Annotated in this window: 47 protein-coding genes and 1 pseudogene; 28 read left to right on the top strand and 20 right to left on the bottom strand. The window is 64.1% G+C overall.

Going from position 1 to position 54,134, the window contains the following annotated elements; translation table 11 throughout:
* Positions 1-138: ATP-binding cassette domain-containing protein (locus tag NTZ26_07695; GenBank protein ID MCX6560383.1), on the bottom strand; the 138-nt coding region annotated here is incomplete at its 3' end.
* Between the two features lie 403 nt (positions 139-541).
* Here NTZ26_07695 and NTZ26_07690 point away from each other — a divergent pair.
* Both NTZ26_07690 and NTZ26_07685 read left to right on the top strand, forming a co-directional pair.
* Positions 542-973, top strand: coding sequence for a MarR family transcriptional regulator (locus tag NTZ26_07690; protein ID MCX6560382.1), 432 nt, complete (start codon positions 542-544; stop codon positions 971-973).
* A gap of 54 nt (positions 974-1,027) precedes the next feature.
* Complete coding sequence (locus NTZ26_07685) at positions 1,028-1,738, top strand: hypothetical protein (protein MCX6560381.1); 711 nt, start codon at positions 1,028-1,030, stop codon at positions 1,736-1,738.
* A gap of 224 nt (positions 1,739-1,962) precedes the next feature.
* Here the strand turns inward: NTZ26_07685 and NTZ26_07680 are convergent, their stop codons facing one another.
* Together NTZ26_07680 and NTZ26_07675 are read right to left on the bottom strand one after the other, a co-directional pair.
* Positions 1,963-2,796: an OmpA family protein gene (locus NTZ26_07680; GenBank protein ID MCX6560380.1), complete on the bottom strand. Its 834-nt coding sequence runs from the start codon at positions 2,794-2,796 to the stop codon at positions 1,963-1,965.
* Positions 2,797-2,930: 134 nt separating this feature from the next.
* On the bottom strand, positions 2,931-3,167 hold the full coding sequence (locus tag NTZ26_07675; protein MCX6560379.1) for a DUF3795 domain-containing protein: 237 nt from the start codon (positions 3,165-3,167) through the stop codon (positions 2,931-2,933).
* A gap of 202 nt (positions 3,168-3,369) precedes the next feature.
* Between NTZ26_07675 and NTZ26_07670 the strand changes: the two genes are divergently transcribed.
* The 5 genes from NTZ26_07670 to NTZ26_07650 all read left to right on the top strand — a co-directional run bounded on the left by NTZ26_07670 (position 3,370) and on the right by NTZ26_07650 (position 9,853).
* Positions 3,370-5,034 carry a S41 family peptidase gene (locus tag NTZ26_07670; GenBank protein MCX6560378.1) on the top strand — a complete coding sequence of 555 codons (1,665 nt, stop codon included), beginning with the start codon at positions 3,370-3,372 and terminating at the stop codon, positions 5,032-5,034.
* 173 nt (positions 5,035-5,207) lie between these two features.
* A complete protein-coding gene (locus tag NTZ26_07665; GenBank protein MCX6560377.1) occupies positions 5,208-6,866 on the top strand; it encodes a S41 family peptidase in 1,659 nt (552 codons plus the stop codon).
* 82 nt (positions 6,867-6,948) lie between these two features.
* On the top strand, positions 6,949-7,485 hold the full coding sequence (locus NTZ26_07660; protein ID MCX6560376.1) for an RNA polymerase sigma factor: 537 nt from the start codon (positions 6,949-6,951) through the stop codon (positions 7,483-7,485).
* Positions 7,482-8,126, top strand: coding sequence for a hypothetical protein (locus tag NTZ26_07655; GenBank protein ID MCX6560375.1), 645 nt, complete (start codon positions 7,482-7,484; stop codon positions 8,124-8,126). Before NTZ26_07660 ends, NTZ26_07655 begins: the two co-directional genes overlap by 4 nt.
* A gap of 23 nt (positions 8,127-8,149) precedes the next feature.
* Positions 8,150-9,853, top strand: coding sequence for a hypothetical protein (locus NTZ26_07650; GenBank protein MCX6560374.1), 1,704 nt, complete (start codon positions 8,150-8,152; stop codon positions 9,851-9,853).
* A 39-nt stretch (positions 9,854-9,892) separates the two neighbouring features.
* On the opposite strand, the gene argS is transcribed toward NTZ26_07650, so the two are convergent.
* Positions 9,893-11,602, bottom strand: coding sequence for an arginine--tRNA ligase (gene argS / locus NTZ26_07645; protein MCX6560373.1), 1,710 nt, complete (start codon positions 11,600-11,602; stop codon positions 9,893-9,895).
* A gap of 64 nt (positions 11,603-11,666) precedes the next feature.
* Positions 11,667-11,798: pseudogene (locus tag NTZ26_07640) on the bottom strand (hypothetical protein).
* Between the two features lie 104 nt (positions 11,799-11,902).
* Between NTZ26_07640 and NTZ26_07635 the strand changes: the two are divergent.
* Entirely contained in the window at positions 11,903-12,922 is a 1,020-nt protein-coding gene (locus tag NTZ26_07635; protein MCX6560372.1) for a peptidylprolyl isomerase, read from the top strand.
* Here NTZ26_07635 and NTZ26_07630 read toward each other — a convergent pair.
* On the bottom strand, positions 12,912-13,673 hold the full coding sequence (locus NTZ26_07630; GenBank protein ID MCX6560371.1) for a class I SAM-dependent methyltransferase: 762 nt from the start codon (positions 13,671-13,673) through the stop codon (positions 12,912-12,914). The genes NTZ26_07635 and NTZ26_07630 overlap by 11 nt on opposite strands.
* Between NTZ26_07630 and NTZ26_07625 the strand changes: the two genes are divergently transcribed.
* Together NTZ26_07625 and NTZ26_07620 are read left to right on the top strand one after the other, a co-directional pair.
* Positions 13,568-13,963 carry a PIN domain-containing protein gene (locus NTZ26_07625; GenBank protein ID MCX6560370.1) on the top strand — a complete coding sequence of 132 codons (396 nt, stop codon included), beginning with the start codon at positions 13,568-13,570 and terminating at the stop codon, positions 13,961-13,963. The genes NTZ26_07630 and NTZ26_07625 overlap by 106 nt on opposite strands.
* Before the next feature lie 85 nt (positions 13,964-14,048).
* On the top strand, positions 14,049-17,078 hold the full coding sequence (locus NTZ26_07620) for a prolyl oligopeptidase family serine peptidase (GenBank protein ID MCX6560369.1): 3,030 nt from the start codon (positions 14,049-14,051) through the stop codon (positions 17,076-17,078).
* Positions 17,079-17,087: 9 nt separating this feature from the next.
* Here the strand turns inward: NTZ26_07620 and NTZ26_07615 are convergent, their stop codons facing one another.
* From NTZ26_07615 to NTZ26_07600, 4 genes are all read right to left on the bottom strand, one after another.
* Complete coding sequence (locus NTZ26_07615) at positions 17,088-18,272, bottom strand: aminotransferase class I/II-fold pyridoxal phosphate-dependent enzyme (GenBank protein ID MCX6560368.1); 1,185 nt, start codon at positions 18,270-18,272, stop codon at positions 17,088-17,090.
* On the bottom strand, positions 18,272-18,676 hold the full coding sequence (locus tag NTZ26_07610) for a hypothetical protein (GenBank protein MCX6560367.1): 405 nt from the start codon (positions 18,674-18,676) through the stop codon (positions 18,272-18,274). The genes NTZ26_07615 and NTZ26_07610 overlap by 1 nt, the downstream gene beginning before the upstream one ends.
* Before the next feature lie 41 nt (positions 18,677-18,717).
* Complete coding sequence (locus tag NTZ26_07605) at positions 18,718-19,308, bottom strand: glycosyltransferase (GenBank protein MCX6560366.1); 591 nt, start codon at positions 19,306-19,308, stop codon at positions 18,718-18,720.
* 99 nt (positions 19,309-19,407) lie between these two features.
* Positions 19,408-19,836 (bottom strand): desulfoferrodoxin family protein, encoded by a 429-nt coding sequence (locus NTZ26_07600; protein ID MCX6560365.1) that lies wholly within the window; start codon positions 19,834-19,836, stop codon positions 19,408-19,410.
* Between the two features lie 161 nt (positions 19,837-19,997).
* On the opposite strand from NTZ26_07600, the gene gcvT reads away from it, so the two are divergent.
* From gcvT to glyS, 6 genes are read left to right on the top strand one after another with little or no spacing between them, the layout of a single operon-like run.
* Positions 19,998-21,086 carry a glycine cleavage system aminomethyltransferase GcvT gene (gene gcvT / locus NTZ26_07595; protein ID MCX6560364.1) on the top strand — a complete coding sequence of 363 codons (1,089 nt, stop codon included), beginning with the start codon at positions 19,998-20,000 and terminating at the stop codon, positions 21,084-21,086.
* Positions 21,087-21,107: 21 nt separating this feature from the next.
* Positions 21,108-21,494, top strand: a complete 387-nt coding sequence (gene gcvH, locus NTZ26_07590) for a glycine cleavage system protein GcvH (GenBank protein ID MCX6560363.1) — start codon at positions 21,108-21,110, stop codon at positions 21,492-21,494.
* Positions 21,495-21,501: 7 nt separating this feature from the next.
* Complete coding sequence (gcvPA, locus tag NTZ26_07585; protein MCX6560362.1) at positions 21,502-22,848, top strand: aminomethyl-transferring glycine dehydrogenase subunit GcvPA; 1,347 nt, start codon at positions 21,502-21,504, stop codon at positions 22,846-22,848.
* Positions 22,845-24,302 carry an aminomethyl-transferring glycine dehydrogenase subunit GcvPB gene (gene gcvPB / locus NTZ26_07580; protein MCX6560361.1) on the top strand — a complete coding sequence of 486 codons (1,458 nt, stop codon included), beginning with the start codon at positions 22,845-22,847 and terminating at the stop codon, positions 24,300-24,302. Before gcvPA ends, gcvPB begins: the two co-directional genes overlap by 4 nt.
* Complete coding sequence (locus tag NTZ26_07575; GenBank protein ID MCX6560360.1) at positions 24,299-25,159, top strand: glycine--tRNA ligase subunit alpha; 861 nt, start codon at positions 24,299-24,301, stop codon at positions 25,157-25,159. The genes gcvPB and NTZ26_07575 overlap by 4 nt, the downstream gene beginning before the upstream one ends.
* Positions 25,159-27,243: a glycine--tRNA ligase subunit beta gene (gene glyS, locus NTZ26_07570; GenBank protein MCX6560359.1), complete on the top strand. Its 2,085-nt coding sequence runs from the start codon at positions 25,159-25,161 to the stop codon at positions 27,241-27,243. Before NTZ26_07575 ends, glyS begins: the two co-directional genes overlap by 1 nt.
* 15 nt (positions 27,244-27,258) lie before the next feature.
* Here glyS and NTZ26_07565 read toward each other — a convergent pair whose 3' ends face one another.
* Positions 27,259-27,705 (bottom strand): PilZ domain-containing protein, encoded by a 447-nt coding sequence (locus NTZ26_07565; GenBank protein ID MCX6560358.1) that lies wholly within the window; start codon positions 27,703-27,705, stop codon positions 27,259-27,261.
* A gap of 173 nt (positions 27,706-27,878) precedes the next feature.
* On the opposite strand from NTZ26_07565, the gene NTZ26_07560 reads away from it, so the two are divergent.
* The 4 genes from NTZ26_07560 (at position 27,879) to NTZ26_07545 (ending at position 31,118) form a co-directional block, all read left to right on the top strand.
* Complete coding sequence (locus NTZ26_07560) at positions 27,879-29,159, top strand: glucose-1-phosphate adenylyltransferase (protein MCX6560357.1); 1,281 nt, start codon at positions 27,879-27,881, stop codon at positions 29,157-29,159.
* 84 nt (positions 29,160-29,243) lie between these two features.
* On the top strand, positions 29,244-29,894 hold the full coding sequence (locus NTZ26_07555; protein ID MCX6560356.1) for a LemA family protein: 651 nt from the start codon (positions 29,244-29,246) through the stop codon (positions 29,892-29,894).
* Positions 29,891-30,661 carry a TPM domain-containing protein gene (locus NTZ26_07550; GenBank protein MCX6560355.1) on the top strand — a complete coding sequence of 257 codons (771 nt, stop codon included), beginning with the start codon at positions 29,891-29,893 and terminating at the stop codon, positions 30,659-30,661. The genes NTZ26_07555 and NTZ26_07550 overlap by 4 nt, the downstream gene beginning before the upstream one ends.
* 10 nt (positions 30,662-30,671) lie before the next feature.
* Positions 30,672-31,118 (top strand): TPM domain-containing protein, encoded by a 447-nt coding sequence (locus NTZ26_07545; GenBank protein ID MCX6560354.1) that lies wholly within the window; start codon positions 30,672-30,674, stop codon positions 31,116-31,118.
* A gap of 13 nt (positions 31,119-31,131) precedes the next feature.
* Here NTZ26_07545 and NTZ26_07540 read toward each other — a convergent pair whose 3' ends face one another.
* Positions 31,132-31,548, bottom strand: coding sequence for a secondary thiamine-phosphate synthase enzyme YjbQ (locus NTZ26_07540; GenBank protein MCX6560353.1), 417 nt, complete (start codon positions 31,546-31,548; stop codon positions 31,132-31,134).
* A gap of 184 nt (positions 31,549-31,732) precedes the next feature.
* On the opposite strand from NTZ26_07540, the gene NTZ26_07535 reads away from it, so the two are divergent.
* The 6 genes from NTZ26_07535 to NTZ26_07510 all read left to right on the top strand — a co-directional run bounded on the left by NTZ26_07535 (position 31,733) and on the right by NTZ26_07510 (position 40,899).
* Complete coding sequence (locus tag NTZ26_07535) at positions 31,733-33,673, top strand: hypothetical protein (protein ID MCX6560352.1); 1,941 nt, start codon at positions 31,733-31,735, stop codon at positions 33,671-33,673.
* Positions 33,674-33,676: 3 nt separating this feature from the next.
* Entirely contained in the window at positions 33,677-34,789 is a 1,113-nt protein-coding gene (locus NTZ26_07530) for a heparan-alpha-glucosaminide N-acetyltransferase domain-containing protein (protein MCX6560351.1), read from the top strand.
* A 168-nt stretch (positions 34,790-34,957) separates the two neighbouring features.
* Entirely contained in the window at positions 34,958-35,566 is a 609-nt protein-coding gene (locus tag NTZ26_07525; GenBank protein ID MCX6560350.1) for a helix-turn-helix domain containing protein, read from the top strand.
* Positions 35,563-36,876, top strand: coding sequence for a TolC family protein (locus tag NTZ26_07520; protein ID MCX6560349.1), 1,314 nt, complete (start codon positions 35,563-35,565; stop codon positions 36,874-36,876). The genes NTZ26_07525 and NTZ26_07520 overlap by 4 nt, the downstream gene beginning before the upstream one ends.
* Positions 36,873-37,790, top strand: a complete 918-nt coding sequence (locus tag NTZ26_07515; GenBank protein MCX6560348.1) for an efflux RND transporter periplasmic adaptor subunit — start codon at positions 36,873-36,875, stop codon at positions 37,788-37,790. The genes NTZ26_07520 and NTZ26_07515 overlap by 4 nt, the downstream gene beginning before the upstream one ends.
* Positions 37,791-37,809: 19 nt before the next feature.
* Entirely contained in the window at positions 37,810-40,899 is a 3,090-nt protein-coding gene (locus NTZ26_07510) for an efflux RND transporter permease subunit (GenBank protein ID MCX6560347.1), read from the top strand.
* 7 nt (positions 40,900-40,906) lie between these two features.
* Here NTZ26_07510 and NTZ26_07505 read toward each other — a convergent pair whose 3' ends face one another.
* The 6 genes from NTZ26_07505 to NTZ26_07480 all read right to left on the bottom strand — a co-directional run bounded on the left by NTZ26_07505 (position 40,907) and on the right by NTZ26_07480 (position 50,315).
* The gene (locus NTZ26_07505) at positions 40,907-41,893 is read right to left on the bottom strand and encodes a hypothetical protein (protein MCX6560346.1); all 987 of its coding nucleotides are present in this window, start codon (positions 41,891-41,893) and stop codon (positions 40,907-40,909) included.
* 297 nt (positions 41,894-42,190) lie between these two features.
* Positions 42,191-45,169 carry a transglutaminaseTgpA domain-containing protein gene (locus NTZ26_07500; protein ID MCX6560345.1) on the bottom strand — a complete coding sequence of 993 codons (2,979 nt, stop codon included), beginning with the start codon at positions 45,167-45,169 and terminating at the stop codon, positions 42,191-42,193.
* Between the two features lie 11 nt (positions 45,170-45,180).
* Positions 45,181-46,116 (bottom strand): MoxR family ATPase, encoded by a 936-nt coding sequence (locus tag NTZ26_07495; GenBank protein ID MCX6560344.1) that lies wholly within the window; start codon positions 46,114-46,116, stop codon positions 45,181-45,183.
* A 49-nt stretch (positions 46,117-46,165) separates the two neighbouring features.
* Complete coding sequence (locus NTZ26_07490) at positions 46,166-48,340, bottom strand: hypothetical protein (GenBank protein ID MCX6560343.1); 2,175 nt, start codon at positions 48,338-48,340, stop codon at positions 46,166-46,168.
* Complete coding sequence (gene amrS / locus NTZ26_07485; protein ID MCX6560342.1) at positions 48,298-49,419, bottom strand: AmmeMemoRadiSam system radical SAM enzyme; 1,122 nt, start codon at positions 49,417-49,419, stop codon at positions 48,298-48,300. The genes NTZ26_07490 and amrS overlap by 43 nt, the downstream gene beginning before the upstream one ends.
* Positions 49,419-50,315 (bottom strand): DUF362 domain-containing protein, encoded by an 897-nt coding sequence (locus tag NTZ26_07480; protein ID MCX6560341.1) that lies wholly within the window; start codon positions 50,313-50,315, stop codon positions 49,419-49,421. The genes amrS and NTZ26_07480 overlap by 1 nt, the downstream gene beginning before the upstream one ends.
* 117 nt (positions 50,316-50,432) lie before the next feature.
* Here NTZ26_07480 and NTZ26_07475 point away from each other — a divergent pair, with 117 nt between their 5' ends.
* The gene (locus NTZ26_07475) at positions 50,433-51,317 is read left to right on the top strand and encodes a hypothetical protein (GenBank protein ID MCX6560340.1); all 885 of its coding nucleotides are present in this window, start codon (positions 50,433-50,435) and stop codon (positions 51,315-51,317) included.
* Positions 51,318-51,323: 6 nt separating this feature from the next.
* Here the strand turns inward: NTZ26_07475 and NTZ26_07470 are convergent, their stop codons facing one another.
* Together NTZ26_07470 and NTZ26_07465 are read right to left on the bottom strand one after the other, a co-directional pair.
* Positions 51,324-51,671, bottom strand: coding sequence for an Hpt domain-containing protein (locus NTZ26_07470; protein ID MCX6560339.1), 348 nt, complete (start codon positions 51,669-51,671; stop codon positions 51,324-51,326).
* Positions 51,652-52,629: a diguanylate cyclase gene (locus NTZ26_07465; GenBank protein MCX6560338.1), complete on the bottom strand. Its 978-nt coding sequence runs from the start codon at positions 52,627-52,629 to the stop codon at positions 51,652-51,654. Before NTZ26_07465 ends, NTZ26_07470 begins: the two co-directional genes overlap by 20 nt.
* A gap of 204 nt (positions 52,630-52,833) precedes the next feature.
* Here NTZ26_07465 and NTZ26_07460 point away from each other — a divergent pair, with 204 nt between their 5' ends.
* Complete coding sequence (locus NTZ26_07460; GenBank protein ID MCX6560337.1) at positions 52,834-53,853, top strand: AI-2E family transporter; 1,020 nt, start codon at positions 52,834-52,836, stop codon at positions 53,851-53,853.
* The last annotated feature ends 281 nt before the right edge of the window (positions 53,854-54,134 follow it).

The raw sequence follows: 54,134 nt of genomic DNA, 5'->3' as shown, positions 1-54,134 counted from the left end.
GATGCGCATGGTGGTCGTCTTGCCGGCCGCGTTCGGTCCGAGCAGGCCCCAGATGCAGCCTTTCTCGACCGTGAAGCTCAGATCCCGGACGGCGACAAGATCACCGTATTTCTTGACCAGATGCTCAACTGCGATCATGCATAGGCCTCCTTTCGTAGACGCAGCCCGCGTCGCGCCGATACGAATAGAACAAGGCCGCCGAGCCGTTCGTTGCGGCGAGCCCGGCGGGACTTTCAAAGGATCATTATAAAAAAATCGGGCCGCCGGTCAATCCCGGGCTCGGCTTGATTTATAAAGCGGCCTAAGCCTAGCGATAGAGCCGGATGTAGACTGCGGCTCCCTGTCGGACGACGAACGCGCGATGGCCCCGCAATTGATCGCCGAAGCGATCCCCGGCGGCCCGGAGGCTTTCATCCAGTATCGGTTCATTTAAGAATTCCGCCGGCGCAAATAATTATCATTCTTGCTTGACATTCTAAAAAACAGGGGTGTATAGTAAGTTCACTCTAACTAATAATAATTGATAAAGCGAGATTCACAAATGGCCGACCCTACCAACCTCGAAATAGTGGTCGAATTGGCCAGCCGCCTGATGGCCGAACTGGAGTCGCAAGCGCTTGCCGACGGGCGTTTGGCCGAGCTTTCCATGCGTCAGATGTATTATCTCAACACCATCATCAGCATGGAAAATCCCACTTTTAGCGACCTGGCGCACGAACTGAAGGTGACCAAGCCTTCGGTGACGGCTATTGTCGGGACGCTGATCAGAAAGGGATATATACAAAAGGTTCAAGACCACGAAGACCGGCGAACATATCATATGATTTTGACGGCCAAAGCCGTAGATTTCAGTCGGAACCACGCGGACGTACACAAACGTTTGGCGGATTTACTGGCCGCGCAACTCGATGAGAGGGAAGTGGGACAACTGGCGAGGTTGTTAGGCAAAGCCTTGCAAGCCGCAAAACGATAGCTCTCTTTTTTGATCTATATAGTTGGTTTGCACTTGCTAATCAAGGAGAAACATTTGAAAACACAACTTGAAACGGCTCTTCCATCCCCAACCTATTTGGAAGCGGTCAAACGCATCGGTACGGGTCTGGCTTTCGTTCTCTTTCCGCTGGTGTTCATATTCGCCTTCGCGATTCATCCGGGCCTGTTGGCCCCGCGTCTGCTCGGGCCGCAAGAGCTGATCCAACGCGCGCATGGGGACAGCCTGTTGCAGTTTGGGCATGTGCTGGTGACGCTGAGCACCGGGCTTTTAGTAGTGATCGCGCTCAGGTTTAAAAGCGTCTTAGATCGCCACGCGGCGGGCTGGGCCGGGCTCGTCGGCGCGGCGCTGGCGATTTTCGGCGCGCTGATGCTGGCGGCGGACAAGGGGGCGCTGTGCCTGACGATGAGCGCGTTGGACACGTTACCGGAGGGCGTATTCGCTCAGTTTCTGCCGGGCCTGCTGGCGATGTTTTCAAAAGCGGGCTGGCTTGCGCTGCTGTGGGGATTTGTCGCCCTGCCGGTCGGGTTCGCGATTCAGGCTGTGGCTTTGCTTAAAACCCGGGCGCTCCCGCGCTGGCAGGGGGTCCTGTTCCTGATAGGAGTGCTGCTGGTCGGCACGCCGGATGGGATGGAAGCGATCAACTTGAGCGCGTCTTTTTTGATGGGGATCGCGCTGGTTCCTTACGGAATCAAGCTCATCGTCGATCGGCCCGAGCAAGGAACGAGAACGAACGGAAAACGATGAATCCCGACTTCGCCGTCGATCGCCCCTCCGATCTCCGCTCGCTGTTTCGCCCCCGCGGCCCGGTCAGGCCTTCATGGCGATGTAGCCGCAGTATCCGGCGCTGATCGGGCCCTGGGCGGGTGACTCCGGACATGCGAAGCATAGGGCGACGCCTTTGGCGTAGGCGCAACCGGACCGCCGCTAATCCGAAGCATGGATTTGGGCGACGAAACGCGACGGCCGGCTTATTGTTTGACCAACTCGACCCGCCGGTTCTTAGCCCGCCCTTCCTCGGTCCCGTTCGTGGCGACCGGCGCGAAGGGTCCGCAGCCGTGCGCTTTCAGCCGGGCGGCGTCGATGCCGTGGTCGCGGATGAGCGCCTGGAGAACAGACTGAGCCCGGCTCTGGGATAAGGCGAGGTTCGATTCCATGGAGCCGACTGTGTCGGTGTGTCCGACGACGAAGACCTTTAGCGGCGGATCGGCCTTGAGAAGCTTGGCGATCTCGCCGACCGCCGCGGCCGACTCGGGCTTGAGGTCGGACTTCCCGGTGTCAAAATAAATGCCCTGGATGGCCATATGCCCGTCCGTCTGAAGCCCCCGGGCCAGGAGCTCGGCCTTGGCCGTGATGTCCTGGACCATGGCCTCCTTCTGGACGATGGTCAGGAAATACTTGCCGGTGAACTCGGCGGCCAACAGGACCCAGACCTCCTTGCCGTCCTTGACCAGCTTCATGGTCGAGCGGGGCTTTTCACTCCAGACGACGGTTCCGCCCAGATTCTTTATGGCGTCTTCGAAGTTGCGCATGATCTGAAGCTCGCTGGGCTTTGCGGCGGCGGAGGCTTGCGGGTAGTAATTGATCTTCCAGAGATGCCCTTCGATCGTTTCGGTCTTGCCTTTCCCGACGGGGAAGGCGAACGAGTCGAACTCCTTCTCCGAGCAGCTGTGAATCCAGGACCCCGGCATCCGGTTGAACATCGGATGGTCCTTGCAATTATTTTCGTCCTTTTGCTGGGAGAATCCGGCGGACGCAAGCCCGATGATCAGCAGGCTGAGGATGACGATGAATGAGTTTTTCATGACGGCCTCTCTTCTTGACGGTAAACTTTAGTATAGCGCAGTCATTCCCAGACGTATACTTGATTCGGGTCCGAAGGGGCGCCTCTCGGGGAAGGCGGGGCTTCATAGGGAATTGAGGATGTGCTCGGGAACCGTCAGCCCTTCATGGCGATGTAGCCGCAGTACCCGGCGCTGATCGGGCCCTTGGCTGTGACCTCGCAGGGGAACTCCGGGCACTCGAAGCAGAGGACCTGTCCCTTGGACAGGGCGCATGTGGCGACGGCGCAAAAGGGGTTGGCCTTGGGCCGGCAACCGTCGGGCCCATTCGGGCACTGGCCGGCCGTCCGGCGGGGACATTTCTCGCAGGCGATGCCGCAGACTCCGATGCGCACGAGTCACATTCTTTCGGGCTTGCGGACGCCCATCCGCGCGCCCCGGATGATCAGATTCATTTTTATGCTCGTCTTTCTTCAGGATAGGACATCTTGTAGTATAACGCGGCCGGATCGGGACGCCAATTGTTAATAAGCGCACCGCTTTCTGCCAACTATTTGGCAGGATAAAGCGTCTTAAATTGTCGGGGAGGATCATCGCGTGAGGAAATATATCGCCGTTCTTGTCTCTACTCTCATTATCGCCTCGATCGTCTGGGCCCAAAGCGCCGATGAATTCATCCGGCAAGCGAGCCGAGCCCAGGGCCGGAAACAGTTCGCTCAAGCCGCGGCCCTTTACGAAAAAGCCTTCGCCGCCGGCTCCAACGACGCCGGCGCCGCCTACGATGCGGCCTGCTGCTATGCGCTCAGCGGCGCTCGGGACAAAGCCTTCGCCTTCCTGAACCAAGCCGGGGAATACGGCTGGAAGAACGCCGACCATGCCCGGAAGGACGCCGACCTCGAATCGCTCCGGACCGACCCGCGGTGGGAGCCGGCCCTGGCGTGCTTCGATAAGAACGCCAAGGGCGCGCAAGTCCTATGGGCTTCGTCTGTCTGGAACGCTCCTTACGCCCAAGAGCTGTCGGAAGAGCTCCGGATCGCCGGGTTGTCCAGGCTCTGGTCCGAGGTCAAGTACAATTTCGCGTTCCCCGAGAAGCTGGCGGCCCTGGACTGGGACGCTTTTTATATCAGCTTCCTTCCCAAGGTCCGGGCCGCGCGCTCGACGGTCGAGTATTACCGGGTCCTCCAGGAGCTCTGCGCCAAGCTCCAGGACGGCCATACCAATATCATCATGCCCCAGGAATACTGGCGGACTTGGGCCGGACGACCGGGCCTTCAGACCCGCCTCGTCGAGGGCCGGGTTCTGGTGAACAAGCTCTGGGACCCCGAGCTGGGGAAGCAGGGTATCGCCCAAGGCATGGAAATCGTCAAGATCGACGGGCTCCCGACTCGTCAGTACGCGGAGAAATACGTTTCGCCCCGCGAATCCTCTTCTACGCCGCAGTATTTGGACATCCTGGCCTATGAGCGGTCTCTGTTGATCGGGGCGTTCTCCGAACCGGTCCAGCTGACCCTGGCGACGGAAGACGGACGGACGATGGAACGGACTGTCCCGCGCCTCACGTTCCCCGCGTTAACCAAGCTGGCGCCTGACCCGCGGCCGGCGCCCTTCGAATTCCGGATTCTGGCCGGGAATATCGCCTGTGTCGCCCTGAACAGCTTCATGGACGATCAGACCGCCGATGTGTTCTTTAAGCATTTCGCCGAGATCGCCGCCGCTAAGGCCCTGATCCTCGACCTGCGGGAGAACGGCGGCGGCAATACCAACGTCGGCTACAGGATCATGGCCGCTTTGGCCAAGGAACCGTTCCTGGGCTCACGCTGGTCGACCCGCGATTACAAGCCGGCTTTCCGGTCTTGGGGACGTCCCGACCGCCTGTACGTCGAAGCGGCCGAACGGGAGCCCGTCGATCCAGATCATCATTATGCGGGGCAGGTGATCGTCCTGACGAGCCCCCGGACCTTCTCCGCGGCCGAGGACTTTCTCGTCGCCTTCGACCAGAGCGGACGGGGGACGATCATCGGCGAGCCGAGCGGCGGCAGCACCGGCAATCCCCTCAATTTCAGCCTTCCGGGCGGGGGAACCGGGCTGGTCTGTTCCAAACATGACGCCTATGCCGACGGCCGGGAGTTCGTGGGCGTCGGCGTCAAGCCGCAGATTGCGGCATCTCCTACGGTCGCCGACTATCGGGCCGGCAAAGACACCGTTCTCGAAAGGGCCGTTGCGGAGATCGGAAAACGGCCGTCGAAGAAGCCAGGGAAATAGTCCGGACGATTGTTTGGGGGCCCGGTCAACGAAACCGCCGCTTTCCCCGTCTAACAGAGCGGACCTGCGATTTTGTTTTGCCGTGGACTTCCGGGATGCAATTCGTATCATCCGGCGTCGCCGGCCGGCCCGTCTGGGTCTATCTATGGAATCGATCGAGAAAGGAAGGCCCCGTGAAAAGATGTGCCGCGATTCTTGTCTCCCTCCTCCTCATCGGCACGGCCGCCTGGGCCCAGAGCGCCGATGAATTCGTCAAGCAAGCCGGCCAAGCCTATGGCCGCAAGCAGTTCGCCCAATCCGCGGCCCTGTACGAGAAAGCCTTCGCCGCCGGATCCGACGACTACGGCGCCGCCTACGAGGCGGCCTGCTGCTACGCCCTCATCGGTGGCCGGGATAGAGCCTTCGAGTTCCTGAAAAAAGCCGGGGAGCTCGGCTGGTCCGATGCCGATCACGCCCGGAAGGGCACCGATCTCGAATCGCTCCGGACCGACCCGCGATGGGAACCGGTTCTGGCGGTCTTCGAGAAGAACGCCAAGTACGTGCAGGCGATGTGGGATTCGCCGGCTTGGAGCGTTCCCTATGCCGAAGAGCTGTCGGAAGAGACACGGATCGCCGGGTTGTCCAGGTTTTGGTCCGAGGTCAAGTACAACTTCGCCTTTCCCGAGAAGCTGGCCGCCCTGGACTGGGACGCCCTTTACATCCGCTTCATCCCCCGGGTCCGGGCCGCGCGCTCCACGGCCGAGTATTACCAGGTCCTTCGGGAGCTCTGCGCGAAGCTCCAGGACGGCCACACTTATATCATCATGCCCCTGGAATATTCGAAAACTCGGGCTGGGTGGATGGGCCTCCGGACCCGCTTCATCGAGGGTCGGGTCCTGGTGGACAGGGTCTATGATCCCGAGATTGGGAAGATGGGCATCGCCAGGGGCATGGAAATCGTCAAGATCGACGGGCTCCCGGTGCGTTCGTACGCAGAAAAATACGTGCTTCCGCTTAAATCCTCCTCCACGCCGCAGTACTTGGACATCCTGGCCTATGAGCGGTCTCTGCTGAACGGGGAGCTCGCCGAACCGGTCAAACTGACTCTGGCGACGGCAGACGGACGAACGATCGAACGGACCGTCCGACGCCTCTCTTTGCCGGAGATTGATAGGCTTGCGCCGGACCCGGCGCCCTTCGAATTCCGGATGCTGCCGGGGAATATCGCTTACATCGCCTTGAACAGCTTCCAGGACGATGCGACCGTCGACGAGTTTTTAAAACGCTTCCCGGAGTTCTCCGCGTCCGAGACCCTGATTCTCGACCTGAGGGAAAACGGCGGCGGCAATTCCAACATCGGTTACAGGGTCATGGCCGTCTTGGCCAGGGAGCCGTTTATCGGCGAGTACTGGTCGACCCGCGACTATAAACCGGCTTTCCGGTCCTGGGGCCGCCCCGATCGTCTCTACGTCGAAGCGGCTGAACGGGAGCCCATTGACCCGGACCATCATTATGCGGGGCAGGTGGTCGTCCTGACGAGCGCCAGGACTTTCTCCGCGGCCGAGGACTTTCTCGTCGCTTTCGACCAGAGCGGACGGGGAACGATGATCGGGGAACCGAGCGGCGGCAGCACCGGTAATCCGCTCCGCTTCAGCCTTCCGAGCGGGGGCGCGGGATTTGTCTGCTCCAAGCACAACACCTATGCCGACGGTCGGGAGTTCGTGGGAGTCGGCGTCAAGCCGCAGATCATGACCTATCCCACGGTTGCCGACTACCGGGCCGGCCGAGACACTGTTCTTGAAAGGGCCGTGGCGGAGATCGGAAAACGGCCGTCGAAGAAGCCAGGGAAATAATCCCGACGATTGTTTTCCGGTCCGGTCAACGAAACCTCCCCTTTTCCCGTCTAACAGAGCGGAGATACGGTATCATTCCCCCATGGACATCCAGGACGAACATCGAATTATCGAGCGCTGCCTGGCCGGCGATCTGGCCGCCTACAGGCGGATTTACGACCGCTATAGCCCGCCTCTCCTGCGGACGGCCCAGCGGATGCTGGGCTCCCCCCAGGAAGCCGAAGACGCCGTCCAGGAGACGTTCATGAAGCTGTTCCGGGGGATCGGCGGCTTTCGCCTCGGCGCCCGCCTCAGCACATATCTGTTTCGGATTTTGAACAACACCTGCATCGACGCGCTGCGCAAGCGGCCGCCGGCCGCGGCCGATGATGTGGATCTGGAAACGCTGGGGGCGATCTCCTCAAGCCAGGAGAAAGATCCCGGCTTGGAGGCGGCCGTCGATCGTCTCCCGGCCCAGATGAAGGCCTGTTTCGTCCTGTTCGCCGTCGAGCAGTTCTCCCAGGAAGAAGTGGCCGACATGCTCGGCGTCAACGTGGGGACGGTCAAGACCAATGTCCATCGGGCCCGCCGGAAATTGCGGATATGGCTCGGCTTCAATCCGCGGGGAGGCACATCATGATCTGCGAAAAATACGAAACTCGTCAAAGCGGAGCCATGGCCGAGGACGAATTCGCCCGGCATCTCCGGACTTGCGCCGCCTGCCGAGAGCAGGCGGCCCTCGACGAGCGTCTGGACCGGGAAATCGTTTCTCTCCGCCATCCGGTCGAAACGGAGCCTCTTTGGGGCCGCATCGAGACATCGCTGCGGGAGGAAAAAGCGCGCCCGGCGGTGGGCGCGGCCAAGGCCGTTCCCCCGCGGCGGCTCTGGACGGCTTTTTTCTGGCGCCGCCGGCCGCTCCTTATTCCGGCCGCGGCCGCTCTATTGCTCGCGGTTGTCTTGGGCCTCCTTTGGCTGCCGAAGCCGGCGCCCCCCTCGGGGCTTCTGGTCGGCGACGTCCTGGCCAAAGCCGAAATCGCGGAACAAGCGTATCGCTCCGCCATCGAGGCTCTGGAACGCCAGGCCCGGCCGAAAATCGCGTCCATGGATCTGTCGATGATGTCCCTTTACAGGGGCAAGCTGACGGTGATCGACGCTCAGATCGAAAGGTGCCGAACGGCCCTGTCCGAGAATCGGGCCAACGCCCACATCCAGCGCTACCTGTTGGCTGCGCTGCAAGATAAGCAACAGACCCTAACCGACGTGTTGGGGGCGAAGAATTGAATCGATCCATCAAGGAGCTGTCCATGAAAAACAAAGCCTTCTTTGTGCTTCTGATCCTGGCTTTTGTCGCGTCCTGGACGAATGCCGCGGCCCCGGCCGCGACAAGCGCCGAGCGGACAGGCCGGCTTGGCCCCGAGGCCCGCAACGTCCAGACCAGGAAGCTGGCCGCGGAATCGGCCTGCGGGCCGGGCCAAACGCTGCGGATCGACCCGATTCAGGCCCAGGTGACGATTTCGGCCTGGGATCAAGCCCGGATCGCGGTTGAGGCCATCGTCGAAGTCGGCGATTCCGACCCCGAATTCATCAAGGAATTCCTGGACAACGTCAAGATGACGATCGAGCCCGAGACGGCCGGATTGGCCCTGCGTTTTACGTCGCCCATGGATTGGGATCGGCGTCAAGCCGGCTCTCTCGGCAGAATCGGCCAGGCCATTCGCACCGGCCGCTGGAACCTCTCCTACGCGGCCCGGGTCGAGGTCCATGTGCCGGCCTCCCTGTCTCTGGACGTTCACAACCGTTTCGGCAATCTCGCCGTCCGGGGCGTCAACGGACGGATCGGACTGCGCAATGAAAGCGGCGAAGTTCGCGCCGACGGCTGCGGCGGCGAGCTGAAGGTCCAAAACAGCTTCGGTGCGGTGCGGGTCGTCGATTTCAAGGGGCCGGCCGACATCCGCAGCGAGAGCGGCGAGATCCAGGCCGAAAACATCGCCGGGAAAACCGATATCCGCAACAGCTTCAAGGACATCCATTTCGCGAAGATCGGGGGCCCTCTCACCGTGACCTCGGAAAGCGCCGGTGTCGTCGGGTCCGACGTGGCCGGAGATTGCCGGATCACTTCGTCCTTTAAAACGATCGATGTCCGCGGCGTTCAGGGCCGGCTGGATATCGCCGGCGAAAGCCTCGAGGTGACGGTCGACAACGTCTCCCGGGACGCCGCGATCGCCAGCGGCTACAAGCCGATCAAGGTCACGAACGTCAAGGGAGGCTTGCGCGTGATCGGCAACTCCTCGGCGATTAAAGCCGAGGACATCGGCGGCGAGGCCTCTCTTAAAAGCTCCTTCCAATCAATTGAGGCAGCCCGTATCCATGGCCGCTTGACCGTAGAGGGCGAATCGCTGGCCGTGACGATCCGGGACGCGGCCAAGGACGTCGACATCAAGTCGTCGTTCAAGGATGTCCTCGTCACCGGCGTCGGCGGTGCCCTGAACGTTCAATCCCAATCCGCCAAGGTCACGGCCACGGGCGTAAAAGCCGGAGCGACGATCAAGACCTCATTCAGCGCCGTCGAAGCCCGCAACATCGGCCGTGACCTAAAAATCGAGGGTGAATCGACAGCCGTCCTGGCCGAAGACATCGGTGGAGCGGTCACCGTCAGGAATTCCTTCAAGAATGTTACCCTGCGGGGGACGTCCGGATCGATTTCCGTCGTGGGCGAATCGAGCTCGGTCGATATCGATGCGATCAAGTCCCTCCCGGCCGGCAGTGTCATCGATATCAAAACTTCCTTCATGCCGATTCTCATCACGCTGCCGGCGGGGGTCGATTTTCAGGGGACGGCCAAGACGCAATTCGGAAAAATCAACACCAACACCCCCGTCTCCCTTCAGAATGCGGGTTCCTCCAACGGCCAGACCGTGCGGTTCGACAGCGGCACGGGCGGCGTCACCCTCAAGCTGGAGACATCGGCCGATATCACCGTAAAAAAGATGCCGGCGAATTCGAAATGAGGGGAGTCCAGGCCCTTTCCGCGCTCGAAGACAGGGACGTCACATCCGCTCGGGCACAGGGATGCCCATCAGGTCCAGGGCCCTGACCAGGACGTCGCGGGCGGCGTAGATTGCCAGCAGGCGGGCGGCCTTGAGATCCGGATTTTCCTCGTTGAGGATCGGATATTTATGGTAGTAGCCGTTGCAGGCCTGGCTCAAGGCGAAGGCGAACTTGGCCAAGTGATTGAATTCCAGGGCTTCGATTGAGAGCAGGACCTCGTCGTCGAATTGGGCGGCCAGGGTGATGAGCCCCCAGAAATCGGCCAGCTCCTGGGCCGGCAGTCCGGCCAGGGAGGGGGGATTCTCGCGGCCTTTCCGCCCGACGTCGTCGAGGGTCAAGCCCTCGCGCTCCTCCAGCTTGCGGAAGATGCTGTTCATGCGCACGGCGGTGTACTGGAGGTAGGGGCCGGTCTCGCCTTCGAAGCTTAAAGCCTCGTCGAAATCGAAGATGATCAAGGCGTTGCGGGTGAACTTGAGCATGAAGTAGCGCAGCGCTCCGCGGGCGATGTCGCGGGCTGTGCGGCGTTTGGCCTCCTCGGTCAGGCCGGGGTTGCGCTTGTCGACTTCGGCGAAGGCGTTGGCCTCGAGCTTGTCCAGCAGGTCGTCGGCTTTAACGCCCAGCCCTTTGCGGCCCGAGACCTCGTGAAAGGCCTTGCCCTCGTCCTCCGCCGCCACGACATAGCCCAGCTCCTTGAGACTGCGCGGCGAGAGGGCCACCATCTCGTAGGAGAAGTGGATGGACTTGGCCGCCTGGGCCTCGAACTTGAGCGCCCGCAGCCCTTGGACGACGACTTTTTGCAGGTAGGACTGGCGGGTGTCGATGACGTTGTAGACCTTGGTTCCGCCGCCGAAATGGATGTCGCGATCATTCGGAGAGGCGGAGCTCATCCAGATCGTCCGGCCCTCGTCCTCTTCGAACGGCTCATAGTAGAAGTCCTGTTCCAGGAGGCCGAACTTCCACATCTGATAGGCGATGTCCTTGCCGACATAGGTCACGGTGCCGTTGGAGCGAACGATAATCTTGTCCTTGTCCTCCTCGTCCTCCAGGCGCATGACCCAGCAGCCGGCGTTGGGGCCTTCCGAGGCCAGGGTGATGGCACCTTCTTGTTTAAGGCGGGCAAAGGCCTTCTCCCAGAACCGAAGGCCCAGGATGCTGCTCTCGCAGGGCAGGACGTCGTAAGTCGCGCCGATCCGCTTCATGGTTGCCAGGTGGGCCCGCAGGATGCGGTGGGAGACCGCCCGGGCCATGGCCCCGGCTTCGCCCTGGCCGTGCTCGACGGCCTTGAGGATCTCGGCCTTGCGGGCTTGGGCGGCGGGGCTTTTCTCGAGGAAGGACGCCGTCTTGGCGTAAAGGTTCCAGCAGTAGAAGTCGAAGCGTTCGATCGCGTCGAGGTCGGCCAGGGTTTTCTTCTCGATCTCCAGGAAGCCGTAGACGACGTCGACGACCTGGACGCCGGTGTCGTCGATGTAGTTCTGGGCTTCCACGGCCTCGCCCTTGAAGCGCAGGCAGCGGACCAGCGTGTCGCCCAGGCAGGTATTGCGGAGATGGCCGATATGGGCGGCCTTGTTGGGGTTGATATTGGTGTGTTCGACGATGACCTTGCGCTCGGCCGGGCGGAGAGCGGTCGTTCCGGCGGCGGCCAAGCGGGCGGCCAGAAAGGCGTCCTTGTCCAGGAAGAAATTGATGTAGCCGGCGCCCGCGACTTCCATCCGCCATCATCTCTTGGGCCAGGGCCCGGGGATTGAGCTTCAGGCGCTTGGCCAGCCCGAAGGGGAGGGTCAAGGCCAGGTCGCCCATCTTGGGCTGGGGCGGGACGATGAAGTCGATGTCGTCGAGTCCGACGGGGTAGGCGCCGATGAGGGCGTCGCCGAGCCGGGCGCGGAGAAGGCTCTTCGTAGTGTGCATGGCCGCAACATTATATCAGAAGCGCGTGTAAAAAATCCTTTGTCTTTCCCCCCGCGACTGTGGTTAACTATCCCATTCTGCCGAGCTAATCCGAGGAGATTCTAATGAAGAAAACAGTCGTCCTACTCTTGATCGCGGCCCTGGCCGCCGTTTCCTGCTCCCCCAAGAAAGTCGAAGGGACCAAGCTGGTCCAGGGCACGCCGGCCTATCAGCTGGCCAAGGATCTGGCCGCTATCGTCCCGGAATTCGATCCCGACAAAAACGCCGTGCTGGTCACGGCCAAGGGCTTCACGGTCACCGTAGGCGACGTCGTCGAGGTTATTCAGGGGACCATGGGCAATGGGACTGCTCAACTCAAGTCCATGCCCGCCGCGCAATTGAAGCCTGCTCTGGGCCGGGCCGCCGTACAGGTGGGCGAGCGGACGCTCTTGCTGGCCGCCGCGGCCAAAGCCAAGGTCGCGGTGACCCCCGAAGAGCTCAAGAAGGCCATGGACGACCAGTATGCAGGCTCGGGTGGCGAAACCCAGTTCTTGGAAGCCCTCAAGACCAACGGCGTCAGCCTGGATTTCGTCAAGAAGACGATCGGCGACGATCGGCTGATCCAGAAGTACTTCGAGACTCAGGTCTTCGCCTCGATCAAGGTCGCCGATGAAGACCTTAAGAAGGCTTATGCCGAAGACAAGACCGCCACCGTGCGCCATATCCTTTTGTTGACCCAGGATAAGAAAGACGCTGAGAAGGCCGAGATCCGGAAGAAGATGGAAGGCATCCTGGCCCGAGCCAAAAAGGGCGAGGATTTCGCCGCCCTGGCCACCGAGCTGACCGAGGACGCCGGCTCCAAGCAGACCGGCGGCCTGTATGAGGACTTCCCGCGCGGCAAGATGGTCAAGGCCTTCGAGGACGCGGCCTTCACCGTGCCGGTGGGCCAGATCAGCGATGTCGTCGAGACTAACTACGGCTTCCACATCATCAAGGTCGAGAACCGCAAGAAGGAAACGGCCCCGTTCGAGGAGGTCAAGGCCCAACTGACCGAAAGCCTCAAGAACCGGATGCAGGCGGCCGCCTACGACAAGCTGATCACCGATCTCAAGGCCGCGGCCAAGTTCACCGAAGTCAAGAAGTAAGCTTCGGTTTGCGGGCCAGGACGACGACGGAGCTCCCGAACGGCAGGCGACGGCGGGAGGCCCAACGGCCCTCCAGGCCGAGCAGGCCGCCAAGGACGGCATTGATTGGGCGGGCGGTGGGGGCCAGGTCGGAACGAGTCTCCATCTCCGGATGCCGGGCGGCGCGCCGGCGCTCGACTCTCCGCTTTAAATAAACGGCCGGGAATGTCGTCATATAGAAATAGGTGGCGTGAACGGGTTGCAGCCCCGCCGCCTCGCATTTGGCCACAAGCTCCCGCCTGGTGTAGCGGCGGGCTCCGTGCATGGCCGCATCGTGCGGGCCGCGCAGGAAATCGAAAGCCGAGTCCATGATCAGGACGTATCCGCCCGGCTTTAAGATATGGAACGCATCCCGCAGTACGGCCGCATCATCGGTCACGGCCTGGTGATAGAGGACGTCGAAAAAGGTCACTAGGTCAAAGGCATCTTCCCGGTAGGGGAGCCGATTGACGTCGGCGCGGACAAGGCCATCCAGTCCGCGCTGACGACAGAAGGCCAGCGCTTCAGTGGCGAAATCGCAGCCGGAGACGCGACCGAAGCGGGCCATCCCGGCCAGGTTGATGCCCGTGCCGCAGCCCGCGTCCAGGATTCGCGGGGAGCCGTCGCGTGGCAGGGCGCGTCCGAGAATCCGAAAGGCCAGGCGGCGGCGCGAGCGGAACCACCAGTGCCGCTCCTCGAGCTCGAAATGGGCTTGGTATTCCCGGGCTTCCATCAGCGATAAATTATCATATTCGCTGCGGTGCCGTATCTTTTTTCTCGCGCCGCGGCCGCGCGCCGGCTCGTTCCCGTTGGAGGAGAGGGTTGTCGGTCGCCTTCCTGTCCGCAAGCGAAGAGACCGCTGATTGCTATGCCAGAATCTGGTCCGCCCTGCGCCAAGCCGGACGGCCGATTCCGATCAACGACGTCTGGATCGCCGCCCAGGCCATGGAGACGGGCTCGGTTCTGGTCGCGTTCGACGCCCATTTCGCCCAGGTTCCGGGACTGCGGATCTGGGAACAATAATACCGGGGATACTCGGTTTGACTTTCTCACGATAGGCCCTTTAAGATGGCGGGCGGTTACCGCCCATGCCCATCGAGGAGCCCCTATGAACATCCCCGACTCGAGATTTCGCTCGATCCCCGCTTTTTCCTTGGCTTTGATCCTGGCCCTCTCGGTAGGACTTGCCGCGCTCCCGCTGACGGCCCAGGCCCCGACCGCAGCCAAGAAAGCCATGACCGTCGATGATTACGCGAAATGGCGGACGATCTCCGGTCAGGCGATCTCGGCCGACGGGAAATGGGTCGCCTACATCCTCGAGATCACGAACGTCGCTCCGGCTGAGACCAAGCCTGTCCTCCACCTCCTGAACCTCGAGACGAATGCGGAGGTGACTGTCACCGACGCTTCAGGTGCGGTCTTCTCGCCGGATTCGAAGTGGATCGCCTACCAAGTGGACCCCGGCGCCGCCCAACGGGCTCGGGCCGGCCGCGGCTCCTCCGGGGGGACGTCCCCGGCCACCCCGGGGGCGATGGCTCCCTCGCCCGCCCCGGCCGAAGCGCCCGCCGCCCAAGTCGGCCAGGGCGGCCGCGGCGGGGCTGCGGCGGCGATTCCGCCGCGCCGGGTCGAGCTGCGCAGCCTATCGACCGGCGAAGTCCGGTCATGGCAGGACATTGGGACCTTCGTCTTCGCCCCGACGTCTACGCATCTCGTCCTGCGCCGTCGCGAGGGCGAGGCGGCCGCCCCCGCGGGCCAGAGAGGAGGCGGTGGCGGACCCCAAGCGGCGTCCGGTGTCGCGGTCCCCGGCGCGTCCGCAGGGTTACGCGGGCTTGACGCCATCCTGCTTGACCTTGGCTCCGGCCGCCACCAGCTCCTCGGCAGCATGGGCGACTTTGCCTTCAACCGGACCGGCGAGCTGCTCGCCTACACCGTAGAGGCCGGAGTGAAGGACGGTAACGGCGTTTTTGTCTTCGACGCCCGTTCCGGGCGCGCGATACCCCTCGACAACGATGCCAAGAGCTACGGCCGGCTGGCCTGGAGCGAGAGCGGGAAGGCCCTCGCCGTGCTCAAGGGCGTCGAGGTGGAGAAGATGCGCGAGAAGAAGAACGTCCTCCTCGCCTTTCCGGACGTTCCCGCGGCGCTGAAGGATGGGGCGAGCGTTCCCGCTCCTGTCGTCCTCGATCCCGACAAAGCCGAAGGCTTCCCCAAGGGCTGGGTCGTCAGCGACCGGGCTGCCCTGGCCTGGAGCGAGGACGACCGGCGGGTCTTCTTCGGGATCAAGGAGCAGGTGCCGGCCCCCGACCCGGCCCGCAAATCCACGGACGAAGCCCCGGATGTGGACGTCTGGAACACGGGCGATGAGAGGGTCTTGTCCGCCCAGATGGTCCGAGCCGAGCAGGACCGAAATTTCACCTTCCGCCAGGCCTTCGACGTCGCCGCGAAAAAGCTCATCCGCCTGGCGGACGAGACGATGCGGGATCTGACGGTCGGCCCGGACGGCAAGTGGGCCGTCGGATTCGATGAACGCGCCTATATCCGGAACGAGAAGATCCTGCCGACCGCGGACATTTACCGGGTCGATACGACCACCGGCGAGCGGACGCTGATCGTCAAGGGCCAGCTTACCGGCAGGCACGTCTTCGGCATCACCCCGCACGGAGCGCACTTCCTCTACTGGAAGGACGGCCGGATCATGGCCTATGATCTCGCTGCGGGCACGTCCAAGGCGCTCGGCACGGTCGGCAAATCGGGTTTCGCTGACCTCGAGTACGACCACCCGGGGACAAAGCCGTCCTATGGCATCGCCGGCTACACCAAAGACGGCCGGGCGGTCGTCGCCCAGCACCGCTACGACCTGTGGCTCGTACCGCTGGACGGCTCCGCCCCCAAGAATCTGACCAACGGCGTCGGGGCGAAGGCCGAGATCCGCTTCCGTATCCTCCGCCCCGAACCGGCGGACCCGATCGTTCCGCGCTTTGTCGGCCCGCGGAACACGATCGACCTGGACAAGCCGGTCCTGCTGTCGGCGTATGGGGAGTGGACGAAGAAATCGGGCTACTATGAGCTATCCGGCGGCGGCTTGAAGGAGTTCGTTTTCGAGGACGCCTCCTTCGGCAATCCCGTCCGGGCCATGAAGGCGGACACCTTCCTCTTCACCCGCCAGACATTCGTCGAGTTCCCCGATCTGCGCGTATCCGGGCCCGGCTTCAAGGACGCCCGGAAGATCTCCGACGCCAACCCGCAGCAGAAGGACTTCCTGTGGGGCCATCGGCGCCTCTTCGACTTCACGAACAAGGATGGCGTCCGCCTGCAGGGCATCCTGGCCGTCCCGGACGACTATAAGCCGGGCGAGAAGCGGCCCATGATGGTCATGTTCTACGAGAAGAACTCACAGAACATGCACGTTTACAGTGCCCCGGCCTTTCTCCCCAGCATGGGCCGGATGCCGGTCCAGGCGGTGAGCGATGGCTACATCACCCTGCTGCCGGACATCCATTTCCGCACCGGCTCTTCGCACACCGACATGCTGGAGTGTGTCGAGGCGGCCACCCGCAAGGTCATCGAGATGGGCATCGTCGATCCCAAGCGCATCGCCGTCTCCGGCCACAGCTACAGCGGCGAGGGCGCGGCCTTCATCGGAACGATGTCCAAGATGTTTGCCGCCGTCGGGATGGGGGCCGGCGTCGTGGACCTGACCAACGATTTCAGCATGCCTTGGGGCTGGGGATACGGATACCAAGGCGGGAGCGGCGAGACCGCGTTCAATTACTATCTCTATGACCAGGGCCGCTGGGGCTTTTCACCCTGGGACCAGCCCGATCGGTACCGCAACGAATCGGCGCTGACCCATGTGCCCCAAGCGACCGCGCCGTTCCTGATTATGCACGGGACGTCCGACCCGACCGTCGGGTTCATCAATTCGCTCGCTTTCTACAACGCCCTCCGCTACCACGGCAAGAAGGCTGTGCTGCTTGCGTACCCCAACGAAGGGCACGGCCTGCGTGGGATGGCCAACCGGAGGGACCTGACCACCCGGTTCTTCGAGTTCTTCGACCACTATCTCAAGGGCGCGCCGGCGCCGAAATGGCTGACCGATGGCGTGCCCTATATCAAGAAAGGGGAGGCAGCCTCGAAATAAGCCGGGGATTCAGCACCCGGCCTGGATGTCCTTGACGGCCTGGGCCACGGCTCTCATCTGGGCCGGCTTGAGGGCCAGCCCGGAGGGCAGATAGAAGCCCTTCCGCCCCAGCTCCTCCGCAATGGGGCAATCCACGTCGGCGTAGTCCGGATCGTTTGCAAATACCGGCTGATACTGAACGGGGACGAAGAACGTCCGGGAGTCGATGCCCCGTTCCTTGAGCTTGGCCATGAGATCTTCACGCGACATCCCGAAGCCGTCCTCGACCACGACGGCGTACATCCAATAGACGCTCCGGGCCCAGGGCTTCTCCACCGGCAGGGTCAGCCCGGGGATGCCGCCCAGCAGGCGGCCGTAGGTGTCGGCCATTTTTCTTTTAAGGGCGATGAAGCGATCGATCTCTTCGACCTGGGCCAGGCCGATGGCGGCCTGGACGTTGGTCATGCGGTAATTATAGGCCAGCTCGGTGTGCAGGAAGCGGCGGCCCGGCGCATGGGCCAGGTCCTTAAGCCGGCGGGCCCGCTCGGCCAGGGCGTCGTCGTCGGTGACGATTATGCCGCCTTCACCCGTGGTGATGATCTTGTTGGCGTAGAAGCTGAAGCAGCCGATCCGGCCCATGGCCCCGCAGAATCGCGGGGCTCGGCGGCCGCCCGGATAGAAGAGCGCCCCGTGGGCTTCGGCGGCGTCCTCGACGACGGTCAGGTTGAAGGCCTCGGCCAGTCCGAGAATCTCGTTCATCGGACAGGGGTGTCCGTAGAGATGAACGGGCAGCAGGGCCTCCACGCGCCGGCCGGTCTTCTTATTGCGCAGGGACTTGGCCCGCCGGTCATAGCGGCACCCCTTTTTGAGGAACGTTTCCAACCGGTCCGGGTCGAGGTTGAAGGTCTCCCGGTCGACGTCCAGGATGACCGGCTTGGCGCCGGTATAGAGGACCGCATAAGGCACGGCGATCATCGTCTGCGAGGGGATGACGACTTCGTCCCCGGGGCCGATGTTCAAGGCGGCCAGAGCCAAGTGGAGGGCGGTCGTGCCGCTCGTCGTCGTGACGGCGTGCTCGACGCCGAGATATTCGGCGAAAGCCGCTTCGAACTTGCCGATGTAGGCGCCGGCCGAGGAGATCCAACCCGTTCGGACGCAGTCGGAGACATAGCGCAGGGTGTTCTTGGCCAGCCGCGGCTCGTTGACCGGGATCATCAAAAGAACTCTTTGTCGTCGAACCCGGCGTAAGGGCCTTGCTTGACCTCGATCATCTTGCAGGCCTCCAGCACTTTGACCAGGTGACCGCCCCGGGCCAGAAGGACCGCGTCGCCGGGATGGAGGAGGAAGGACTTGATCTTTTCCCCCTCGTCGGTGCAGATCTCCACCCGGACCTTGCCTTCCAAGAGGAGCAGCACCTCCTGCGTTCGGAAAATCTCCCGCTTGACCAGCTTGTGGCGGTGGCGCTTGACGACCTTGCCCTTGGGGTGGACGAGCAGGCCCAATTGCTGGGAGAACTCGCCCGGAGTGAAAAACGTCGGCCCGGGCGCGGTGTAGCTTTTCCGCAGGACGATGGCATAAATCTCTCCGTCCCTCTCGATCCTGGTCAATCCCTTTTTCAAGTGTCCCTCCTCTCTTCCTCTCCGGTCCCTGCCGTCCGGGGTCAACGGATGCGGGTGAAACGCAGCTTGATGGTCAGCCAGACGTATTTCCAGCCCTTGCGGAGGAAATCCCCGAGTCGCTGGCCCGTCTTGCCCACTCCCGTTCGCCGCTCGACGCACAGATAAGGGCTTTCGATCACCTTGTATCCGAGCTTGCGGGCCCGGTAAACGAGGTCGATGAAATATTCCCCATAGCCGCCTTTCAGTGGAATGCGCCGCAAAACCTCGCTCCGGGCGGCGATGAAGCCCGATGTGTAGTCGTGGAAGCCGCGGCCCAGGACGCGTCGGACGAAGCCGTTGAGCGTCCGGCTCATGAGGTAGGCCATCAGGGTGTCGCCCGAGCCGTGGATGATCCGGACCCCGCCGCCCTCGACAAAGCGGCTCCCGACCGCAATGTCGGCGCCGGACGAGATCTCGGCCAGCAAATCCTCGACCTTGGCGGGCGGCATGGAAAAATCGCAGTCCGCCCAAACGATGATGGCCCCTTCGGCGGCGGCGATCCCGGCCCGTAGGGCGGACGTCAAGCCGCGCTCCATCGTCCGGTGGATGAGCCGCAAGTTCGGCATCGGGAAGACGACGGACACATCCCTCATAGATTGCGCCTCTGCTCCATTCGGTGCCCGGGTATTGTACCTAGAGAAGGGGCGGAAATCCACTCCAGCGGGGAAGCCCCGCCGGGGCCGTCGCGGCGGCTACTTGGCCGCCGATTCCCGCTCGTTTTTCCAGAGTCCGTGCAGGTTGCAGTGCTCGAAGGCGACAAGCTTGGCCGGCAGCGTCTTGAGCGCGAAGACGGCCTCGGGCTTCGGGTCGGCCGGGGTGAACTCTTTCCGGCCGAGCACGGCCCCGTCCCCGTCCTGGAGCCTGATCCATTGGATGAAATGGAGGGGCTGAGCGATCATGCCATGCTTGACGGTGATCGTGACGCTCCAGCCCGCCTCGGTTTTGGCCACGGCGATCTGGGGCACATGGGTGGGCTCTTTGCCGGCCCAGGGTCCGGGACTCGTCGCGGTGTAAACGACCTCTTCGGCCGCGGCCGGCTTGGTCTGCTGCGCCGCCAGACCGAGAACCAAGCCCGCGGCAGCCAGGATGAGGATCGGGATACGGAACGGAATTCGGTTCATCTCGAAGTCTCCTTTTCGGTGATGATCCTACTATGGGCCAAGGGCGAAGAATCTGCAAGCGGGGCGGGCCGGGGACCCCGTCCGCCTTGATTGCGCCCCCCCGGATATGGTATTTTAAATCTTCGTCTTTCCTGATTCCCGACGAAAGGAATTCATCCATCATGAAGAAGACCCGATTCAACGACCATCACCGCAAGCTCGGTGCCAAGATGATCGAGTTCTGCGGCTGGGACATGCCCGTCGAGTATAAGGGCGTGATCGAGGAGCACCTGGCTTGCCGCCGGGCCGCCGGCCTGTTTGACGTCAGCCACATGGGCGAAATCCACGTCACCGGCCGGGAGGCCTTGGCCTTCGTCCAGCACATCTCCCCGAACGACGCCGCCCGTCTCTCGCCCGGCATGGTCCAGTACACCGGGCTGATGACCGCCAAGGGGACCTATGTCGACGACATGCTGGTCTATTGCGTCCATCCCGAGTTTTACCTGCTTGTCGTCAACGCCGCCAACACCGATAAGGACTTCGCCTACGTCCAGTCCGTCAAGGGCGGCTACGAGGTGGTTCTCGACAACGCCTCCGATCGCTACAGCCAGCTGGCCCTGCAGGGCCGCCAGGCCATCCCCATCCTGCAGCCCCTAACCGACGTCGACCTGGCCCCGATGCACTCGTTCACCTTCGTCTTCGGCAAGGTGGCGGGCAAGGAATGCATCGTTTCCCGGACCGGCTACACCGGCGAGGACGGGTTCGAGATCTACACCCTCGACCAAGATCCCGGCATCCTCTGGGACGCCATCATGGAGAAGGGCCTGCCGCTGGGCCTGCAGCCCGTCGGGCTGGGCGCTCGCGACACCCTGCGCCTGGAATCCAAGCTCCCCCTCTATGGCAACGACATCGACGATATGACCACACCGCTCGAATGCGACTTCAAATGGATCGTCAAGTTCAAGAAGGGCGACTTCCTCGGCCGCGACGTGATCGTCCGCCAGAACGAGCAGGGGATCACCCGCAAGTGGGTCGGGTTCGAGCTGGTCGACAAGGGCATCGCCCGGCCTCACTATCCCGTCTTTGTCGACGGCCGGCCCTACGGCCAGGTCGCCTCGGGCACCTTCTCGCCGCTGTTCAAGAAGAGCATCGGCTTGACCTATCTGCCGATCGCCAAGACCGCGATCGGCACCACCTTCGAGATCGGCATCCGCGACAAGCGGGTCAAGGCGGTCGTCGTTCCGACGCCGTTCTACAAGCGCGATTACTGATATCCCCAAAGGAGGACCGGCATGTATCCCCAGAACTTTTATTTCACCAAGGATCACGAGTGGGTGGCGGTCGACGGCGACACGGCCACGATCGGCATCAGCGACTTCGCCCAGAAACAGCTCGGCGACGTCGTCTTCGTCGAGCTGCCCGAGATCGGCAAGATCCTGGCCGTCCATCAGACGATCGGCTCGATCGAATCGGTCAAGGCCGTGTCCGAAGTCTTCGCGCCCATTTCCGGCGAAGTCACGGCGATCAACACCGAGCTCGGCAACGTCCCCGAAGCGGTCAACCAGGACCCGCACGGCAAGGGCTGGATCATCCGGCTGAAGATGGCGGCCAAGTCCGACCTCAATGCCCTGATGAAGGCGGCCGATTACGAGAAGTACCTGGAAGGCCTGGCCCATTGAGGCGGCCATGAGCTATATCGCTCTCAGCGACAAAGATAAGCGGGAGATGCTCGCCCGAATCGGCGTCGAGGCGCCGGGCGACCTTTTCCGCTGCATCCCTGAGGGGGTCCGGCTGAAGAGGCTCCTCGATCTGCCCCCGGCCATGGCCGAGCCGGAGCTCGACCGGCACATGACCGCGATCGCGGCCAAGAACACCTATGGCGAGTACGAGTCGTTTCTGGGGGCCGGCGTCTACGACCATTACATCCCTTCCGTCGTAGACAACCTGAGCTCCCGGACCGAGTTCGTCACCCCTTATACGCCCTACCAGCCCGAAGTCGCCCAGGGCACCTTGCAGGTCATCTTCGAGTACCAGACGCTCATCTGCCAGCTCACCGGGATGGACGTCTCCAACGCCTCGCTCTACGATGGGGCCATGGCCTCGGCCGAGGCCGTGCTGATGGCTCACCGTCTGACCGGCCGCAAGCGAATCCTGGTGGCCCGCTCCCTGCACCCCCAGTACCGCGAGACCATCCGCACTTATACCCAAAACGTCGGCCTCGTCATCGAGGAAGTCGGCTACGGCGACTGCGGCGGCCTCAAGTCGGCCGAGCTGCGCAAGAAGATGGGCCCCGACGTAGCCGGGCTTCTCGTCCAATCGCCGAACTTTTTCGGCGTCGTCGAGGACCTTAAAGCCTGCGCCGAGATCGTCCACGCCCACAAGGGGCTCTGTGTGGCCGTTGCGGCCGAGGCCTTGTCGCTGGGCGTCCTGGAAGCTCCCGCCAAGCAGGGCGCCGACATCGTTTGCGGCGAAGCTCAGTCGTTCGGCTTGCCGCCGGCCTTCGGCGGTCCCTACCTGGGCTTCATGGCCTGTGCCAAAGAGTTCCTTCGCCAATTGCCCGGCCGCATCGCCGGCATGACCAAGGACGTGGACGGCAAGCGCGGCTTCGTCCTGACCCTGTCCACCCGCGAGCAGCACATCCGGCGGGAGAAGGCTACCTCCAACATCTGCACCAACCAAGCCTGGTGCGCCCTGCGGGCGACGATGTTCCTGGAGACCCTGGGCCATGACGGTCTGCGCGAGATGGCCCTCCAAAACATGCACAAGGCCCGCTACGCCGCCGGCGTCCTGGCCAAGGTGCCGGGCGTCAAGCTCCGCTTCAGCGGCGCCTTCTTCAACGAGTTCGTCCTGGACCTGCCCAAACCGGCCGCCGCGGTGGCCGCCGCCCTCAAGGCCAAGGGCATCCTGGGCGGCCTGCCGCTCGGCCCCTTCGAGCCGGGCCTGCCCAACGCCTTGCTCACGGCCGTGACCGAGACGGCGACCAAGGCCTCGATCGACCGCCTGGCCGCCGCCCTCGAGGAGGTCCTCCGATGATCCGCGAACCGCTCATCTTCGAAATCAGCGATAAGGGCAAGCGGGCTTTCGCCATGCCCCCCCTCGACGTCCCCAAGGCCGCGGGCTTCCTGGACGGCCTGGACGTCCGCGATGAAATCGCCGGCTTTCCCCAGGTCTCCGAAGTCGAGGTGGTCCGCCACTTCACCCGCCTGTCCCATCAGAACTACTGTGTGGACGACGGCTTCTACCCCCTGGGGTCGTGCACGATGAAGTACAACCCCAAGATCAACGAGAAGATCGCCGCCCTGCCCGGCTTCGCCAAGGTCCATCCCTACGCTCCCGTCGACACTGTCCAGGGCTGCTTGGAGGTTATCAAACGGACGGAGGACTACCTCTGCGAGATCGCCGGCCTGGATGCTTTCACCCTCCAGCCCTCGGCCGGGGCGCAGGGCGAGCTGACCGGCATCATGCTCGTCCGGGCGGCCCTGGAAAAGCGCGGCAACCCCCGCAAATACGTCCTCATCCCCGATTCGGCCCACGGCACCAATCCGAGCAGCGCCCACTTGAGCGGCTATACGGTGCAGGAGATCAAGTCCAACGCCGACGGCATGATCGACGTCGAGGACCTAGCTAAGCGGATGAACGAGGACGTGGCCGCCCTGATGGTGACCAACCCCAACACCCTGGGGGTTTTCGAGTCCGACATCTGCCGGGTGGCCGAGATCGTCCACGCCAAGGGCGGTTTCCTGTACATGGACGGGGCCAACATGAACGCCCTGACCGGCATCGTCCGGCCGGGCGACATGGGGGTTGACGTCATCCATATCAATCTGCATAAGACCTTCTCCACCCCGCACGGCGGCGGCGGCCCCGGCTCCGGCCCGGTCGGCGTGGTCAAGGAGCTCATCCCCTTCCTGCCGACCCCGGTCGTCGTCAAGACCGCAACGGGATATGCCCTGGACGGGAATCGGCCCGATTCGATCGGGCGGGTCAAAGGCTTCTACGGCAACTTTCTGGTCGTCGTCAAGGCCCTGACCTACATTCTGGCCTTGGGGGCCGAGGGTGTGCGCGAGATCGCCGAGATCGCCGTGCTCAACGCCAACTACATCCGCAAGAGCCTGGAGGGGATCTATCACCTCCAGTATGATGCCTCGTCCCTGCACGAGGTCGTCTTCGACGACAAGATCCAGAAGGACGCCTATGGCGTGACCAACCTGGACATCGCCAAGCGGCTGATCGACTACGGCTTCCACCCGCCGACGATGTCCTTCCCGCTGATCGTTCACGGGGCGCTGATGATCGAGCCGACCGAAACCGAGAGCAAGCGCGACCTGGACGCCTTCATCGAGACGATGAAGACGATCGCCGAGGAGGCCAGGACCGATCCGGCGATGCTCAAGGCGGCGCCGCACCAATCCTATGTCCGCCGGCTGGACGAGACGGCCGCGGCCCGCAACCCCGTCGTCAAATGGGAGACACCGAAAAGCGTATGAGCCTCCAGAACCTGATCCTGAACCTCCAGACGTATTGGGCCGCCCAAGGCTGTTATCTGGCGCCGTCTTACGACATCGAGGTCGGCGCCGGGACGATGACCCCGGACACCTTCTTCCGCGTCCTGGGCCCGCGCGCCTGGAAGACCGCTTATGTCCAGCCCGCGCGCCGGCCCACCGACGGCCGCTTCGGCGACAACCCCAACCGGGTCCAGAAACACCATCAGTTCCAGGTCATCATCAAGCCGTCGCCGGTCGATATTCAGCGGCTCTACATCGACAGCCTGCGGGCCCTGGGCATCGACCTGGCCGCGCACGACCTGCGCTTCGACGAGGACGACTGGGAGTCGCCGACCATCGGCGCCTGGGGGGTCGGCTGGCAGGTCATGCTGGACGGACTGGAGATCAGCCAGTTCACCTATTTCCAGCAGGCCGGCGGCATCGACGTCTTTCCGATCCCGGTCGAGATCACCTACGGCCTGGAGCGGCTGGAGATGTTCCTCGAGGGGAAGGACGACATGTACGACCTGCAGTGGTCCGACGACGTGACCTATCGGGACCTGCGGCTGGACGAGGAACGGCAGTTCTCCGAGTACAACTTCAATCAGGCCACCGTCAAGTCGCTGCGCGAGATCTTCGCCCTATCGGAGCGGGAAGCGGCCCAGCTCATCGAGAAAGGGCTCGACCTGCCGGCCTACGACCAGTGCCTAAAGTGCTCGCACGCCTTCAACCTGCTCGACGCCAGGGGCGCCATCAGCGTCACCGAGCGGGTTAAGATGATCGCCCAGATCCGGGCCCTGGTCAGCCGGGTGGCCCGGCTTTACACGGACCGCGCGACGCCGGCCGCAGGGACAGTCTGATGGAATTCCTGCTCGAGATCCAGACCGAAGAGCTGCCCCCGTCCCACGTCCGCTCGGCCGTCGAGGACCTGCGCGATCGGTTCCGCAAGGAGCTTGCGGCTGCCCAGATCGCCGCCGAGAGCCTCCGCCTCTACAGCACCTGCCGCCGACTGACCGTCCTGGCTGAAATCCCGGCCGGCCAGCCCGACCGGGATATGATCGTGACCGGTCCGCCCAAGGCCAATGCCTACGCCGCCGACGGTTCGCCCACGCCCGCTGCCCTGGGCTTCGCCCGGGCCAAAGGCGTCGCCGTCGAAGCATTGAAAGTCTTCACCACGGATAAGGGCGAGTATATCGGCGTCCGGACCGCGGTCCGGGGCAAGCCGGCCTCCGAGATCCTGCCCGGGATCATCGCCCGCCTGATCTCCTCGCTGACCTTCCCGCGGATGATGCGCTGGGGGACGGGGACGTTCAAATTCTCCCGCCCGCTGCGCGGCCTGCTCTGCTTGCTGGGCGGCAAGCCGTTGCCCTTCGTCTTCGAGGGGCTGACCGCCGGCAACTGGACCGCCGGGCACATGCTTCGCTCGCCCGAGCCCTTCCAAGTCGATTCGTTCGCCTCCTACCGGGACGGTCTGCGGGCCCGGGGTGTCGTCCTCGACGGCGAGGAGCGCAAAGCCGCCATTCTGGCCCAGATCGAAGCTCGACTGGCCCCGCTCGGGGCGGCGCTTCATCCCGACCCGGCCCTGCTCGACAAGCTCGCCTCGGACGTCGAATGCCCGTTCGTCATCATGGGCTCCTTTCCCGAGGATTATCTCCAGCTCCCGCTCGAAATCCTGAGCACGGCCATGCGGGAGGGCCAAAAGCTTTTTTCCGTGGTCAAGGGCCGCAAGCAGCTGCCGCTCTTCCTCGGGGTGGCCGACACCGACGCCGATCCCAAGGGCTTCATCCAGAAAGGCCACGAGCGGGTGCTCAAGGCCAGGCTGGCGGATGCCCGCTTCTTCTGGGAGCAGGACCGCAAAACACCGCTCCGCAAGCGGGCGGCCGGCCTCAAAGCGGTGCTGTTTCAGGAAAAGCTCGGCTCCTACGAAGACAAAGCCCAGCGTCTGAAAAAGCTCGTCGTCTATCTCTGCGACAAGGCCGGGGCCAAGGCCCTGGCCAAGGACGCCGCGACGGCCGCCGAGCTATGCAAAGCCGACCTGCTGACGGACATGGTCCGCGAGTTTCCGGCTTTGCAGGGGATTGTGGGCGGCCTGTACGCCAGGGCCGAAGGCCTGCCTGAGGACGTCGCCCGGGCCATCGCCGAGCATTACCAGCCGGGCAGCCTCGAGGACGATGTCCCCGCCTCGTTGGGCGGCGCCCTGCTGTCCCTGGCCGACAAGATCGATTCCATCGTCGGCGTCGTGGGCATCGGCATCCAGACCTCGGGCTCGAGCGATCCCTTCGGCCTGCGCCGCAACGCCCAGGGCGTCTGCAAAATCATCCTGGAGCGCAAGCTCAACCTGCCCCTGCCTCGGCTCTTGGATAAGGCCGTCAACTCCTACGGTGATCGGCTGAAGCAAGCCCCGGACGAAATCCGTTCTACCCTGATGGAGTTCTTCGCCGGGCGCCTGCGCTCGATCTTCGAGCGGCAGGGCTACCGCTATGACCTGATCAACGCCGCTTTGGGCGCCGGGGTCGAGAATATCCTGCATGCCTCGCTCCGGCTAAAAGCTCTGGACGGCCTCAAATCAGGCCGCGAGTTCGAGCCGTTCATCCTGATGGCCAAGCGGATCAACAACATCGCCGGCGGCCAGCCCGCAGCCCCGATCAACGCCGCCCTTCTCCAGGAGAAGGCCGAGAAGGAGCTTTACGCCGCCTTCGTCATCGTTCGGGACAACACCGCCCCGATGCTGGCCAAGGGGGATTATGTCCAGGCCCAGAAAATGGCCTTCCGGCTGCAGCCGCTGCTGGACGCGTTCTTCACCAAGGTCCTGGTCATGGCCGAGGAGGCGAAGCTGCGGCGGGCCCGCATCGGCTTGCTCCAGGGGATCAAGAAGATCCTGGACCCGATGGCGGACTACAGCCAGGTGGTGGTCGAAGGGGAGAAGGGGAAGCCCACTGCCTAATCGGCCCGTCGCGGTTTAGATCGAGAAGGTGCTGCCGCGCCCACCCGTCTCATCCTTAATGACGGACGTCTCATCCAGGAATTTCTGCTCGAAGGCGATAATCTTGACCAGCGAGCCGGGGTAGTTCATGCCCTTTTTGTCGCCGTAAGGGGCAAACTGGACGCCGAGCTGGTACTTGAAGCTTTGGCCGATATTGGGCGCCGCCCAGCGCACCAGGCCGTCCATCTTGAGCGGGCTGGGATCGCCGGGGACCTGGATGCTGAGGTGGAGCCGGGTGTCGAGCGGGAGATTCTCGGTCGACAGGAAACGGATGCCGCCGCGGCTGATGTCCAGCATCGGCAGGAACTCCCCGCCGTACTCGGAGTTGCGCTTGAACAGGGATTTTTCGCGCTTGAACGCTATGGTTGCGCCGGGGATGCGGAACCGGGCGCAGGTCCGTTTTTCCAATCCTTCCTCGGGCATGACGACCTCCCTGGATCTCGGCCTGGCCGCGCGATTGCCTTGGACTACTACTAAAATAGCCCAGGCGACCGGGGAATGTCAAAGGATATCGGGCCGCGGCCCCGGGGCCGATCCTTCCGGCGGCATGAAATCTATGCTATAAAAGGGCCGAAGCGAACGAGGAGGAGCATCCTATGGCCAACAGCGTCGTTGCGGTCATCATGGCCGGGGGGCAGGGCAGCCGGCTTTACCCGCTGACCAAGATCCGAAGCAAGCCCGCCGTCCCCATCGCCGGCCGCTTCCGGCTGATCGACGTCCCCATCTCCAACTGCATCCACTCCGGGTATCGCCGCATCTTCGTCCTGACCCAGTTCGCCTCCCACTCGCTTCACCGCCACATCCTGGTCACCTACCGGTTCGACGCCTTCCACCCCGATTTCGTCACCCTTCTCTCGGCCCAGCAGACCCTGGACAACCGTGACTGGTACCAGGGCACGGCCGACGCCGTCCGCCAAAACCTGAACTACATCATGGATGTGGGGGATATCATCCTCGTCCTAGCCGGGGATCATCTTTACCGAATGGACTACCGCAAGTTCGTCGACCACCACATCAAGTCGGGGGCCGAGATCACCATCGCCGGTACACCCGTGGCCGAAGCCCAAGTGCCGGATTTCGGGGTCATGAAGGTGGATCCGTCCGGGCTCATCGTCGAGTTCGCCGAGAAGCCCAAGGACCCCGGGGTCATCGCCTCGCTGCGGGTCCCGGAGTCGGCCTTCGCCTCCTTCGGCCTGGAACCGGCCGGCCGGACCCACCTGGCCTCGACCGGGATTTATGTCTTCAACCGCGACGTCCTGAAGCAGATTCTGGGCACGGGGGAGTACGAAGACTTCGGCCGCCAGGTCATTCCCGAGGCCATCCGCTCCCGCAAGGTCGTCAGCTACTTCTTCGACGGCTACTGGGAGGACATCGGGACCATTCCGGCCTTTTTCGAGGCCAACCTGAACCTGACCGAGCCTCTGCCCAAGTTCAACTTCTACGACGAGGAGCGGCCGATCTTCACCCACGCCCGCTTCCTGCCCGGTTCCAAGATCCTCCAATCCGACGTCCACGGCTCGATCCTCTGCGAGGGGAGCATCATCAACCGTTCGGCCATCCGCCAATCCATCGTCGGGATCCGCTCGCGGATCGCCGAGGGCTGCGTCCTGGACCGGACGGTGGTGATGGGCGCCGACTACTTCGAGTCGGCCGAGGAGAAGGCCCGCAACGAGGCCAAAGGGATTCCTCCTATCGGGATCGGGCGCGACTCCGAGATCCGCAACGCCATCATCGACAAGAACGCCCGCATCGGGCAGGGGGTCCGGCTGATCAACGCCCGCGGCCTGCGGGACGAGCAGACCGACTCGTGTTGTGTGGTCAACGGCATCCTGGTCGTACCCAAGAACGCCGTCATTCCCGACGGCACCGTTCTCTAATAGGGGTCAGGTCTTAAGATATAAGATATTGAGACAGAGCCCGGCAACGGGTAGAATAGGACGGAAAGGAAAGGAGAGAAACCCATGGAAACAACCCCGACTCCCGCTCCCGCCAAGAAGATCGGCACCCGCAGCATGGCCCTCGGCTGCCTCGGCGTCCTGATCCTGGGCATCGTCGTCATCGCGCTTTGGGGCATCGGCTCCTACAACACCCTGGTCAAGCTGGACCAGGGCGTACGCTCCGGCTGGGCCCAGGTCGAGAACGTTTACCAGCGGCGGGCCGACCTTGTGCCCAACCTGGTCGAGACCGTCAAGGGTGCGGCCGCCTTCGAGACGGACACGTTTACCGCCGTGACCGAGGCCCGGGCCAAGGTCGGCCAGACCAAGATCGACGCCGGACAGCTGAACGATCCGGCGGCTTTCGCCAAGTTCCAGCAGGCCCAGGACCAGCTCGGCGGCGCCCTGTCCCGCCTCTTGGTGACGGTGGAGAAGTACCCCGAGCTCAAGGCCACCCAGAACTTCCGCGATCTGCAGTCGCAGCTCGAGGGCACGGAGAACCGGATTACGGTCGAGCGACAGCGCTTCAACGAATCCGCCCAGGCTTTCAACACCAAGCGGATGAGCTTCCCGACCGTCTTGATCGCCGGGTTCTTCGGCTCCCGGTTTGCCGAGAAGGCTTATTTCAAGGCGGTTGAGGGCAGCGACGTGGCCCCTAAGGTAGATTTTAAACGGTGAAGCTAAGTCGAAGCGTCCTACTCCTAAGCCTCGCTGCGGCGCTCCTCCTGGGGGGAGCTCCGGCCTTCGGAGCGACTCCCCGGCCGGCGGCGGAGATCAAGATTCCCGCTTCGCCCGACCGATGGGCGACCGACAAGGCCGGCTTTCTGTCGCCCGCGGCGCTGCGGGGGCTCGACGCCGGGCTCGAGGCGTGGGAGCGATCGAGCGGTCACCAGTTCCTCGTCTACATCGACCGCACGACCGGCGGCTATCCCATCGAGGAGTACGCCGTCAAAGCCTTTCAGGCCTGGCGGGTCGGCCGCAAGGGATTGGACGACGGGGTGGTCCTGTTCGTCATGGCCGACGACAAGAAGATCCGGATCGAAGTCGGCTATGGAGTGGAAGACAAGATCACCGACCTGCGGGCTTCGCGGATCATCAACGACATCCTTGTCCCGGGGATCCAAGCGGGCGATCCGGACGGCGCCGTGCGACGGGCCGTGGACGAGGTCCAGGCGCTCGTCTCGGGGACGGCCGCCGGATCCGGTGCGGCGGACGCCGGGGTATCGGCGACCGGCCGCAAATCGTCGCTTAACGGAACCGAGATCGGGCTTCTCGTCATCGGGATTATCATCTTCCTGATCATCCTGATCACCAACCCGTCCTTCGCCATCTGGCTTTTGATCAACCTCCTATCGGGGGGGCGCGGCGGCGGCGGGGGGGGAGGGGGGGGCTTCGGCGGGGGCGGCGGCCGTTCCGGCGGCGGCGGCGCCTCGGGCGGCTGGTGAGGAGCATCCCATGGCCTTGACATCGAGAAGCAGACTGCTTCGGACGATCGACGCCGGGCGGGTCCGGGCGTCCATCCAGTCCGCGGAGCTCCGGACCTCGGGCGAAATCCGGGTCTCTATCTCGCGCTTTTTCTGGGGCCGGATCGAGCCCGTGGCCCGGCGGGCCTTCCGGCGGCTGGGCATGACGGCGACCCAGGATCGCAACGGAATCCTGTTCTTCGTCGTCCCGTCGCGGCGGCGCTTCGTCGTCCTGGGCGACGAGGGCATCCACGCCAAAGTCGGTCCGGATTTCTGGACTTCGGTGGCGGCCGCGATGTCCGGCCGCTTCAAGAAGGGCGAGTTTACCGAAGGGTTGATCGAGGGGATCGCGACCGTCGGCGAGAAGCTGGCCGGGCACTTCCCCCATGCGGGCGAGGCCGATCGCAACGAATTGCCCGACGAGATCGACTGCCGCTGAGCCGCGGCCCGGCTTAGTCCCCGATGATCTTGACCAGGACGCGCTTGCGGCGGCGGCCGTCGAACTCGCCGTAGAAGACCTGCTCCCAGGGGCCGAAATCGAGACGGCCCGCCGTCACCGCAAGGACCGCCTCGCGGCCCATGACCTGCCGCTTGAGATGGGCGTCGGCGTTGTCCTCGCCGACATTGTGGCGGTAGGAATCCGCCGGCTCATGCGGCGCGAGCTGCTCCAGCCAATCGTCGAAGTCCTTATGCAGGCCGGATTCGTCGTCGTTGACGAAGACCGAGGCCGTGATGTGCATGGCGTTGACCAGGCAGAGCCCCTCCCGGATGCCGCTTTCGCGCAGGCAGTCCTCGATCTGGGGCGTGATGTTGAGATAGCCGCGGCGCGAGGGGACATTGAACCAAAGCTCTTTGCGGTAGGATTTCATGCTGGACCTGGAGCCAGATTAACCCGGCGGCTTCCCGGCTGTCAATCCGCGCGCAGACACGGCGCTAGTGGCGCCGTCCTTGACACGGCCGCGCGCACGGACATACGATCTTCCCCAGCGCCGGATGCCCGGCCCGAGGCCGGCGGATCCCGCAGCTGGAATCGAGAGGAAAGATGAGCCGACCGTGAACACAAGAACGACTTTTTTCGGAGTCCTCCTTCTTCTGGCTTTAGCCCCGGCCTTTGCCTCGCGCCCGCTTGCCGGCGCGGACTTCGCCGTCAAGCCCTACCGCGTCCTGCTGGTCATCGGCGACCAGTGGAAGGATCCCACGAGCACCCTGATCGCCGACGGGGCCGAGTTCCAGGATCTGGTGACGCTGCTCAAATCCTGGGGCGTGCCGTTCGACATCGCCCGCCTGGACCAGGAGCGGTTGAGCCCGGCCCACTTTCTGGACGCGGACGGTCGGCCGCGCTACGGGGCCGTCCTTTGGGATGCCGACCAGACCGGCCCGCTCCTGAAGCAGGACTACGGGGTTGTCGCGTGGGCCGTTCGCGACCACCACATCGGCCTGATCGCCTTGGCCGATCGGATCAAGGAGCCGGTGATCCAGAGCCTGCTGGGTGTCCGCTTCCGGGCCGTCCATCCCCACAGCTCGGACCTGCGGATCGTCCAGGCCCACTTCCTGACCCGCGGCCTGACCGACCCGCTCGATGCGGGCGATCTCCCCGCCGCATTCAAGTCCAGGGTCCAAGCCGACTTGGATGGCGCCCAGGCCCTCGTCCGGCAAGGGGACTACCCGCAAGTCACGATCCGCGAACTGGATCCCGAGACGCGGGCCGTCTGGATCGGCGGCGATCCGGCCCGGATGCTCTCCTACCAACCCGTGCGAACCCTGCTCAAGCGGGCCTTGACCTCAGTCATCGGCTACGCTTTGGTCAAAAGCTGGACCGACCGCATCATCCTGATGATGGACGACCTCGGCAACGCCCAGAACTCCTGGCTGGAGCATTGGCACTATCCCGCGTTGACGGCGGACCAGATCCGGCGCTTTATCCTGGCGCCGCTCAAAGCCCACGACGCGGTTCTTGTCGTCAATGCCGTGCCGGGCTTCGCCGACGATAAAACCCGCCGCGTCGTCCCCACTTGGGGCGAGCCCTTCGTCGACGCCTTCGGAACCCGGCAGGACTACCGGTCGACGAAAGAGGGGCTGGACGAAGGCGTCAAAGCCGGTCTCATCGAAATTCACAGCCACGGCTGGACCCATATGCAGCCCGACCTCGACTCGGAGCCCGGGCCGTGGTGGGGGAGCCCGGCGGACGGCGAAAAGGCCGAAGTCGGCTGGTACCGGGAGTTCTTCGACACCCGGCGCAACCGCGAAATCCCGGCCGCTGTCCAGAGCCTGCACATGCGCCGGTCGATCGAATGGATCGAGCGCCAGTTCGGGACGACACCGCTCGCCTTTGCCACCGGCGGCAACGCCGTCTCGACTTCCTTCGCCGCCAACACCTGGCGGATCGCTGCCCGCGAGGGCTTCGGCTGGTACGGCGGATACCTGGGCCAGGACTTTGCCGTCCAGGGCAACGCCAACGCCACCGCCCCATTCGGGGGCACGGACGACGTCCCGCTCATCCTCCCGGCGCCGCCGGACGGCCACGACCGGGGCGTCTCGCTCCGGCCCGAGGGGTTCGCTGAGGTTTTCGCTACCCACCCGAAGGCCCGCTTCATCGGGCTCGACGAGTATGTCGGCTATATCCACGCCTCCGTCCGTTCGTCGGGCGTTGATTTCGGCTTGGAGATCGCCGACCACCCGCGGTTCGGCCGGTTTTTCCGGACTCACCCGGAGACATGGAGCCTGCACCTTTCGGACTGGCTGGGGGAGCGGATGGCGGGAGGCGTTTGGACGATCGTGATCGACGGCCGGGCGGCGGAATTCCGGCCGCAGGAATGGACGACGATCGAGCTCGCGCCCGGCCGGGCCGTCCATCGCCTCGAGATCGCGAAATATACCCGCTCGATACCCCGGGCTGAAGCCCGGGGTATTAACAGGGTTTATACTGAGCGGCGCTTTTACCCCGATTTGAAAATCGGGGGTTTGAGCGCCGCGAACGTATCGCAGGGGAGGTAAGACATGGTTCCGAACGCGATCGACGCCGGCGGCATCAGGGACCGCCTGTTTTCCCTGGACTTCTTCCGCGGGCTGACGATGTTCCTGCTGATCGGGGAGAGCACCCTGATCTACGCCCATCTGGTCGACCCGTCTCTTCAAGGCACGTTCCTGTTCGCCCTGGGCACCCAGTTCGACCACCATCCCTGGGCCGGGCTCCGCTTCTGGGACCTGGTTCAGCCCTTCTTCATGTTTATCGTCGGCGTCGCCCTGGCTTTCTCGTCGGCCAAGCGGGAGCGTCGGGGCGACAGTCGGGGGCTCATCACCCGGCACGCGGTGAAGCGGGCTTTATTACTGCTCCTTATCGGTTGGGCCCTTTACTGCATCGAGCCGGGCCGCATCACCTTCCGCTTCCAGAACGTCCTGGCCCAGCTCGCGGTGACCTCGATCGTCGCTTACGCCCTGATGCGGAAGCCGGCCAAGGTCCAGATCGCCTGGAGCTTCGCCTTCATCCTGGCGACGGAGCTCATCTACCGCCTGTTCTGGGTCTCCGGCTTCAACCAGCCGTTCGTGCCCGACCACAATTTCGGGGCCTGGGTGGACATGCTGATCTCGGGCGAGCTGTCAGCCGGCCACTGGGTCTCATTCAACGCCATCCCGACTATCGCCCACACCGTCTGGGGCGTTTTGGCGGCCCAGTGGCTGATGAGCGACCGCCCGGGCGGCCGCAAAGCCCGGGGCTTGGCCGCCCTCGGCGCGGCCGGGATCGCCGCCGGCTTCGCCTTGACCCTAGTCACACCCATGATCAAGCGGATCTGCACCAGCTCGTTCGTCGTCGCCTCCGGCGGCTTCTGCCTGCTGGCCCTGGCCCTGTGCTATTGGACCTTTGACGTTCGCAAGGTCCGCAAGGGGGTCGTCTTCTTCAACATCGTCGGGATGAACTCGCTGGCCATCTATATCTTCACCCAGACCGGGGCGACGGAATGGCTCAAGCACCTGGTCAAGCCGTTCACCGACCTCCTGCTGGGTTGGGCGGGCCGGCTGCCGGCCGAGATCCTGGCCAGCCTGGCGGCCTGGGCCCTGCTCTGGTCGATCTGCCTGGGGCTCTACCGGAAAAAGATCCTGATCAAGATTTAAGCCCGGCTCTCCGTCCCGGCGCCGTTTCCGCGAGCCGCTTCGGCGAGCTGACCTTGACAAGGCTCCCTCTCCGTCGTATTATGACCAACTAGTTTAATTTCGACCGGCAAGTCAAAAACCGGGCCGGGGCGCCGCCGCCCCCTCCCCCCGAACGGAGAGATTCTCAGCATGGGCGTCAAGGAACGGCGTGAGCGCGAAGAAGGCGCTCGCTTAGCCGCTATCATTGTGGCCGCCGAGCGCGTCTTCATGGAGCGCGGGTATTTCCATGCCCGGATGGAGGACATCGCCGAGGCGGCCGAGCTGGCCAAAGGGACGATCTACTATTACTTCAAGAGTAAAGACGAGATCTTCGTCCACATCCTGGAGCGGGAGGCCCGCAAGATCCACGCCGAGATCACGCGACGGATGGCCGGCACGAATTCCTTCCTCGGCCTCCTCGAGCTGTGGATCGACTTCTACCTCGAATATTTCGAGAAAAACCAGGGTTACCTGCGGATGTTCCTGCCCTGCATGGGGGGGGTGATCCGGTTCGAGGACAAAGCGGCCGGCCGCAAGCTTCTCCGCAACGCCGAGCAATGGCGGGATTTGCGGGAAACATTTAAAGCCCAGATCGGCGGCGAACGACTGCCCTTCGAGCTGGGCGAGATCATGAAATTCCTCAAGACCCTCCAGATCGGGATGGGTCTGAAGCTTTTGGAAGGGGACAAGGCCGAGGCCCGGGCCGCCGGCCGCTTCTTCCTGGAGATGATGAAACGCGTCATGGAGGCGAAGTCATGAAGAAACGCGCCCTGTTAGGGGCGGCTCTCGCCGTCGTCGTTGTTGCTGCGACGACGATGACGGCCCAAGCCCAAGAAACGATGACCCTCAAAGAGGCGGCCGGCCTGATCCTGGCCAACAATCAGCAGGTCCAGATCGCCGCCGAGGCGGTGACCGGGGCCGAGTTCAAGATCGGCGAGAGCAAGAGCCAATACCTGCCGCAAGTCAGCGTCGCCGGCAGCTACACCCGGATGAGCCTGTTCGGGGAATTTTCCATCCCCTTCAACGGCACGATGTATACCGTCAAGTTCGGCACGCCCAACAACTACAACATCAGGGCCTCGGTCATGGAACAGGTCTTCAACTGGGGCCGGACCGCCCGGACGGTGGAGATAAGCCGGGCCGGCCTGGAACTGGCCTCCGACGGCGTCGCTCTGACCAAGCATTTGATGGCCTACCAGGCGGTGCCGTTGTTCTACGGCACGCTCTATTTTCGGGAGGCGGTCAAGGTTCTGGACGAGTCCATCGCCGCTTTCGAGAATAAGCTGGGCACGGCGCGGGCGCGATACGACGCGGGCCTGGCCTCGAGCTTCGACATCAACCTGCTGGAAGTCCAGATCAGCGCCCTCCGGGCCCAGCGCCTCGACTTCCTGGCCAGCATCGACAAGTTCCGGATCGCCTTCAATACTCTGGCCGGGCGCGACACCGACGCCGCGTTCCAGCCGGCCGCCGAGTTCGTCTTTCAGCCGGGCGAGTTCGTGGGCGGTGCCCTAACCAAGGAGGCGTTGTCCAACCGGGTCGAGTTCCGCCAGTGGCGGCACCAGATCGACCTCAACCAGGCCTCGGTCGCGCTGGCCAAGACCGGCGATAAGCCGACTGTGGCCGCGAGCTTCAACTATGAGTTCCGCAACGGCTTCATGCCCGACATCGAGAAGATCCGGGGCAACTGGACGGCCCTGCTGTCCTTGAATTACCCCGTCTTTGACGGCTACCGGGTCCGGGCCCAGGTGGCCGCGGCGGCTTCCGCGCTGCGATCAGTCGAGCTGCGCAAGACGGACCTGGAGCGGAGCGTGACCATGGAGATCGAAACCGCCCTGACCGACCTGCGGACCTACGAAGCCAAGTGGCCGCTGGAAAGCCTGAAGATCAAGCAGGCCGAGGACGCCCTGCGGATCGCCGAAGAGCGCTTCCGCAACGGCCTGCTGAGCGCCACCGACCTGGTGGACGCCCAGAACGCCGTCGAGAGCGCCCGGCTGGGCCGGCTGCAGCTCGTCTACAATCACACCTTGAGCCAATACAACCTGTACCGTTCCTGCGGGAGGACCTTATGAAAATCGGAAGAATCCTGATCGTCGTCTTTCTCATTGCCCTGGTCGGCCTGATCGGCTGGCGGGCCAACAAGGCCGTCCAGGCCAAGAAGCTGGAGGCGTCCAAGCCCGCCCCGGTCGTGGTGGTTCCCGTCGAGACCGCCCAGCCGACGCGGCAGGCGATCGAAGAGATCGTCCATTCCTCGGGCAGCCTGCAGTCCGAGGCGGAAGTATCCATCTTCTCCAAGGTCGGCGGCAAGATCGCCAACAACCTGGTCCGCATGGGCAGCACCGTCGCTCCGGGGCAAGTCGTCTCGATCGTCAACCGGGACGAAGTCGGTTACGACTATAAGCCGTACGAGGTCCGCAGCGACGCCAAGGGCGTCGTCTCGCGCATCCTGCTGAATCCGGGCGCCGCCGTCAACCCCAGCTCCCCGATCCTGAATCTGGTCGACGTCGACACGGTCAAGGTTGTGGCCGCGGTGGACGAGAAGAAGATTCGGTTCATCGCCGTCGGCCAGCTCGCCGCCGTCAAGCTCGAGGCCTACCCCGGCGAAGCCTTCGGGGCCCGGGTCTCGGTCATCAGCCCCGTCGCCAACCCGGCCAGCCGAACGATCGACGTCGAGCTGATCATCGCCAACCCCAGCCACCGGCTGAAGCCCGGCATGTACGCTGAGGTCGAATGGGTCCAGAGCCGCCGCAACGCCCTGGTCGTGCCCCTGACCTCGGTCGTCGACCGCGGTGGGCGGAAGTTCGTCTTCCTGGCCGGCGAGGGCCAGGCCGCGATGATTCCGATCGAAATCGGCGCCGTTGTCGGCGACAAGGTCGAAGTCCTGTCCGGGCTGACCGGCGAAGAGCGGATCATCACCACCGGCGCGGGCCAGCTCAACGACAAGGACAAGATCAAGGTCGTCGAGCACCCGGTCGCCGGCAAGTGACGCCAGGAGCGGCCCCCTCATGAAAATCGCCGACGTATCGATCAAGCAGCCCGTCTTCATCACCATGATCGTCCTGTCCCTGGTGGTGGTCGGCCTCCTCTCCTATTCCCGCCTGGGTGTGGATTTGATGCCCGACATCTCCCTGCCTTATGTGGCCGTGACCGTGGCCAATCCCGGGGTCGGCCCCGAGGAGATGGAAAGCCAGGTGACCAAGCCGATCGAGGACGCCTTGAGCGCCATCAACGGGGTGGACAAGATCACTTCGACCTCGGCCGAGGGCGTCTCGGTCATCCTGGCGGCCTTCGTCCTGGAAAAGGACGCCCAACTGGCCTCGACCGAGGTGCGGGAGAAGATCGCCAGCATCCGCAACAGCCTGCCGCGCGAGATCATCGAGCCGGTCATCAACAAGTTCGACCCCTCGGCCTCGCCGATCATCTCCTATGCCGTTTCGAGCCGGGGCGGCCGGATGAGCCTGCCCGAAGTCCGGCAGCTCGTCGACGACACCGTCAAGGTTCAGATTCAGCAGGTCGAAGGCGTCGGCGGCGTCGATCTCATCGGCGGCCAGGAGCGCGAGATCCAGGTCGAGGTCAATCTCGACAAGCTCAACGCCCTGGGCCTGTCCATCGCCCAGGTCACCCAGGCCATCCGGAGCGAGAACCTGAACATGCCGGCCGGCCGGGTCACCGGCCGCAGCCAGGATTTCCTGATCCGGACCAAGGCCGAGTTCACCGACCTTTCGGAGATCCTGGATGTGGTCGTGGCCAGCGCCGGCGGCAACCCCGTGTTCCTCAAGGATCTGGCGGTGATCAAAGACGGCTTCAAGATCAAGCGGACCATCTCCCGGATCAACGGCCAGGAGTGCGTCTCGCTGGTTGTCCAGAAGCAATCCGGGACCAACACCGTCAAGGTGGCCGATCAGGTCAACAAGATGATCGCCTCGGTTCGGGCCGCCCATCCCGACCTGGACATCCGGACGACGACGGATTCCTCGCTCCAGATCAAGGAGTCCCGCGACGACGTCCTTCGCACGCTGCTCCTGGGCATCCTGCTGGCCGGGCTGGTCGTGCTGTTCTCCTTCGGCGACCTGCGCAACACCTTGATCACGGTGGCCGGCCTGCCGGTCTGCCTGATCGCCGCCTTCGCCGTCATGGCCCTCTTCGGCTACACCGTGAACATGATCACCCTGCTGGCCTTGAGCCTGTCGATCGGCCTGCTGATCGACGACGCCATCGTCGTCCGGGAGAACATCTTCCGGCACATGGACAAGCTGGGCCAGGACCCGATGACGGCTGCCAGCACCGGGACCTCCGAGGTCGGCATGGCCGTCACGGCCACGACGCTGACCATCGTGGCGGTCTTCCTGCCGGTGGCTTTCACCACCGGCATCGCGGGCAAATTCTTCCGCCAGTTCGGCATCACCGTCGCGGCGGCCGTCCTGATTTCCCTGTTCGAGGCCTTCACCTTCGCCCCCATGCTGTCGGCCCACTTTTTCAAGAAGACCGAACGCGGCGGCCGCAAGACCCTGGCCTGGCGGCTGGAGCACCTGGTCGCCAACGGCTACGACAAGCTGGGCGAGAGCTACCGTCCCCTCCTGCGCTGGTCGCTGCGCCACCGCAAGACGATGATCGCCCTGACCACCGTCGTCTTTCTCATCAGCGCCTACCTCTTCACCGTGATCGGCACGGGCGGCACGCCGCGCGGCGACCGGCCCGAGTTCAACCTCGCGATCCAGACCGCGTCCGGCACGGCGCTCGAACAGACCGACCGGATCATCCGGTCGATCGAGACGATTCTTAAGGCTCAGCCCGAAGTGGGGGACGTGGCCACGGTCGTCGGTTCGACCGACGGCTCTTCGGACGTCGCCACCATCAACGTCAAGCTGAAGATTCCGACCAACCAAGCCCGGGCCTACGAGGACCGGCTGCGGCCCGTCCTGGCCCAGGTGGCGGGGGCCACGATCACGTTCCAGGAGGCCTCCTCCATGGGCGGGGCGGCCTTCGCGGCCATGCAGCAGCTGCCCATCCAGATCAACCTCAAGGGCACGGACCTGGCCGGGCTCAATCAGGCCGGTGATCAGGTCAAGACGGCCCTGCAGGGCATCAGCGGGCTGGTCGACGTCAACTCCGACAACCGGCCGCCCAAGCCGGAGATCCAGATTCAGATTGATCGCGTCCGGGCCGCCCGGCTCGGCACCGGCACCGCCCAGGTGGCCGGGGTCATGCGCTCGATCGTCGACGGCGACCTGGCTTCGAAGTTCCGCGAAGGGGAGCGCCTCGTCGACATCCGCGTACGGGCCTCCGAGGAGGTCCGATCCGACCTGACTCGTTTAGGCCGGGTCTATGTGCCCCTGATGCGGGGCGGGACCATCAGCCTGGACCAGGTGGCCGGCCTGCGGACCGTCAACGGCCCGACCCAGATCCGGCGGTCCAACCGGACCCGGCAGATCATGGTCGGGGCCAATACCCTGAAAGGCCGGGCCTACAGCGAATTGACGACCAAGGTCAACACCGCCCTGGCCGGCATCGAATTCCCCAAGGGCGTCAGCTACGAGTTCGGCGGCCAAGTCGAGCAGAACCGCAAGATGTTCGCCTCGCTGGGGCTGGCCATGGCCATGGCCATTATCTTCGTCTACATGGTCCTGGCCTCCCAGTTCGGGTCGTTCGTCCAGCCGCTGGTCATCATGCTGGCCCTGCCCCTGTCCATGATCGGCGCCGTCCTGGGACTGCTGCTGGCCAACAAGCTTTTCGACATGGTCGCCTTCATCGGCCTGATCATGCTGATGGGGCTGGTGACCAAGAACTCGATTTTGCTGATCGACTATACCAACGTCCTGCGCAAGCGCGGCATGGCCCGCTTCGAGGCCATCGTCGAGGCCGGGTCGACCCGGCTGCGCCCGATTCTGATGACGACCCTGGCCATGATCTTGGGCATGATCCCGGTGGCGGTCGGGTTCGGGACGAGCTCGAACTTCCGGGCCGGCATCGGTTATACGATCATCGGCGGCCTGACCAGCTCGACCGTGCTGACCCTGGTCGTGGTCCCGGTTGTCTATTCGATCGTGGACGATCTCTCGGGGATGTTCCGCCGCAAGAAAAAGACCGCGGTCTGAGTCCGGATCAGACGGCGGTCAGGACGGCCTTGATCTCTTCGATCAGGGGCTTGGAGCCCAGGTAGAGCGAGGTCCGCTGGTGAGGCTTGACCGGACGGATGTCGAGGATCGGCAAGCCCTGCTCGTCGATCGCGTCGCCGCCCGCTTCGCAGGCCATGAATGAGACCACGGCGGCCTCGTACATCAGACGCAACTTCCCGTAGGGCCGGTTCTTCTTCGGATTGGGATGGTTGACGATGGCCGGGTAGAGGAACATCCCGCCGTTGGTCAGGACACGGTGGAAGTCGGCGGCCAGTGCGCCCATGTAGCGAAAGTGGTATTTGCGCTTGTTCTCCTGCAGCCAGCTCTGCACCTCCGCTGCGAATGTTTCGCGGTTGGCCGCGTTGTAGGACAGCTCCCAATTCTTGCGGTCCTCGGGCAGATGCATCTGCGTGGGCTTGACGTAGTTGCCCGTCTCGTCGATGTGGAAGCGCCAGCAGCCGGCGTCCTTGAGACCGATGGTGAAAGTGCCGGTGGGGATGACGAACATCCCGGCCGCGATAAACTCCCGGCCGGCCCGCAGATGGAAGTCCTCCGGACCCTCCATGTTTCGCTTGGCCACGCCGAACAGGGTGCCGATCGGCAGGTTGTGGGGGATGTTCGAGGAGCCGTCCATCGGGTCGTAGTAGACGAAGTAGCGCCCCCCCTCGAGATTCATCGGGATGACGTCCTCGGACTCCTCGCTGACGGCCTGGATGACCCGGCCGGACCGCTTCAGGTAGTGCATGACCAGGGAGTCCGCGATCTGGTCCATCATCATCACGTCCTCGCCCTGGCAATTCATCTCTCCGGCTTGGCCGAGGTTGCCCCGCAGCGCGCCCGTCTGGTAGTAGAACTGGATGCGCTTGGCGGCGTTGAGGAGCGAGTTCATCAGGATCAGGAAGTGGTAGGACCGGTTGCGGCGCTCCTGGTGTTCGAGCAGGAAATCCATGAAGGTGTCTTCAAACGTCAGCATGGCTCCTCCTTCCGCGAAGCCCGGGAGGCCCGGGCTGAATTCACTATAGCCGGGACGGCGGTTTCAAGCAAGATCCGGTTCGGGGATGAGGGGCCAAACACGTTCGCGCCCCCAGCGAGGAAGGGCTCGGGGTATGGGAGTCAAAACACGCTCACGCGCCCAGCGAGCGCGTTCGCTCCGCCGACTCGGTCGCTCCCCCTGCTTCGCAGGGGACCGTGCTCGCTTCCTCGTCGATTGGTTTTGACCCCCATACCCCTCGCCCAAGTTGAAGAGCTTTTCGGGATAGCGGGAAACCCTTCAGTTGCTCTTTCTCCCAGAAGAAACTCGGCCAATCGCAGATAGCAGTCGGTCCGAGGCCGCGTGGGCCCGGCGCTCGTCGTCGGCGGACAGGCTCACGCCGGCGTAGCGGACAAGGTAGAAAGTTTCCGTCAAGCCGAGCAGGTCTGCCAGTTCGGGCCGCTTGCGGACGACGTCGGCTGCCCAATCGGCCGCAGTCTGCCCGGGCGAACGCTCGAAGCCGGTCCGCTCCAGCTTGTCGAGGACGCGGTAGTAGAAGTGCTCCCGGCGCGATCGCCGCCGCCGCTTCCGCCGCCACCGTCGGAGGAACTTCCCCTTGCTCCCGATGACCGCCAGGACGGCGAGCAAGAGAGCCGCTCCGCCGGCCGGGAGGATCAGGCGCGAGAAAGCCTGCCCGAGCAGATGAAAGAGCGACAAACGGGTCTCCGGATCGTAGCCGACGATATACCGATACCAACGCGACTCGACCGCATCCAGGCCCCGGCGGATCCGGCCCCAGGCCCAGGCTAAAAGAGTTCGCCCCCCCCGGTCGAGAACGTCGGCCGGAGTCGGATCGAAGGTCGTCCAGCCTCGGCCCGGCAGATAGGCTTCGACCCAGGCGTGAGCGTCGCTTTGGCGGACGTCGAAGAATCCGCCGAACTCGTTCCATTCGGCCGCCAGGAAGCCGACGACCAGCCGGCTGGGGATGCCAAGCCGGCGGAGGAGCAGGGTCATGGCCGAGGCGAAATACTCGCAGTTGCCGGCCCGTGTCGTCCAGAGGAACGAGGCCAGGTCCTGACGGTTATCGGCCGTCGCCAGGGAATAGGAGAATCGCGTTTTGAACCACGCCTCCATATCAGCCGCCCGTTCTTCCGCCGTTTTGGCCCGAGCCGTCATCCGCTCCGCTTCGGCCGTCCAGCGGGCATCCGTGCCGTCCGGATCGAGGAACCGTTCCGCGAGGATCCCTTCGTAGCCTTCGATGGCATCGCCATAGGCCGGGGCTTCTGATAACGAAAGGACGCGGTATCGGATCGGGACGCCGAACAGGAAAGGAAAGGAGACGGTGTCGTCGAGGTCGAAGGCGGCCGAGCGCGTCCCCGTTTGCAGGGCGGCGATGCCGCCGGCGCTGAAGACGGTCGATCCGATCATGGGATAGACGAGAAGCTCCTGGGCGATCGCCGTCCGCGCCGGATCGTAGCCGGGAAAGGCAATCAGCCCGTCGCGGTTGCGGACCGCGTAAAGGCCGTTTCGCGATTTGATCGGACGGCTGCCTTCCCTGACCAGGAAGTCCCCCCCGCTCCGAACCCAGCGTCGGCCCGTGAAGCGATCGAATGCGCCCGCCCGAACCCGAAGGACGTCGGGCCGTCTGAAGCCGGCGGGGGAACCGGGAAAGCTGATTTGCATGGCCCGGGCCGGGTTCTTCCGGAGCGGACCGAAGAATCCCAGATCGACTCGATCCGAAAGCCCGGCGAAGGACGTCCGAGGATCCTGGAATCGGCTCAAGCCCGTCGACGCCAGAAGCTGCTGCATGCGCGGGCTGTAGGCGCGGGGCAGCACGGCGAACAGAAGGACGGCCAGAAGCAGGACGCGGCCGCCCGCCGCCAAGACGCCCCGCTTCCGGTTTGCCCGCGGGCCCGGAGCCGTCGGGGGATCGTTCCAGCGGGCCAGCCAGCCGCCCGTGGCCAGGAAGAACGCGGCGAAGACCGGTAGATACCAGAGGTCCACGGCCTGGCTCGAAGCCAGGACGAAGAGCAGAAAGAAGGTCAGCAGGAGGCGGCTCCGGACCGGCGCGGTCTTGGGCGACCAGAGATAGGCCGTTGTCACATAGACGAGAATGGCCGCGACGGTCGGGATGAGGCCGGCCGCGGGAAGTCCCACCAGGAAGGCCAATACGAGCACGACCAGGGCACCCGCATCGAAGGCCCAGCGCGGGACGGGGTGGAGCTTGCGACGATCGAAGATCCAGCCGACCGGCAGGATCAGGGCCGAAACGGCTGTGAACAGGGGCGGAATCCTGTCGACGAGCCAGAGCGCGGCGATTGCCGAGGACGCGGCCAGGTAGAGCGATGCCGGAGGCGAATCCGGCGGGGGAGCCGCGGGCCGGGGAGGGATCAAGCTCTTCCCCGGCGCCGCCCGAACTTCCCTGCCTTCGCCGAGCAGGGCCAGCGTCTCCAGGATCGCCTGAAGATGAAGCAATCCTCGGCCGTAGGCCAGCTCTCCTTCGTTCGTCCGGAGCCGCACTTCGGCGCCTTCATCGATAAAGAACCGGGCCAGGGACGCCGCTTCCGAGATCCGCGCCTCGGTCTCCGGCCCGGGCGCGCCGTCCACCGTGACGGTGACCCGGTTGCCGACGGTCTGAGCGAACTCCAGGATGAGCGGGCGGCCGGTTCGAGCGGTCAGCTTCCAATTGATGAGCCGGGAGTCCTCGCCCGGGCCGTATTCGTGGACGCCGTGAAACTCGTCCCCGACACCGCGCTTGGGAACAGGAACGGAGTCCTGCCGGACGGCCGACGTCTCGGGCCGGCCGAAGATTTCGTGGAGAGGCGGCAGGACGGTAACGACCACTTCCTTGAGCGGTCGGCGGTGCCGGAAGAGGCCGAAGGGCTGGACGCATTCAAGGACCAGGTCATCGGCCGAGGTCCGGCCGCGGCGCCGGAAGACATGGGTCATCTCGGCCCGGGCCGAGCCGCGCCCCGGGATAAAGGGCAGCTCGGCCCGGCCCCAGGGGCCTGCGACGGCCATCTGGTGGAGAGCCCGGCGTTTAGGGTTACGGGCTTCGATCGGAATCAGGCACGGCGCGTCGCGAAAGACCTGCTCGGGGATCTCGAAGTCGATCTCGATCCCGACGGCGCCGAACCGGGTTTGGATATACGACGTGAGGAGTGCAGCCAATAGGACGGCGGCCACCAGATAGAGAAGATTGTTGCCCCCGATCAGGCCGCCGAACGCGGTGAAGGCGGCGGCGGCGAGAACGGACAAGCCCAGGCGGGTCCAGCGCATGGGGGTTCGGCTCAGACCGGGACCGGGACCCGGCGCAGGACCTCCTCGATCTCGGCGTCCGATTCGTGAATGCGGACAAGGCCGTAGGATTGCGAGTCGATGATGATCCGGTGGGCCAGGACGGGGACGGCCACGGTTTGGATGTCTTCGGGGAGGAGGTGCTCCCGGCCGTGCGTCAGGGCGTAGGCCTGGGAGGCCCGCCGCAGGAGGAGCGCCCCCCGCGGGCTGGCGCCCAGCTTGACGCGGTGGTCGTCCCGGGTGGCACGGACAAGGTCGAGAATGTAACCCAACAGGGATGGATCGATCCGGACAGATCCCACGCGTTCCTGCAGGGATAGGATCTCGGCGGCGGACAGGACGGGATCGAGCCGCTGGGCCCGTTCATAGTAATCCGTCCCCCGGATGATCTCGGTCTCGTCCCGGCGCGTCGGATAGCCGATTTTCAGCCGTAGGAGGAACCGGTCAAGCTGGGCTTCCGGGAGCGGGAACGTCCCGTGATACTCGATCGGGTTCTGGGTGGCGATGATCATGAACGGCAAGGGCAAGGGCCGCGTCGCCCCGTCCACGGACACCTGCAGGTCGCTCATGGCCTCGAGCAGGGCGCTCTGGGTCTTGGGGGTCGTCCGGTTGATCTCGTCGGCCAGGATGATCTGGTTGAAGATGGGGCCGGGCTTGAAGTCGAAGGCCCCGGTCTTGGCGTCATAGATTGATAGGCCGAGGATGTCCGAGGGCAGGAGGTCGTTGGTGAACTGGATGCGCTTGAAAGACGCGTCGATCGACCGAGCCAGGGCGATCCCGAGAAGGGTTTTGCCGATGCCGGGGACGTCCTCGATCAACAGATGTCCACGGGCCAGCAGAGCGGTCACGGCCAGCCGGACCGTGGCTTCCTCGCCGATGAAGACGCGGCGGATGCTGGCGATCAGAGTTTCGGCGGCATTAGGGGCCATGAGAACCGGATTATAGGATAGAACCTGCGCCCTCACAAGGAAGCCGGGATCAATGGAAGCGCCTGTCCAAGGCCAAAGCGGCGAGAAGGGCGAGGTTGACGCCCGCCAGGGCGGCGAACAGCCGGTCGAGTCCGAGGAGCGGCAGGAGAATCGCCGCCAGGACGAGCGAACCCGCAAACGCCCCCAATAGATCGGCAGCATAGCCGCGGCCGGCTTTTTCGGCCGGGGCCGGACGAGCCCGGCTCAAGGCGGCGAAGAGATATCCTCCCCAACATCCCCAGATCGGGAATAGGCCGGCGAACAAGATAGGGCCCAGCGCTTTGTCCCAGCCCCAGGCGGAAAGGCCGAGGAGCGCGAAGGAGGAAATGGGAGGGATGAGAATATCCAGCGGACCGGCTGTCCGGCGCCGAGCCGCCAGCCAAGCGCCCGTTGCCGTGCCGGCCATGAACAACCCGAGCAGGAGCGCGACGCGGCCATAGAGTCCGCCATATAGGGTCTGGTAGCGGATGAGGAGGAGAATTTCCACGGCCATTGTCGTCAGACCGATCACTGCGAACGGATAGGCGGGCGGCGTTCGGGCCCGCCGTCGGGAGCGCACCAGCGAGACGGCCATCGCGGCAAGGAGCGGCAGGAAGGCGGCCAGAAGAAGCACGAGCGGGCGGGTGGAGGCGAGGAAGTTCAGCAAAGCCGCGTCCGGCCCGCGCTTTTGGGCGCTCCACAAGCCGGTTTGGTACAGGAAGCCGATCGGCCGGTCGTCCGAGTTGATAGCGGCGTCTGCGGCGGCCAGGGCCGTCCGCAGGCGCTCGCGGCGCAGCGGGTGCAGCCGGGCTCGAAGAAAGCCCCGATTGAAGGACGCCGTCTCCACCCCCCTTCGTTCAAGCTCGTCGGCCAGCTGGTCCGGATCGAGAGTCAGCGGGCCCTGGGAGGCCAGAAAGACGGCCGAGGCGCCTGGGACGACCTCGACGCGGGAGAAGGCTGTCTTGAGCGTCGCCTCGTGGGTGCCGAGATATCGCGCCAGGACCGGGCTGACATAGTTCTCCGCCGCCGCGGCGCGGAAGGAGATTACCCCTCCGGGCTTGAGGCGGCCGGCCGCCAGGCGGAAGAATTCGGACGAGTAGAAGCGATTGATCTGGGCGGAGGCGGGGTCGGGCAAGCCGATGAGGATGACGTCGAACCCGGGGCTTTGGCGGCTCAAGTACGCCCGGCCGTCCGCGATCGTCAGGACGATGCGCGGATCGGCCAGGGCGGCGATATCCTCCGGGGGCAGGAAACGCTTCACGGATTGGAACAAAGTCGGATCGGTCTCGACGATTTCGACGGCTTCCGGCCCATAACGCAGGACTTCGGCGGCCAAGCCGGCGAAGCCGTTGCCGAGAAGGAGGACGCGGCCTGTTCGGGGACGCTGCAGGAGCGCGAATCCGGCCGCCTCCTCGCCCGCGGCCTTGTCCCCGGCAGTGAAAGATTTGAGCCCGTTCTCATAGACGGTCACTTCCCCGGCGGCCCGGATGACCTGGACTCGGCCGTAGCGGCCGTCCGTCGTCAGGACCAGTTCGAAAGGGCGCCAGTGAAGGACTTGTCCGGGGGCGTCGAGGACGGCCGGCAGTAGGCTCCATCCCGCGGCCGCGGCCAAGACCAGGCCGCGGCGCGCCTTGGGTCCGTCGAGCCGCGAAGCGAGGACGCCGATGATTCCGACGGCGGCCAAGGCCGCCCCGGTCGAAAGGAAGGGAAGCAGGATGGCGTAGGAAACCGCCGCGCCCGCCGCGGCGCCGGCCGACTCCCAGAAGTAAGCGCCGGCCGAGCTCCCGGAGGACGCGGCCCGGGCGAAGGCCGCTCCGAGGAAGAAATTCATCGGTCCCGTCGCGGCCGCGGCGAAAATCAGGATCGGTCCGAAGCCGGTCACTTCGCCGGGCAGCAGGCCCAAGGCCGGCCCCGATAGGCGCAGCATGGCGAATCCGATCGGCGCGCCGAAGAGAGCGGCCAGCAGGAGATTTTCGGCCGAGGCGCACCCCGGACGGCGGCCGCCGCCAGATCGGCTGCCCAACCCGCCCCAGAGCAGCCAGAATGCCAAAACGAACCCGAACGATAGCTCGGAGCCGTAGAACTGGGCGGCGAATTCCCGCAGCAGGAGGATCTGCCAGGCGGAGGCCAGAAATCCCAGCCGGGCGGCGGCGGGCTGAAGCTTCAGGTCCACAGCCCGGGGATCGGCGTTCGGCAGATCGGGCAAGCGCCCCCCTTGAGATGGACGGCTTTGATCTCATAGCCGGAACGCTCGATGATCGCCGTCCGGCACTTCGGGCAGTAGGTGTTCTCCCCCTCGTGTCCAGGGACATTGCCGAGGTAGACGAAGCGAAGCCCCTCGGCCAGGGCGGTGCGACGGGCCGCTTCCAGCGTCGAGACGGGAGTCGGGGGCAGGTTCTTGAGCAGATACATCGGCTGGAAACGCGTGAAATGAAGCGGCACGTCCGGCCCGATCTCGCCCAGGATCCAGCGTGTCATGTCCCGGATCTCGGACTCGCCGTCGTTGAGTGTCGGGATGACGAGGTAAACGATCTCCAGCCAGATCCCGCTCTTGCGGACCGTTCGAATGGCCTCCATCACCGGCGCCAGATCTCCCCGGACATAGGTCTTATAGAAATCCTTTCGGAAAGCCTTGAGGTCGATCTTGATCGCGTCCACTTTTTCCGTCAAGGCCCGCAGCGGCTCGGGGTTGATGTGCCCTCCGGTGACGACGACGCTCTTCAACCCCAGCCGGCGGGCCTCGACCGCCGTGTCCGCCATGTATTCGTAGTAGACCGTCGGCTCCGAGTAGGTGAAGGCGATCGACGGGCATCCGTATCGCAGGGCCGTCTCGGCCGCCGCCCGCGGCGGAAGGTCCGCCGCGTCGACCTGCTCCGGCCGGGATTGGGAGATCTCCCAATTCTGGCAAAACCTGCAGTTGACGTTGCAGCCGGCCGTGGCCAGCGATAGGGCGTTCGTTTTGGGCAGGACGTGGAAGAACGGCTTCTTCTCGATCGGGTCGACATGGAGAGCGCAGACCTTGCCGTAGACGAGCGAATAGTAAGTCCCCCCGTCGTTCTCCCGCACGCCGCAGTAGCCGCGCTCCTTGTCGCCCAAGCGGCAGCGGCGCGGGCAAAGCTCGCATTCGATTTCGCGGTCCGGCAGCTTCTTGTAATAGCGGGCTTCGACCTTGGAGAGATTGGGCGTCTGGCCGAACGAATAGGCGTCGGCAAGGACGCGGCCCGCTCCGCTGCCGAGGGCCAAGCCGGCGCCCGCCGCCCCCCGGAGAAAGCCCCTTCGCCGCATCAGGCCGACTCCTCGACGACCCGGATTGCCGCCAATGAGGAGGCGCCCAGGCCGAGCCGCTCGGCCGAAGCCAGGTAGCGCGCGGGGCGGCCGTCCTCCTCGAGGCTCGGCAGGCCCTTGGCTTGCCGAAGGCCGGCTACGATCCGCAGGCCCACCGCGTCCACGGCTACAGGGTCGGTCCCGAAGACAAGGGTCTCGCTCCGATCGGCCCATTTGGCGTGGAACGACGGCCCTCGGTTGAATTGGACGGTCAGGGCGTCCAGGACGGTCAGCCGGTGCTTGGAACGGATAGGCGGGGCGTCGACGAGATCGGCGACGAATGGGTCGCAGCCGTCGTCATGGTATTTGTTGGGGTTGTGGATGGCGCCGAAATAGTTCTTCATCCCGGCCGTGAGCCCGGCCAGGCCGTGGTCCTTGAGGACGGCGAAGCTGATCGAGGCCGTCACCATCTCCGTCTGGATGGCGGAGAACCGCCCGGCGATCGAACGGTGTTCCAGGGGTTCGGCTCCGTAACCGGCGCCGACCGTGTCCGTGCCGTAAACGCGAAATTCGGAGCCCGAGTTGCTGAGTCGGTAGCCGGCCTCGCGCAGCTCACGGTTCGTCCGGTCCCAGATGGTGACGGCTTGATCGGGGAGCCCGGCCCGGACAAGCAGACGGGCCAGGGGGAGGGTCACCTCGGGCGGGGATGTCAGCCGCCGGCCGGCGATACCGTTGATCTTGATCCCGACCCGGTCGGTCGGGACGAAAAGGGCGGCCAATCCGGCCGCCGCTCCCGTCTGGCCGGTCAGCCGGCTTAGGCCTCGCTCGAACATGGCGACGAGAGAGGCGGGCCTGACCATCCCGTCGGACGAGAGCACTCCGGGCGCCCGGACAACGACGACCATCGGAGCGGCCATGCATATCAAGGTAGCCCCCGCGGCGGGCGAAGTCAACAACCGCTCAATCGCCGGCTTGTCATAAGCAGCAAGGACCCGTATCATAGAAGACGGCTGATCGATCCGAGGAGCGAGAAAATGAAACATTCCAAGTATACGCTTAGCGCCATCAGCCTGGCGCTGGCCGTATTGTCCGTTGTCGCCATCGCCGGCGGGGCCTTAAAGACGCTCGACCTCCTGCCCCGCATCCCCGGCTGGTCGTTCTCCGAGGAGCCGAAGCTATACGGGCCCGAATCGCTTTTCGAATACATCGACGGGGCGGCTGAAGCCTTCATCAACTATGACATGATCGACGCCGCCGTGGGCCAGTTCAAGCAGGACGGCGGGAAGGCCACCCTTAGCGTCGACGTCTACGACATGGGCCGTCCGCTCAACGCCTTCGGCATCTATACGACCGAGCGCTTTGCGGAGAGCCGTTTTCTGCCGATCGGCGTCCAGGGCTACCTCGAGGAGGGGACGCTCAACTTTCTGGCCGGGAAGTATTACGTCAAGCTGATGGCCTACGACGCCGGCGAGAAGACCGAACCCGTCCTGCGGGCATTCGCGGCCGAGATCCTCCGCAAGATCGGCGACCCGGGCGCATTTCCGGCCGTCCTCAAGGCTTTCCCGGCCGAGGGGCGCATCGCCAACAGCGAGAAGTTCATCCTGAAGAGCTTCCTGGGCCTGGAATTCATGAAAAACGGCCTGGTTGCCTCTTATAAGACCGCAGGCGGGGCATTCGACGCCTTTATCATCGAGACGGCTTCGGAGGGCGAAGCGGCGACGCTGTTGAAGCGTTACCTGGCCAAGGCGGCCGTTTCTCCGACCTCCTCTCCGGCCAAGTTCAAGGACCCTTACCTCGATAACATGACCGTCGGGCAATCGGGCCGCTTTCTTTTCGGGACGATGAAAGTCAAAGACGCCGATAAAGCGGCGGGCGATCAAACGGCCGCCGGGCTGGAGGCGGGGTTGGCTGGGAAGTAGGCCGGCTTAGCCCAGAAAGGCCTTTAAGGCCTTGTATTCCTCTTCCAGCCGTTGCAGGGCCGTGCCGGCAGCCGGGCCGTTCTTTTCCCGGCCGGCGGTTTCGATAGCCTGGGCCGCTTCCCGCAATCCCGGCAGGCTAAGGTTGGCCGAAGCCCCTTTCAAGCCGTGGCCCAGGGAACGGACCTGATCCAAGTCGCCCGCTTCGAGGGCGGATGTGATGGCGGCCGATTTGGCTGCGTATTCCTCGTCGTAAAGAGCCAGAAGCTCGTCCAGAAAAGCCTCGTCGCCGCCGATCCGCTCCAGCGCTTCGGCCCGGTCGAGGGGGAGAGTGCGATCAGGCCTTGCCGGTGCCACGGGAGATTCCTTTTCGACGCGGTGGGGCGGGTTCGGAGCGGACCACCCGGTCGCGACCGAGGCGCTTGGCCTCGTAGAGAGCCAGATCGCCAGCCTGGATGAGCCGGTCGGCCGTCGGCCGGGTCCGGTTCTCGCTGGATGAAACCCCGATTGACAGGGTGAACCCCAGCGCTTGCCCGTTGAACTTGGCCGGCTTCCGGATACAGTCCCGGCGCAGGCGCTCGGCGATCCCAGCCGTGTGGGACAGCCGGCAGTTGGGCAGGACGATCAGGATTTCGTCTCCGCCGTAGCGGCCGATCCGATCGTAGGGCCGGACTTGTTTCTGAAGACGGGAGGCGAGCGCGGCCAGGACTTTGTCGCCGGCCTGATGTCCACAAGTGTCGTTGATGGTCTTGAAGTTGTCGACGTCCATCATGATCAGGCTGGTCGGCTGGCCCTCCCGCTCGCCCTGGGACAACACCTCCTCCAGGAACTGCAGGATCGTCCTCCGGTTCCAAAGCTTGGTCAGCCCGTCCTTGGTGGCCAGGTCGAAGAGGCGCTTTTGGCTTTGCAGGAGCTTGTCCTCCAGCTCGATGATGCGGCGCCCGGTCTGCAGGCGAGCCTTCAGCTCCTGGAATTTGATCGGCTTGACCATATAGTCGTCCGCGCCCGCTTCCAAGCCGGCAATGATATCCTCGGATTTATCCCGTGAGGTCAGCAGGATGATGTAGGTGTAATGCTTGCCGGCCGCCGCCCGGACTCGCCGGCAAAGCTCGGGGCCGTCCGCTTCCGGCATTTCCCAGTCCAGCAAGGCCATCCGGATCTTCGGGTCCTGCAAGGCCTGCCAAGCTTCGCCGCCGTTGCGCGTGGACACGGTCTCCAAGCCCCAGCTTTCAAGCGACTTGATCATGATCCGGGAGGATACCGGGTCGTCATCGGCGATCAGGATGTGCGGCGGGGCAGACGCTTTGGGAGTCATGAGGACCCTCCTTGTTTTCGAACGACTCGCGCTGAACCATCCCTCGCTGGAGGGCGGCCTCGGGAAGAGATGATCTTCGTTGAGTCATTCTCTCTAAGAACTCCGGCGAGGTCAATCCCCTCGAAGGGTGAATTCGCGGGGGATGGCCCCCCCCCCCGTAACGATCGATTTACAAGGACCTTCGGTATGGCTTAATATAGCTTTGTGGACAAGAACAAATCGCTGACCTTCGCCAGCATCCTGCTATCGATCTTTCTCATCGGGGGCTTCCTGCGGCTGGCCAAGTCCTTTCTCATCCCGTTCGTCCTGGCCTTGTTCATCTATTTTGTGCTCTCGCCGGTGCTCGATCTGTTGACGCGCTGGAAGGTCTCCCGCGGCGTCGCCGTCGGCATCATCCTGCTGGTCACCGCCCTCCTCCTCTATCTGATGGGGGTGCTGTTCTACGAGAGCGGCAAGAGCTTCGCTTCCGAAATCCCCAAATACGGCCAAAAATTCACCGATATGGTCGCTGCCCTGCAGCAAAACCTCCATTTGACTTCGACCCGCTGGGATCCCTTGGTTTGGCTCAAGAGCATGAACGTCGAGAAGCTGGGCTCGATGGCCCTGTCCTCGCTGGGGACGTTCCTGTCGTTCCTCTCGACCTTCTTCCTCGTCCTCATTTTCCTGATCTTCATGTTGGCCGGTCGCGGCCGATTGAACGAGAAGATCCATCGCTCCTTTTCGCCCCATCGCGGCGCCCAGCTCGCGGCCATCATTGACCAGATCGACAGCCGGGTCCAGAAATACCTGGCCATCAAGACGGCGATCAGCATCGCCTCGGGCCTGATCACGACCCTGCTCCTGATGATCTTCGGGGTGGATTTCGCCATCGCCTTCGGGTTCATCACCTTTCTGCTCAACTACATCCCCAACATCGGTTCTTTCATCGCCAAAGTGCTGCCCTTCCTGATCGCGATGGTCCAGTTCTCGAGCTTCTGGAGGGCCTTTTGGATCCTGGTCATCATGACCTTGATCGATGCCGTCATGGGCATGGTCATCGAGCCGCGCCTGATGGGCCAGGGGCTGGGGCTCAGTCCCCTGGGCATCCTGCTGTCCCTGTTCTTCATGGGTTGGATGTGGGGCATCCCGGGGATGATCCTGGCCGTGCCCATCATGGCCGTGCTCAAGATCGTCTGCAGCAGCTTCCCGAACCTCCGGTTTCTGGACGCCCTGCTGAGCAAATAGCCCTCGCGACGACAGGCAAAGCGCTGGTCGTTACGAGGACTACGAAACGACTGCCCCCGGGCGCTTTTTTGCCGACGTCGATGCCCCCGTATTTTTCGTATCTTCGCCCAATTCCGGGGAGACTCGGGCGGTTCGGGGTATCGGCCAACGGCGAAATCGCGAGGGCGGCGCCTTTTTCCATAACTCCCCGAGGGAACCTGGCTCCGGCCAGGCGCCGAGGGCTGTTTGAGCACGCGACCATCTAACGGAATCGAAATGGAGTGGGCGGTCTATAAGACCGG

The sequence above is a fragment of the Candidatus Aminicenantes bacterium genome, from assembly GCA_026393855.1.
Taxonomy (GTDB): domain Bacteria; phylum Acidobacteriota; class Aminicenantia; order Aminicenantales; family UBA4085; genus UBA4085.
Note: the sequence above shows the minus strand (reverse complement) of the source record. Positions and strands in the feature narration are given on the sequence as shown.

Bases quoted from the DNA above. Each gene is read 5' to 3' on its own strand.
- NTZ26_07530 (MCX6560351.1), top strand. From the start codon at position 33,677: ATGGTTCCGAACGCGATCGACGCCGGCGGCATCAGGGACCGCCTGTTT.
- NTZ26_07630 (MCX6560371.1), bottom strand. From the start codon at position 13,673: ATGGAAGCCCGGGAATACCAAGCCCATTTCGAGCTCGAGGAGCGGCAC.
- NTZ26_07495 (MCX6560344.1), bottom strand. From the start codon at position 46,116: ATGGCCCCTAATGCCGCCGAAACTCTGATCGCCAGCATCCGCCGCGTC.
- amrS (MCX6560342.1), bottom strand. From the start codon at position 49,419: ATGCGGCGAAGGGGCTTTCTCCGGGGGGCGGCGGGCGCCGGCTTGGCC.
- NTZ26_07505 (MCX6560346.1), bottom strand. From the start codon at position 41,893: ATGCTGACGTTTGAAGACACCTTCATGGATTTCCTGCTCGAACACCAG.
- glyS (MCX6560359.1), top strand. From the start codon at position 25,159: ATGGAATTCCTGCTCGAGATCCAGACCGAAGAGCTGCCCCCGTCCCAC.
- NTZ26_07475 (MCX6560340.1), top strand. From the start codon at position 50,433: ATGAAACATTCCAAGTATACGCTTAGCGCCATCAGCCTGGCGCTGGCC.
- NTZ26_07655 (MCX6560375.1), top strand. From the start codon at position 7,482: ATGATCTGCGAAAAATACGAAACTCGTCAAAGCGGAGCCATGGCCGAG.
- NTZ26_07480 (MCX6560341.1), bottom strand. From the start codon at position 50,315: ATGGCCGCTCCGATGGTCGTCGTTGTCCGGGCGCCCGGAGTGCTCTCG.
- NTZ26_07525 (MCX6560350.1), top strand. From the start codon at position 34,958: ATGGGCGTCAAGGAACGGCGTGAGCGCGAAGAAGGCGCTCGCTTAGCC.
- NTZ26_07565 (MCX6560358.1), bottom strand. From the start codon at position 27,705: ATGCCCGAGGAAGGATTGGAAAAACGGACCTGCGCCCGGTTCCGCATC.
- NTZ26_07615 (MCX6560368.1), bottom strand. From the start codon at position 18,272: ATGATCCCGGTCAACGAGCCGCGGCTGGCCAAGAACACCCTGCGCTAT.
- NTZ26_07575 (MCX6560360.1), top strand. From the start codon at position 24,299: ATGAGCCTCCAGAACCTGATCCTGAACCTCCAGACGTATTGGGCCGCC.
- NTZ26_07545 (MCX6560354.1), top strand. From the start codon at position 30,672: ATGGCCTTGACATCGAGAAGCAGACTGCTTCGGACGATCGACGCCGGG.
- NTZ26_07560 (MCX6560357.1), top strand. From the start codon at position 27,879: ATGGCCAACAGCGTCGTTGCGGTCATCATGGCCGGGGGGCAGGGCAGC.
- NTZ26_07650 (MCX6560374.1), top strand. From the start codon at position 8,150: ATGAAAAACAAAGCCTTCTTTGTGCTTCTGATCCTGGCTTTTGTCGCG.
- NTZ26_07635 (MCX6560372.1), top strand. From the start codon at position 11,903: ATGAAGAAAACAGTCGTCCTACTCTTGATCGCGGCCCTGGCCGCCGTT.
- NTZ26_07465 (MCX6560338.1), bottom strand. From the start codon at position 52,629: ATGACTCCCAAAGCGTCTGCCCCGCCGCACATCCTGATCGCCGATGAC.
- gcvPA (MCX6560362.1), top strand. From the start codon at position 21,502: ATGAGCTATATCGCTCTCAGCGACAAAGATAAGCGGGAGATGCTCGCC.
- argS (MCX6560373.1), bottom strand. From the start codon at position 11,602: ATGGAAGTCGCGGGCGCCGGCTACATCAATTTCTTCCTGGACAAGGAC.
- gcvT (MCX6560364.1), top strand. From the start codon at position 19,998: ATGAAGAAGACCCGATTCAACGACCATCACCGCAAGCTCGGTGCCAAG.
- NTZ26_07620 (MCX6560369.1), top strand. From the start codon at position 14,049: ATGAACATCCCCGACTCGAGATTTCGCTCGATCCCCGCTTTTTCCTTG.
- gcvH (MCX6560363.1), top strand. From the start codon at position 21,108: ATGTATCCCCAGAACTTTTATTTCACCAAGGATCACGAGTGGGTGGCG.
- NTZ26_07690 (MCX6560382.1), top strand. From the start codon at position 542: ATGGCCGACCCTACCAACCTCGAAATAGTGGTCGAATTGGCCAGCCGC.
- NTZ26_07520 (MCX6560349.1), top strand. From the start codon at position 35,563: ATGAAGAAACGCGCCCTGTTAGGGGCGGCTCTCGCCGTCGTCGTTGTT.
- NTZ26_07600 (MCX6560365.1), bottom strand. From the start codon at position 19,836: ATGAACCGAATTCCGTTCCGTATCCCGATCCTCATCCTGGCTGCCGCG.
- NTZ26_07605 (MCX6560366.1), bottom strand. From the start codon at position 19,308: ATGAGGGATGTGTCCGTCGTCTTCCCGATGCCGAACTTGCGGCTCATC.
- NTZ26_07660 (MCX6560376.1), top strand. From the start codon at position 6,949: ATGGACATCCAGGACGAACATCGAATTATCGAGCGCTGCCTGGCCGGC.
- NTZ26_07540 (MCX6560353.1), bottom strand. From the start codon at position 31,548: ATGAAATCCTACCGCAAAGAGCTTTGGTTCAATGTCCCCTCGCGCCGC.
- NTZ26_07515 (MCX6560348.1), top strand. From the start codon at position 36,873: ATGAAAATCGGAAGAATCCTGATCGTCGTCTTTCTCATTGCCCTGGTC.
- NTZ26_07555 (MCX6560356.1), top strand. From the start codon at position 29,244: ATGGAAACAACCCCGACTCCCGCTCCCGCCAAGAAGATCGGCACCCGC.
- NTZ26_07510 (MCX6560347.1), top strand. From the start codon at position 37,810: ATGAAAATCGCCGACGTATCGATCAAGCAGCCCGTCTTCATCACCATG.
- gcvPB (MCX6560361.1), top strand. From the start codon at position 22,845: ATGATCCGCGAACCGCTCATCTTCGAAATCAGCGATAAGGGCAAGCGG.
- NTZ26_07500 (MCX6560345.1), bottom strand. From the start codon at position 45,169: ATGCGCTGGACCCGCCTGGGCTTGTCCGTTCTCGCCGCCGCCGCCTTC.
- NTZ26_07680 (MCX6560380.1), bottom strand. From the start codon at position 2,796: ATGAAAAACTCATTCATCGTCATCCTCAGCCTGCTGATCATCGGGCTT.